General features: G+C 56.1%; 39 protein-coding genes, 1 tRNA gene and 2 rRNA genes (2 of these 42 running past the window's edge). 19 read left to right on the forward strand and 23 right to left on the reverse strand.

From position 1 onward, the window contains the following. The 3 genes in view from FJ695_RS02705 to FJ695_RS02715 are tightly spaced (each overlapping or abutting the next) and all read left to right on the forward strand, a layout consistent with a single transcriptional unit that may run on beyond the window. Nucleotides 1–239 carry the 3' end of an ROK family protein gene (locus FJ695_RS02705; RefSeq protein ID WP_141184008.1) on the forward strand. The gene continues 1003 nt to the left of window position 1, outside the view, so the window shows 239 of its 1242 coding nt (coding positions 1004–1242); the start codon falls outside the window, past its left edge; it ends in the stop codon at nucleotides 237–239. Further along, complete coding sequence (locus tag FJ695_RS02710; protein ID WP_209010893.1) at nucleotides 236–1933, forward strand: di-heme oxidoredictase family protein; 1698 nt, start codon at nucleotides 236–238, stop codon at nucleotides 1931–1933. Before FJ695_RS02705 ends, FJ695_RS02710 begins: the two co-directional genes overlap by 4 nt. After that, entirely contained in the window at nucleotides 1930–3585 is a 1656-nt protein-coding gene (locus FJ695_RS02715; protein WP_141184009.1) for a CRTAC1 family protein, read from the forward strand. Before FJ695_RS02710 ends, FJ695_RS02715 begins: the two co-directional genes overlap by 4 nt. 11 nt (nucleotides 3586–3596) lie before the next feature. Here FJ695_RS02715 and FJ695_RS02720 read toward each other — a convergent pair whose 3' ends face one another. Next, entirely contained in the window at nucleotides 3597–4112 is a 516-nt protein-coding gene (locus tag FJ695_RS02720; RefSeq protein WP_247653781.1) for a GNAT family N-acetyltransferase, read from the reverse strand. A 339-nt stretch (nucleotides 4113–4451) separates the two neighbouring features. On the opposite strand from FJ695_RS02720, the gene FJ695_RS02725 reads away from it, so the two are divergent. Continuing rightward, nucleotides 4452–5798 carry an NAD(P)-dependent oxidoreductase gene (locus FJ695_RS02725; RefSeq protein WP_141184010.1) on the forward strand — a complete coding sequence of 449 codons (1347 nt, stop codon included), beginning with the start codon at nucleotides 4452–4454 and terminating at the stop codon, nucleotides 5796–5798. A gap of 22 nt (nucleotides 5799–5820) precedes the next feature. Beyond that, entirely contained in the window at nucleotides 5821–7134 is a 1314-nt protein-coding gene (gene preA, locus FJ695_RS02730; protein WP_141184011.1) for an NAD-dependent dihydropyrimidine dehydrogenase subunit PreA, read from the forward strand. A 61-nt stretch (nucleotides 7135–7195) separates the two neighbouring features. Here the strand turns inward: preA and FJ695_RS02735 are convergent, their stop codons facing one another. The 3 genes from FJ695_RS02735 to FJ695_RS02745 are packed head-to-tail and all read right to left on the reverse strand — an operon-like array spanning nucleotide 7196 to nucleotide 11639. Further along, entirely contained in the window at nucleotides 7196–8071 is an 876-nt protein-coding gene (locus tag FJ695_RS02735; RefSeq protein WP_141184012.1) for a DmsC/YnfH family molybdoenzyme membrane anchor subunit, read from the reverse strand. Beyond that, nucleotides 8071–8817: a 4Fe-4S dicluster domain-containing protein gene (locus FJ695_RS02740; RefSeq protein WP_141184013.1), complete on the reverse strand. Its 747-nt coding sequence runs from the start codon at nucleotides 8815–8817 to the stop codon at nucleotides 8071–8073. The genes FJ695_RS02735 and FJ695_RS02740 overlap by 1 nt, the downstream gene beginning before the upstream one ends. Further along, a complete protein-coding gene (locus FJ695_RS02745; RefSeq protein ID WP_256370145.1) occupies nucleotides 8814–11639 on the reverse strand; it encodes a molybdopterin oxidoreductase family protein in 2826 nt (941 codons plus the stop codon). Before FJ695_RS02745 ends, FJ695_RS02740 begins: the two co-directional genes overlap by 4 nt. Before the next feature lie 264 nt (nucleotides 11640–11903). Between FJ695_RS02745 and FJ695_RS02750 the strand changes: the two genes are divergently transcribed. After that, complete coding sequence (locus FJ695_RS02750) at nucleotides 11904–13415, forward strand: BCCT family transporter (protein WP_141184015.1); 1512 nt, start codon at nucleotides 11904–11906, stop codon at nucleotides 13413–13415. A gap of 110 nt (nucleotides 13416–13525) precedes the next feature. Here the strand turns inward: FJ695_RS02750 and FJ695_RS02755 are convergent, their stop codons facing one another. Together FJ695_RS02755 and FJ695_RS02760 are read right to left on the reverse strand one after the other, a co-directional pair. Further along, nucleotides 13526–15688 carry a bifunctional diguanylate cyclase/phosphodiesterase gene (locus FJ695_RS02755; protein ID WP_141184016.1) on the reverse strand — a complete coding sequence of 721 codons (2163 nt, stop codon included), beginning with the start codon at nucleotides 15686–15688 and terminating at the stop codon, nucleotides 13526–13528. 238 nt (nucleotides 15689–15926) lie between these two features. Beyond that, nucleotides 15927–16916 (reverse strand): ABC transporter substrate-binding protein, encoded by a 990-nt coding sequence (locus FJ695_RS02760; protein ID WP_141184017.1) that lies wholly within the window; start codon nucleotides 16914–16916, stop codon nucleotides 15927–15929. A 437-nt stretch (nucleotides 16917–17353) separates the two neighbouring features. Between FJ695_RS02760 and FJ695_RS02765 the strand changes: the two genes are divergently transcribed. Beyond that, on the forward strand, nucleotides 17354–18055 hold the full coding sequence (locus FJ695_RS02765; protein WP_141184018.1) for a nitroreductase family protein: 702 nt from the start codon (nucleotides 17354–17356) through the stop codon (nucleotides 18053–18055). 32 nt (nucleotides 18056–18087) lie between these two features. Here the strand turns inward: FJ695_RS02765 and FJ695_RS02770 are convergent, their stop codons facing one another. Genes FJ695_RS02770 through FJ695_RS02800 form a run of 7 tightly spaced genes read right to left on the reverse strand, consistent with a single transcriptional unit; the run spans nucleotide 18088 to nucleotide 25618 of the window. Beyond that, the gene (locus tag FJ695_RS02770; RefSeq protein ID WP_141184019.1) at nucleotides 18088–19923 is read right to left on the reverse strand and encodes a V-type ATP synthase subunit A; all 1836 of its coding nucleotides are present in this window, start codon (nucleotides 19921–19923) and stop codon (nucleotides 18088–18090) included. Further along, on the reverse strand, nucleotides 19920–20666 hold the full coding sequence (locus tag FJ695_RS02775; RefSeq protein ID WP_141184020.1) for a DUF2764 family protein: 747 nt from the start codon (nucleotides 20664–20666) through the stop codon (nucleotides 19920–19922). Before FJ695_RS02775 ends, FJ695_RS02770 begins: the two co-directional genes overlap by 4 nt. A gap of 2 nt (nucleotides 20667–20668) precedes the next feature. Beyond that, nucleotides 20669–21370 carry a hypothetical protein gene (locus FJ695_RS02780; protein WP_141184021.1) on the reverse strand — a complete coding sequence of 234 codons (702 nt, stop codon included), beginning with the start codon at nucleotides 21368–21370 and terminating at the stop codon, nucleotides 20669–20671. 9 nt (nucleotides 21371–21379) lie between these two features. After that, a complete protein-coding gene (locus tag FJ695_RS02785; RefSeq protein ID WP_141184022.1) occupies nucleotides 21380–21829 on the reverse strand; it encodes an ATP synthase subunit C in 450 nt (149 codons plus the stop codon). Continuing rightward, entirely contained in the window at nucleotides 21826–23619 is a 1794-nt protein-coding gene (locus tag FJ695_RS02790) for a V-type ATP synthase subunit I (protein ID WP_141184023.1), read from the reverse strand. The genes FJ695_RS02785 and FJ695_RS02790 overlap by 4 nt, the downstream gene beginning before the upstream one ends. Further along, nucleotides 23616–24239 carry a V-type ATP synthase subunit D gene (locus tag FJ695_RS02795; RefSeq protein WP_141184024.1) on the reverse strand — a complete coding sequence of 208 codons (624 nt, stop codon included), beginning with the start codon at nucleotides 24237–24239 and terminating at the stop codon, nucleotides 23616–23618. The genes FJ695_RS02790 and FJ695_RS02795 overlap by 4 nt, the downstream gene beginning before the upstream one ends. Further along, entirely contained in the window at nucleotides 24239–25618 is a 1380-nt protein-coding gene (locus tag FJ695_RS02800) for a V-type ATP synthase subunit B (protein WP_141184025.1), read from the reverse strand. The genes FJ695_RS02795 and FJ695_RS02800 overlap by 1 nt, the downstream gene beginning before the upstream one ends. Nucleotides 25619–26009: 391 nt before the next feature. On the opposite strand from FJ695_RS02800, the gene FJ695_RS02805 reads away from it, so the two are divergent. Continuing rightward, nucleotides 26010–26837 (forward strand): ABC transporter ATP-binding protein, encoded by an 828-nt coding sequence (locus FJ695_RS02805; RefSeq protein ID WP_168206242.1) that lies wholly within the window; start codon nucleotides 26010–26012, stop codon nucleotides 26835–26837. 9 nt (nucleotides 26838–26846) lie between these two features. Here FJ695_RS02805 and FJ695_RS02810 read toward each other — a convergent pair whose 3' ends face one another. From FJ695_RS02810 to FJ695_RS02835, 6 genes are all read right to left on the reverse strand, one after another. Then, nucleotides 26847–27344: a MaoC family dehydratase gene (locus FJ695_RS02810; RefSeq protein ID WP_209010895.1), complete on the reverse strand. Its 498-nt coding sequence runs from the start codon at nucleotides 27342–27344 to the stop codon at nucleotides 26847–26849. Between the two features lie 32 nt (nucleotides 27345–27376). Next, on the reverse strand, nucleotides 27377–28636 hold the full coding sequence (locus tag FJ695_RS02815; protein WP_141184026.1) for an MFS transporter: 1260 nt from the start codon (nucleotides 28634–28636) through the stop codon (nucleotides 27377–27379). 20 nt (nucleotides 28637–28656) lie between these two features. Beyond that, entirely contained in the window at nucleotides 28657–30066 is a 1410-nt protein-coding gene (locus tag FJ695_RS02820) for a TRAP transporter large permease (RefSeq protein ID WP_141184027.1), read from the reverse strand. Then, a complete protein-coding gene (locus FJ695_RS02825; protein WP_209010896.1) occupies nucleotides 30063–30662 on the reverse strand; it encodes a TRAP transporter small permease in 600 nt (199 codons plus the stop codon). Before FJ695_RS02825 ends, FJ695_RS02820 begins: the two co-directional genes overlap by 4 nt. A gap of 133 nt (nucleotides 30663–30795) precedes the next feature. After that, nucleotides 30796–31833 (reverse strand): TRAP transporter substrate-binding protein DctP, encoded by a 1038-nt coding sequence (gene dctP / locus FJ695_RS02830; protein ID WP_141184028.1) that lies wholly within the window; start codon nucleotides 31831–31833, stop codon nucleotides 30796–30798. 446 nt (nucleotides 31834–32279) lie between these two features. Further along, on the reverse strand, nucleotides 32280–33050 hold the full coding sequence (locus tag FJ695_RS02835; RefSeq protein ID WP_141184029.1) for an IclR family transcriptional regulator: 771 nt from the start codon (nucleotides 33048–33050) through the stop codon (nucleotides 32280–32282). Nucleotides 33051–33251: 201 nt separating this feature from the next. Between FJ695_RS02835 and FJ695_RS02840 the strand changes: the two genes are divergently transcribed. From FJ695_RS02840 to FJ695_RS02870, 7 genes are all read left to right on the forward strand, one after another. Further along, on the forward strand, nucleotides 33252–34469 hold the full coding sequence (locus FJ695_RS02840; protein WP_141184030.1) for a CaiB/BaiF CoA-transferase family protein: 1218 nt from the start codon (nucleotides 33252–33254) through the stop codon (nucleotides 34467–34469). An 8-nt stretch (nucleotides 34470–34477) separates the two neighbouring features. Continuing rightward, nucleotides 34478–35644 carry an acyl-CoA dehydrogenase family protein gene (locus tag FJ695_RS02845; RefSeq protein ID WP_141184031.1) on the forward strand — a complete coding sequence of 389 codons (1167 nt, stop codon included), beginning with the start codon at nucleotides 34478–34480 and terminating at the stop codon, nucleotides 35642–35644. 40 nt (nucleotides 35645–35684) lie between these two features. Further along, a complete protein-coding gene (locus tag FJ695_RS02850) occupies nucleotides 35685–37475 on the forward strand; it encodes an acyl-CoA dehydrogenase family protein (protein WP_141184032.1) in 1791 nt (596 codons plus the stop codon). 62 nt (nucleotides 37476–37537) lie between these two features. Next, nucleotides 37538–39325 carry an acyl-CoA dehydrogenase family protein gene (locus FJ695_RS02855; protein WP_141184033.1) on the forward strand — a complete coding sequence of 596 codons (1788 nt, stop codon included), beginning with the start codon at nucleotides 37538–37540 and terminating at the stop codon, nucleotides 39323–39325. Between the two features lie 273 nt (nucleotides 39326–39598). Next, entirely contained in the window at nucleotides 39599–40792 is a 1194-nt protein-coding gene (locus FJ695_RS02860; RefSeq protein ID WP_141184034.1) for a CaiB/BaiF CoA-transferase family protein, read from the forward strand. Next, entirely contained in the window at nucleotides 40785–42332 is a 1548-nt protein-coding gene (locus FJ695_RS02865) for an acyl-CoA synthetase (RefSeq protein WP_141184035.1), read from the forward strand. Before FJ695_RS02860 ends, FJ695_RS02865 begins: the two co-directional genes overlap by 8 nt. 73 nt (nucleotides 42333–42405) lie before the next feature. After that, complete coding sequence (locus tag FJ695_RS02870) at nucleotides 42406–43569, forward strand: acyl-CoA dehydrogenase family protein (RefSeq protein ID WP_141184036.1); 1164 nt, start codon at nucleotides 42406–42408, stop codon at nucleotides 43567–43569. A gap of 172 nt (nucleotides 43570–43741) precedes the next feature. On the opposite strand, the gene FJ695_RS02875 is transcribed toward FJ695_RS02870, so the two are convergent. Beyond that, nucleotides 43742–44683, reverse strand: a complete 942-nt coding sequence (locus FJ695_RS02875; RefSeq protein WP_209010897.1) for a LysR family transcriptional regulator — start codon at nucleotides 44681–44683, stop codon at nucleotides 43742–43744. Between the two features lie 69 nt (nucleotides 44684–44752). On the opposite strand from FJ695_RS02875, the gene FJ695_RS02880 reads away from it, so the two are divergent. The 4 genes from FJ695_RS02880 to FJ695_RS02895 are packed head-to-tail and all read left to right on the forward strand — an operon-like array spanning nucleotide 44753 to nucleotide 49292. Then, entirely contained in the window at nucleotides 44753–45697 is a 945-nt protein-coding gene (locus FJ695_RS02880) for a tripartite tricarboxylate transporter substrate binding protein (RefSeq protein WP_141184037.1), read from the forward strand. Beyond that, nucleotides 45694–46212, forward strand: coding sequence for a tripartite tricarboxylate transporter TctB family protein (locus FJ695_RS02885; protein WP_141184038.1), 519 nt, complete (start codon nucleotides 45694–45696; stop codon nucleotides 46210–46212). The genes FJ695_RS02880 and FJ695_RS02885 overlap by 4 nt, the downstream gene beginning before the upstream one ends. Then, nucleotides 46205–47719 carry a tripartite tricarboxylate transporter permease gene (locus FJ695_RS02890; RefSeq protein WP_141184039.1) on the forward strand — a complete coding sequence of 505 codons (1515 nt, stop codon included), beginning with the start codon at nucleotides 46205–46207 and terminating at the stop codon, nucleotides 47717–47719. The genes FJ695_RS02885 and FJ695_RS02890 overlap by 8 nt, the downstream gene beginning before the upstream one ends. Next, complete coding sequence (locus tag FJ695_RS02895) at nucleotides 47691–49292, forward strand: gamma-glutamyltransferase family protein (RefSeq protein ID WP_209010898.1); 1602 nt, start codon at nucleotides 47691–47693, stop codon at nucleotides 49290–49292. Before FJ695_RS02890 ends, FJ695_RS02895 begins: the two co-directional genes overlap by 29 nt. Before the next feature lie 652 nt (nucleotides 49293–49944). Here FJ695_RS02895 and FJ695_RS02900 read toward each other — a convergent pair. The 3 genes from FJ695_RS02900 to FJ695_RS02910 form a co-directional block, all read right to left on the reverse strand. Then, nucleotides 49945–50021 (reverse strand) — tRNA-Met (locus FJ695_RS02900). Between the two features lie 244 nt (nucleotides 50022–50265). After that, nucleotides 50266–50380, reverse strand: a 5S ribosomal RNA gene (gene rrf, locus FJ695_RS02905). Nucleotides 50381–50538: 158 nt separating this feature from the next. Then, nucleotides 50539–51183, reverse strand: a 23S ribosomal RNA gene (locus FJ695_RS02910); it runs 2081 nt beyond the window's last position.

Consider the following 51183-nt stretch of genomic DNA (forward strand, 5'->3'; position numbering starts at 1 on the left):
ACCCCAAACGCATTGTTCTGACTGGCGCTGCTATGCGTGCCTACACCTTCATGGAAAAGGGGGTTTGGGAAGGACTTAAAGACGCGCTCGTGGAAGATCTGCGCAACAACTTCACGCTCGATGTCATGCCCTGGAATGAAGATTTTATCCGCACCGGCCTTGTTGCCCAGTCTATGGAACGGCTGGATAAGGACTTTTTGGGAGTACAGGTCAAAGCACCAAGGCAGGAAGCTTCATGATCCTGTTTTCTGCACTCAGACTAGGCCGTGTGGACGAATTGGTGACGCATTTCGTGTGGCTAAGGGCAAAGGGTGACGTGGAAAGACCTGCAGAGCGTATCGGTGATACGGTCAAAGGGCAGTCCGCGTCAGATTGCTACCCTTTGCCTCACCCGAAGGGCTGGGACTGCAGCGTTCAATCCTCTGCGCAAATCCGCCTTGATGATGCTCCAGCATCACCTGCGCCAGATTTTCTTGATCTTGAACGCAGTAATTCCCAGCGAAATACATCTCCAATTCGTCTACACGGCCTAGGTTTAAGTGTTGCTGTTTTGCTCGCAGCAACATCTGTATTTGCCAATGAAAATGTGCCGCCGTGGACCGAACGAACCATCATAGAAGACGTTGATCTTCAAGCCTTGGCGGCTTCGGGAAAAAACCCGATTGAAGTTCTTCAACCACTTGGAGAAACTCTCTTTGAAGCAAAATTCACCAGTTTGGATGGTGCGGGGCGCCCGGACGCGACCGGTGCAATCGTGCCAACCAAGGTCCGCCGGCGATCTCACCTCTCTTTCCAGCGTTTAGCGGGTCCCGACGCCAATGCGTGCGCGTCCTGCCACAATGAACCGGTCATGGGCGGCGCAGGGTCCTTTACGGCCAATGTGTTTGTCTCCGAAGGGTTTGAAAGCGCAGATTTCGATACGATCGACCCGCAGTTTTCCAATGAACGTAATACCAATGCCATCCAGGGCGCCGGTCTGATTGAACTGCTTGCCCGGGAAATGACCACGGATTTGCGCGGTCAGCGCAGCGCGGTCCTGAAAGACGCCCGGACCAGCGGCAAACCGGCAACAACCGGCCTTGAAACAAAGGGGATCTCCTTCGGAAGCTTGACCGCGCATCCGGATGGAACCCTGGATGTTTCTGAACTGGATGGCATTGATGACGATTTGACCCTGCGCCCGTTCGGGCAAAAGGGTGTTTTTGCATCGCTCAGACAGTTCACCGTGAATGCGATGAACGATCATCACGGCATTCAGGCCAATGAACGCTTCGGCACCCGTTGGACCGGCACTGACGATTTTGATGCCGATGGGTTTGCCCGTGAATTCAGTGATGGTCAGATTTCGGCCCTGGTTGCTTGGCAAGCCACCTTGCCGGCTCCGGGACGCAAGACTGGTTTACCGGAAATCTGGGAAAAGGCGGCAGCACGCGGCGAACTCATCTTTGACGAAATCGGCTGTGCCTCCTGCCATGTTCCGGCTCTTCCGCTCGACAGTCTTATCTTCCAAGACCCTGGCCCTTTTGATACCGCGGGCACCCTGCGCCAGAGCGATGTCGATCTTCCACTGACCCTCGATTTAGCAACGCTGGAGTGGGCCAAAACCCTGCCGCGCGATGATAAAGGGCGTGTGCTGGTGCCACTCTTTGGCGATTTGAAACGGCATAAAATCGCCGACGCAGCCAACGACACACTTGGAAATGAGCTCCTGGCCCAACGTTTCGTGGCACGGGATGTGTTCATCACTGCAGAGCTTTGGGGCATCGGCAGCACGGCGCCCTATGGGCACCGGGGCGACCTGACAACGTTACATGAAGTCATTCTGGCGCACGGCGGCGACGCAACTGACAGCCGCAAAGCCTATTCCGGCTTGGATGAATTGGGCCGCCAATCGATCATCGCTTTCCTGCGCAGCCTGGAGATCACCGAATGAGTTTTCGCAAGATTTCCTGCTATGTCGCGCTCTTCACTACGGTAGCTATCGCACCCGCTATCGCTAACGGGGAAAAATCTCTTGCTCCGGTTCCGAGTTTCAATGACGAAGCTTCTACAGCCGGAATCCAACACACTTATGATGGTGCCTGGGAGTATTTCGTTGGCGGTGGAATTGCCATCTTCGACTGCGATGGCGATCGGCGGCCGGACATGTTTTTGGCCGGTGGGAAAAATCCGGCACTGCTCTACCGGAACCAAAGCCTTACCGGCGGCAGTCTGAACTTTGAGGCCGTTTCTCAATATGGACTGAGCGAAAAACAAAGTGCCAAAGTACTTGGTGCCTATCCGATCGACTTCGACAACGATGATGTCTTGGATCTTGTTCTTTTAAGGCTGGGCGAAAACCTGCTTTTGAAAGGCAAGGGCGATTGCACCTTCGACGTTTCCAACCGCGCGCTAAGCTTTGACGGCGGGCGGGAGTGGTCGACGGCTTTTTCCGCGACCTATGAGGAAGGGTCTGACTTTCCGACGCTCGCCTTCGGCAACTACGTCGACAGATCTGCGCCCGGCTCGCCTTGGGGCACCTGCCACGACAATTTCCTTTTCCGGCCGGAAAAAACAGCGGAAGGATCGGTCAGCTATCCGGAAGCGGCCCGTTTGTCTCCGGGATATTGCAGTCTGTCGATCCTGTTTACTGATTGGAACCGCTCCGGCGAAGCCTCCTTACGCATCTCCAACGACCGGCATTATTATCGCGGCGGCCAGGAACAGCTCTGGGCCATTCCAAAGGGACGGCCACCCCGTCCCTACCGCAAAACGGATGGCTGGCAGCACCTTAAAATCTGGGGCATGGGCATCGCGTCGATCGATCTCAATGTTGACGGCTTTCCCGAATATGCGCTCACAAGCATGGGCGACACCAAGCTGCAGAAACTCGATGACGAGGCCGATGAAACAGTCCCGGTTTATCAGGATATCGCCTTTGATTTGGGTGTTACCGCACACCGGCCCTACACCGGAGATGATCTCAAACCCTCAACCGGCTGGCATTCAGAATTTCAAGACGTCAACAACGATGGGCTTTGGGATCTCTTTATTGCCAAGGGCAATGTGGAGGCCATGCCGGATTTTGCGGCCTATGACCCGGACAATCTGCTGCTTGGACAATGGAGCGGCAGGTTCACAGAAACGGGCAAGGACGCCGGGATTGCGCTGGACCGGCGCGGCCGGGGTGCTGGATTGGCCGATTTCAACTCAGACGGATTGCTTGATTTGGTCGTCGTCAACCGGGCAGCCCCTGTCAGCCTCTTCCGCAATCTCGGTGATGGCACTGCGGATAAACCGCGGCCGCTCGGCAACTGGCTGGCGGTTGATGTCCGCCAGCCCGGCAAACCCAACCGCCGCGCGGTTGGCGCAAAAATCAGCGTCAAAACCGGCAACCGGACCGTGGTCAAGGATATTCAGATAGGCGCCGGACACGCGTCCGGGCAGCTAGGCTTTGTGCACTTCGGCCTCGGTGTCGCCGAGCGGGCGAACGTGCGTATCAAATGGCCCGATGGCGACTGGAGCCACGGGTATCGGGTTTTTGCCAACTCTCACGTCATTATCGATCGGGGCGCTGAAAAAGCACGTTTCTGGTATCCGGAGTGAACCTAGAACAACTAAAACTGCTCCGGATTGTGCCGCCGGTAAAGAATGCGATCCATGTGGTCAACGTAGCGCACTGGCTGAAACCCGACTTTCTGAAGCAGCCTGTTGGACCCTTTATTGTCCGGATGAGCAAAGGCGGACACCATTGGTAAGTGGATGGCGGTGTCAGCGACCGCAAGCGCTGCTGACGACAGCTCGGCACCATACCCTTGGCCCCAAGCTTTGGGATGAAAGAAAAATGCCAACTCCGGTCCCCAACCCGGATCGAACGGATCATCATACAAACCGCCCCACCCAATGATCTGCGGATGTCCCTTGAGTCGGACTGTCCATGGAGCAAACCCGTCCCGCCGGCGCCGCCACTCATGGATGGCAATCCGGCGTCGGCACGCCGCCAGGTTCTTATCCTTTTGCGTATAGCGCATTGCCACTGGATCGCCCAAAAACGCAAAAAGTTCTTGCACCTCAGTCAGTCTAGGCCTTGCGAGCCGTAATCGTTCTGTTTCGATATCCATGCTCAACGACATCAACCTCCCATCAAAAAGGCGCTCTTCAACTTCCTGAAATCTTTTTTGTCAGAGTCAGAAAATTGCGGCCGTCTTGGAGGACGAGTTCAAATCTTTCCAATCCATTGCACTCTTATTCGCATCAAAATGCCTGGTGATGCAAATTTAATCACGCTCAAAATATAAACTAACCCACTGATGTTTAAGCAATATAATTGCTGAATTCTGCACTCCAGTTTTTAATCGTTCTAAAAATATTTGACTAATTGTTCAAATTTTTGCCCAATACCCCGACGAGCGACCTCAAAAAACGAAGGACGCCGTCCTTAAAAATCGATCGCCAACCTTCCGGAGATCCCAATGACCCAGACCAAAGCCGGCCCGGATATTGCCGCCGGGCGCTTGCCTCAGGAAGCATACGCTGACAACTTCAGCGATCTGCATCCGCTGCTGGAACCGCACGAGGCACAGGTCGAGGCAGACCGGTGCTACTTCTGTTACGATGCACCTTGCATGCAAGCGTGCCCGACCAGCATCGACATCCCGCAATTCATCCGCCAAATCTCTACCGGCAACCCGACCGGATCTGCGAAGACCATCTTCGATCAGAACATCCTCGGCGGCATGTGCGCCCGCGTCTGCCCCACCGAAACCTTGTGCGAGCAAGTATGTGTCCGCGAAACCGCCGAAGGCAAACCGGTCCAGATCGGACAGCTGCAGCGTTACGCCACTGACCACTACATGGCGGAAAACGACACGACACCGTTCACCCGCGGTGCTCCAACCGGCAAAAAGATTGCCGTTGTTGGTGCCGGCCCTGCGGGTCTTGCCTGTGCCCACCGCTTGTCGGTTCACGGCCATGACGTCACGCTGTTTGACGCCAAGGAAAAAGCCGGCGGCCTGAATGAATACGGCATCGCGTCCTATAAGTCGGTCGATAATTTCGCCGCACGCGAAGTTGAATTTGTTCTGTCCATCGGCGGCATTGAAATGAAGTCCGGCCAGCGGCTCGGAGACAATCTCGATCTTGCCGAACTTCGCGCCTCCTACGACGCAGTATTTCTTTCCATCGGCCTTGGCGGTGTCAATGCCCTTGGACTTGAGAATGAAGACAAGAGCGGTTCGATCGACGCAGTCGATTACATCGCAGACCTGCGCCAGGCTGACGACCTTTCCAAGCTCGCAGTGGGCCGGAATGTTGTTGTCATCGGCGGCGGCATGACCGCAGTTGATATTGCGGTTCAAACCAAGCTGCTCGGTGCAGAAGACGTCACCATAGCCTACCGGCGCGGCCAGGACCGCATGAATGCGTCTGACTTTGAGCAACAACTGGCTCAAACCAACGGCGTCAAGATCCTGACCTGGGCACAGCCCAAAGCGCTGGTTGCCGAAAACGGATCGATCTCGGCCATTGAACTGGAACGAACAGAGGACCAAAATGGATCTCTGACGGGAACAGGTGAAGTCATCACTTTGCCGGCCGACATGGTGTTCAAGGCTGTGGGCCAGACATTGGTTCAAACTGATCTCGGCGGTGCTTTGACACTTGAAAAAGGACGGATTGTGGTCGACGCGGACCGCAAGACGAGCCTCGATGATGTGTGGGCAGGCGGCGACTGTGTTGCCGGCGGCGAAGACCTGACGGTCGCAGCGGTTGAAGACGGCAAAGTGGCCGCTGAAGCCATCAACGCTGCGCTGAGCGCCTGAGAAGTCAGAGGGAGACAGAAAAATGGCTAATCTGACGACAAATTTCATCGGCATCAAATCGCCGAACCCGTTCTGGCTGGCATCCGCGCCGCCAACCGACAAGGAATACAACGTTGTCCGCGCTTTCAAGGCGGGTTGGGGCGGCGTTGTCTGGAAAACGCTTGGCGATGGTGACCCGGTCGTCAACGTCAATGGCCCGCGTTACGGCGCGATCCACGGCAAGGACCGCCAGCTGCTCGGGCTCAACAATATCGAGCTGATCACCGACCGCCCGCTGGAAGTGAATCTTCGCGAAATCAAGCAGGTCAAACGCGACTGGCCGGACCGGGCCCTGGTTGTCTCCTTGATGGTGCCGTGTGAAGAGCAAAACTGGATCGACATACTCAAGGCGGTGGAAGACACTGAAGCAGACGGTGTGGAACTCAACTTCGGTTGCCCGCACGGTATGAGCGAGCGCGGCATGGGCTCTGCGGTCGGCCAGGTGCCGGAATACATTGAGATGGTGACCCGCTGGGTGAAAAAACACTCGCGGATGCCCTGCATCGTCAAACTGACACCGAACATTACGGACGTCCGCAAACCGGCACAGGCCGCTAAAGCAGGCGGCGCCGATGCAGTCTCGCTGATCAACACAATCAACTCCATCGTCAGTGTGGATCTCGACGAGATGTCACCGGCTCCAATGGTCGACGGCAAAGGCGCCCATGGCGGTTATTGCGGTCCGGCGGTGAAGCCGATTGCCCTCAACATGGTGGCAGAAATCGCTCGCGATCCGGAAACCCATGGTCTGCCGATCTCCGGTATCGGCGGGGTGACCACCTGGCGCGATGCGGCCGAGTTCATGGCACTAGGTGCCGGCTCCGTTCAGGTCTGTACCGCAGCCATGACCTATGGCTTCAAGGTGGTTGAAGACATGATCGAAGGCCTCAGCGACTGGATGGATCAGAAGGGTTACACCTCGGTCGATCAGATCGTCGGTAAGGCCGTGCCGAATGCATCCGACTGGCAGCATCTGAACCTGAACTACATCGCCAAAGCGAAAATCAATCAGGATCTGTGCATCGAATGCGGCCGTTGCCACATTGCCTGTGAGGACACCTCGCACCAGGCGATCACCAACATGGTCGATGGCGTGCGCAAGTTCGAGGTGATCGACGAGGAATGCGTTGGCTGTAACCTTTGCGTCAACGTCTGCCCGGTCGAAAACTGCATCACCATGGAGCAGATGGCACCTGGAACAGTTGATCCGCGCACCAAAAAGGTTGTCGAAGACAAATACGCCAACTGGACGACCCATCCGAACAACCCGATGGCCGTCACGGAAGCAGCTGAATAAGTCTGACTGTATCAAACTTAAAACAAACGCAGGCAAGGCACTCCTTGCCTGCGTTTTTTGTTTAGCGCTTGCCGTAGTAAAGCCCCACAACATGCTCCGCCTCGGCAAAGAACAGCCAGCGGGAGGCAAAGGTTCCGACCAGAAAGACGAGGCTTGCGGCCACGATGACTGGAAGGTTGGCCGGCAAGAAGGCGATCAGCAGGATCGGCAGGACGCAGTTCAGGACAAAGGCAATGATCCGCAGTTTCTGCGCATGCTTGCGGCCGACGGTGAACACCATCTCCTTCAAGAGATAATTGGTTCCGGTATGTGGTGCTTCAAACAGCCGAACCGTGCCCCGATCCCCAAGCCCGGTGGCAGTCTCCATGGTATGGCCGCGTTCGGCAAAGCGCCGGTCACCAAAAATCCAGTAGAGGCTCTGAACCAGCCCAGCAACCCCGAGAAGCAAAACGGCGCCTCGGCCCTGCCCCGCAAGGATCGCGCCGCCAGCCAATGACAGCGACAAAAGGTGCAAGGGGGTCAGCCAGTGGTTCCAACGTGGCACGGTGGCGAGCTGTGCATAGATCATTGCGGTGGCATACACCGTCGCAAGGCAGAGCAGAGCTCCAATCACACCAAGTGGCGCAAGCGTCACGTCGAAGAACACCGCCGCAAAGGCGTGGATCCCCATAAAGACAAGCGCAAGCACGGAAAGCCAGGCCTCGCGAGACAGCCAGCTCGACCGCCACTGGGTAAAAGCCAGAAGACTGCGTTGCGGATTGCCGAGGTGGAAGGTTGCGGACAGCAAACCGCCGACGGCGGCCACAAAGCCAATGAGGTAAGCAAAAAATGCGTCCCAACCGGTCACTGCTGGAAGACCAAGGCCAAGCCAGAACAAAAACCCGAAGCCGAGCCCAGATAGAACGGTAAAGATGATCACTGAGGGAGCTGGATGCATCAGATCGCCTCCAGGGCTTTGTCGAGCCACCGTAAAAAACCTGTAGGTGTTTCGGCCACGGGCTGCATGTCTTCAGATCTTCCCGAATGTTCCATAAGCGTGTCTTTTGGGCGGGGTGGCAGATATTTGTTCACTGGCTTTGTGCCCTGCTCCGGCATTAGATCCATGCCGCCGCGTTTGGCGACCAATCGGGATACGTCGCTGTCCGGATCCCCGAGATCGCCAAAATGCCGGGCACCCGCTGGGCAAGTTCTGACGCAGGCCGGGACCCGATCGACTTCCGGCAGATTTTCGTTGTAGATCCGGTCGACACAAAGCGTGCACTTTTTCATCACGCCTTCGGCCTGATCGAGCTCCCGGGCCCCATAAGGACACGACCAGGCACACAAGCCGCAACCGATGCAAGCGTCCTCATTGACGAGCACAATGCCGTCTTCCCGGCGCTTGTAGCTCGCGCCCGTCGGGCACACGGTGACGCAAGGTGCGTCATCACAATGCAAGCAGGATTTCGGGAAATGTATTGTCTGGGCTGGGCCTTTGTCCGGCTGGACTTCGAAGGAATGCACCCGGTTCAAAAAGGACCCGGCCGGGTCCTTCCCGTAAGCATCCATGTCGCTCAGCGGAGCGCCATAATTCTCCGTGTTCCAGCCTTTACAAGCCGTCACACAGGCATGACAGCCGACACATGTATCGAGGTCGATGACAAGGCCGAGCTTTTTGTCTGTTGTTTCCGGCAACTGGGTCATGTGCGCACCTTCTGCCGAACGGTTTGAGGGCCACGCCCAACCGGAGACCTAATAGGATCAAAGGCAGGCTGGCTTTCCATCGGTGCTTCGGATCGTTCGATCCGAACCCGCAGATCGAACCAGGCAGCCTGACCGGTAATGGGGTCGGAGTTTGACCACCTCAGTCCATCCCCCTTGGCGGGAAGCAGTTCATGGATGAGATGATTGAGCAGAAACCCCTTGTTGGCTTCCGGAGCCGAAGGATCCAAAGCCCAGGCCCCTTTGCGCTTGCCGATCGCATTCCACGTCCAAACGGTATTTTCATTCAGCGCCGCCATATGCGCCACCGGCACGACAATCTCACCATGCGGAGAGGTCACCTTGGCCCAATCGCCGTCTGAAAAGCCATTTTCTTCCCAGATCCGGGTTGGGACATAGAGCGGATTGCGGCCATGGATCTGCCGCAACCAGGCATTCTGACTGCCCCAGGAGTGATACATAGCCATCGGCCGCTGAGTGAGGGCGTGGACCGGATAGGCGCTGGCGTCTGTCGATTTGTCACCAAGCGGGGGATACCAGACTGGCAGTGGATCAAAAGAGTCCCGGACCTGTTCGCGGAGATGATCCGGCGGCTGGCGGTCACCATGGCCTTCTGCGGCAAGCTGGAAACGGCGCATCGGCTCTGAATAGATCTCAAAAAGATAGGGCTGGGGCTTATCGAACAAGCCAAGCTTTACGGCCCAATCCTGATAGGCTGTGTTCCAAGGTTTGTAAAAGGCCCCTTCTTCAGGGACATGCTCGACAAAGAAGCTGCCGTTTTCGATGTAGCGGTCCAACTGATTTGGATTGACGTCGCCACGGCCAACTTGATCGCCATTGCCTCGGAAACCTGCCAGAGGGCCAATGCCCGGGCGGCGCTCGTGATTGACGATGTAGTCGGCATAGTCGGCGTATTTGGCGCTGCCGTCTTCATTGACAAACCCGGGCAAGCCAAGCCGGACACCAAGGTCCACCAAGACCGATTGAAAGCCTCGCACATCCCGGTCTGGCTCGATCACCGGCCAGCGGATCGCATCGGCGGCAGCATCGGCTTCACAGATAGGCCGGTCGAGCAGGCTGATGCAATCGTGCCGCTCCAGATAGGTGGTATCGGGCAGGATTAAGTCCGCATAAGCGACCATCTCCGATGAATAGGCATCGGAATAGATGATCCGCGGGATAACATAGTCGCCGGTGTCATCCTTGTCCGTCAGCATCTCCATGACGCCGCGCGTGTTCATGGACGAGTTCCACGACATGTTCGCCATATAAAGGAACAGCGTGTCGATCTTATAAGGATCGCCCGCGTGGGCGTTGGAGATCACCATGTGCATCAGGCCATGGGCCGACATGGGGTTGTCCCAGGAAAACGCCTTGTCGATCCGGGCCGGCGTGCCGTCATCCTTCAACGCCAGATCTTCGGGTCCGCGAACAAACCCCAAATGAGGACCATCGAGCGGACAATCGGGTTTCGCCTTGCAATGGGGCGTTGGATGGGCGGTCACCGGTTTGGGGTAAGGCGGTTTAAAGCGGAAACCGCCGGGAACTTCGACAGTGCCAAGCAGGATCTGAAGGACATGCAGGGCCCGGCAGGTTTGGAACCCGTTGGAATGGGCGGAAACCCCGCGCATGGCGTGAAAACTGACCGGCCGACCCGGCATGGTCTGATGGGTTTCGCCCCGGAAATCCGTCCAGGGTTGATCGATCTCGAACGCTTCTTCAAAGGCCACTCTCGCCAGTTCTGCGGCGACCGCGCGGATCTTTTTGGCAGGCACCCCGCAGGTTTCGGCAACCGTTTCCGGAGCATAAGCATCATCCAGATACCGCTCTGCCAATACTTGGAACACGGTCCTATGGGTGTTCCCATCCATCTCGTATTTGGCGGAGAGATCCGGCCGCACACCTTTCTGATCAAATGGCGCCGGTTCTTCAGTCTTACGATCGATGACAAGCGCTTTGCCATCTTCGCCTTTGAGCAGCATTCCGTGGTCGTCAGAACCGGGATTGTTGATCACCAAACAGGGGGCATTTGTGAACTGGGCCAGATAGGAAAGATCGATATGTCCAGTTCTTAAAAGCACATGGCAGAGGGACAAAATGAACAAGCCATCGGTGCCCGGAGTGATTCCGACCCACTCGTCCGCAATGGCATTGTAACCGGACCGGACAGGGTTCACTCCGATGACTTTACCGCCTCGAGCCTTCAGTTTTCCGAGGCCCATTTTGATTGGATTGGAGTCGTGATCCTCGGCCACGCCGAACAGCATGAAGAGTTTTGTCCGGTCCCAGTCGGGCTGGCCAAATTCCCAAAACGCTCCCCCGATTGTGTAGATGCCGCCCGCGGCCATATTCACCGAGCAAAAGCCACCATGTGCTGCATAATTAGGAGTACCGAAGTTCTGTGCCCAGAAGCTGGTAAAGCTCTGAGACTGGTCCCGGCCAGTGAAAAACGCCAACTTGTCCGGCGAGTCTTTACGGATCGGCTCGAGCCAGGAAACGGCTGTTTTCAGCGCTTCGTCCCAGCTGATTTCCTCAAATTCACCTGAGCCGCGCGGCCCCTTCCGTTTGAGTGGTTTACGCAAGCGGGACGGCGCCGTCACCTGCATGATCCCGGATGCGCCCTTGGCGCACAAAACGCCTTTGTTGACCGGATGATCCCGATTGCCTTCGATGTAGGCGACCTTACCGTCTTTCAAATGGACATTAATCCCGCACCGGCAGGCGCACATGTAACAGGTGGTTTTTCGGATTTCGTCCGAGACAGCCGGAGACGTATCCACTATCGGTTGACTTTGACTGCGCACGTCCCCTCCCAAGTCGCACGTATAGAAAATCATCCTGCCAAGCATCTCTGCCGAGAAATCTGAGTTCTATTTCAGCAAAGTTGCGAGCAAGGTGTTTTATCTGAAAGTCGGAAACTGGATTTCGTCAAGAGGGACGGACCGTGAAATTGCGGGACCAGCCTCCGGTCCCGATTTTCAGATCGCGGCAGTTGGGTATGGCAAAGATGCCTAGGCAAGTTGGAGACGATGCGCTAGCGTTCAAGCGCTCATGCATTGGAGACACTCTTGGACTCGAACCGCCTGCTTCTAGCCTCCTCCATCGGCCTGTGTGCCATCATTGGTTTGTGGGGTGTCATCGACCCGGAAGGTCTTCAAGTCATCGCAAAGAGCATTGTGGATCAGTATTTCGTCAGCCGCGGCTGGTTCGTCATGCTTTCAGTTACGCTCATGCTGCTGTTCTGCCTCGGCATCACGTTCACACACTATGGGGACATCCGGCTGGGAGCAGATGATGATAGGCCGGAGTATTCCACCCCGACGTGGATCGCGATGCTGTTTGCGGCTGGTATGGGTGTCGGGCTGCTGTTTTGGGCTGTCGCCGAACCACTCACCCATTTTGCCTTCCTGAAGGAGAAAACTTCGGTTCCCGAAGCCGCTGACTTTGCGCTGCTTGCGACAAACGTCAACTGGGGTATCCATGCATGGGCGATTTATGGAACAACCGCTCTGGCAATTGCCTATTTCAGTTTCCGGCGTGGTACTCCTATGCTGGTAAGCGCCCCTATCAAGAACCTGTTTCCTGGTGAGGCTTGGGCATCGGTTGTCGGCTGGTTTTCCGACTTCATGGCGATCGCCGCAATTGCGATTGGCGTCGGAGGGTCGGTGGCCATGGGGGTCTTTCAGGTCGCCGATGGCGTGTCGGTTCTGGCTGGCACGCAGACGGCCGCACCTTGGCTCGTCGGCGTCGTATTTGTCGTTATGGTGGCGTCCTATATCCCACCGCTGATGGTGGATCTCAGCACCGGCATGGCAAAGCTCTCCAACATCGCCATGAGCCTGGCGATCGGCCTTGTCGCTTATACGATCATACTGGGACCAACCGAGTTCTTGATGAATTCCGTAATCGGCGGCATCGGCATGTATATTGCCGACGTCATCCCCGCGGGCTTCCGAACTTTCACATTTTATGGTGATGAAATTGGCCGCTGGTTTCAGGACTGGACGCTCACCTATATGGTCTGGTGGATCGCCTGGGGTCCTTTTGTTGGGGTCTTTGTCGCCCGCATTTCAAAAGGGCGGACAATCCGCGAGTTTGTCCTTGGTGTTCTGATTGGGCCCACCCTGTTTTCAACCATCTGGTTCGGTGCCTTTGGAGGGGTCGGCATTTTTGAAACCCTGAATGGAAAAGGTCACCTGCTGGCCATGACGCAAACGAACGTTGAGCGCATGACATTTGCGCTTTTGGATCAGCTCCCGCTTTCAACATTCACAACACTTGGAACCATTCTCGCCGCGTTTTTGTTCATCGTCACCAGCGTCGTCAGCGCGGCCTTTGTCCTCGGGATGTTCTCAACTGGCGGTGATCAGAACCCCAGCGTGAAGATCAAGGTTATTTGGGGCGGATTGCTCGGAATCCTCGGCGCGGCGATGATCCTCTCTGGCTCGATGTCTGCAGTTCGAACCCTGATCGCGCTTGGCGCTTTGCCGTTTGTCTTCATAACGGCACTTTTACTCGTCTGCCTAATACGGGCGCTCATCCTGGACAGTCGTATGGAGGCACAAAATGCTGATCGGTGATCCGACAGATACCCTGATGAATCTCGGCACCTTTGCCTTTATCGGCTTTCTCGCCTGGATCGCCCTACGAAAGGCGCCGGGTTCCGAAGACTAATCCATTTCAAAGTCAGCTAGCTGGCCCGTTTCAAGTCGATCATGGAAAGGGGTGCTGGCCGGTCGAACAGGAAACCCTGAAGGTACTCACATCCGGCAGATACCAGAAAATCACGCTGCTCGCCGGTCTCTACCCCTTCGCCGATGGTCTGCATGCCCATCACCTTGGCAATGCTCAAAAGCGTATGCACCAGCATGTCGTCTTCGCTGCTGATACCGATCCGCGCAACGAAGCTCCGGTCGATCTTCATCGTGTTGAAGCGGTACTTGTGCAGATAACTGAGGCTGGAATAACCGGTACCGAAGTCATCAATTGCCAAACCGACATTTAGCTCCTGCAGATCTGAAAAAATCTTCTGCGTGCGCCGGTCTTCCTCCAACATGAGGTCTTCCGTGATTTCCAAAAGCAAACGGTCTGCGGGCAAACCGTATTGCATCAACAAATCCGCAACCTGTTCCGCAAATCCTTCTTTCTGCAGCTGATTGGAGCTGACATTCACCGATACACCTGCGTTTTCCCAGGAGCTGGCGTCCAGGATCGCGCGCTCCAACACCCAAGACCCAATTTCGGGCATCAAGCCAGCTTCCTGAGCAACTGGCAGAAATTCTGCCGGCGAAACCAGGCCGCGCTCCGGATGCCTCCAGCGCAAAAGGGCTTCGGCGTGGGTCGCCCTGCCGGTTTGAGACGCCACGATCGACTGATAGAACAATTCGAACTGGTTTTCCTCAAGCGCCGCAACCAATTCGCAACGCATCTGCCGGCGCTCGCGGCGCGCCTGGTCCATCTTGTCGTCGAAAAACCGGTAGGATCGTTTTCCTTCAGATTTACATCTTTGAAGAGCAACATCCGCCGACCGGATAACATCAAGGATCTCTCGTCCGTGGTCCGGAAAACGGGCAACACCTGCGCTGCATGAGGCATCTATCAACCGCCCCTCGAATTCGACCGGCTCGATTAATGTCTCAAACAACTGGCGCAAGTGTTCCGGAAAATGCTGGCTGGAAACCCGGCCTTCGACCAGGATGACAAATTCATCTCCGCCAATACGGCCGACAAGAGCGTCCGGGCCGAGGGCTTTGCGAATTCGAAGCGCCTGCGACATGATCAACCAATCGCCGGCCATATGGCCATGGATATCATTGACTTCTTTGAGATTATCGAGATCGAGATAAATCAGGCTGGCGCCGTTTTTACGGGCCGAGTCAGACGTAATATGCTGGCCTGCCTTTTTGTAGAAATGCGCGCGCGAAGAAAAACCGGTCATGGAATCGTGGGACGCGGCCTTACGCGCTTCTTGTTCCTGCACCGCCAAATCCTCCTTGGCCTTTGTAATTCGGCGCAGCGCCGCCAGAACCAAAACCAAAATCGCCCCAAGCGACAACAACAGGACCGGGATGGAGGAAACAATGATCGCGGTGGCCTGACTAATCGGGTGCCAAGCGAGATGTCCCAATGTAGTCCCGGCTGAATTCTTCAGCGGAATACCGATCATGTTGTCGGGCACATCCCGAACCAACTCTAGCTGTTCCACCGGTAAAACAGACAGGAGTTCTCCCAAATGCTGTTTATTCAGCTTAAAGACCGAAATCAGGATATGTGGTGCCTGCCTCACCATAGGAATCCCACCGGGATCTGGAACAATCGCGAAGGCTGCAACCAAGCTGAGCGCCTCGTCTACCGAGAGGACGTCCATTGCGGTCAGATCCGCGAACTGCCCGGTATAAGTGACCTGACCGGCCTCATCCGTAACCAGTCCGTTGAGGTAAGCTTTGCGAATTGTTTGGATGGAACCTTCAAAGCCCCCCTTCAAGACAGTTTCAGCCACCGGTTCACCTGATTTCTCGGCGTGATCGCTTGCAAAAATCAGTTTTTCATTTTGATCAATGACTGCCGAATAGTCCGGTGAAAAGTCTCCGACCATGTCCACACCGAAGCGGTTTTCAATCCAGGAAGTATCCGGAGTAGAGACAGTGTTAATGTAGGCAGCGTTCGACGCAGCATAGCGCTCCATTTCGTCAATCAGAGATTGGCGGTGGCTGTCAAAAATCCGCGCGACAGCCGTCACTTCCCGCTGCGCCGTCTCCCCTTCCGCAATCCACACTTTTGCAAAGACAGCGCCAAAAACAATTAAAACAATAGAAAACAACACCGGAACAACTACGGCAGGTGCGGCAAACATAGTATTTATGACAATGCGTCTTTTTCCAGTGTATATCTGGTTATTACCGCAATCTATTTCATCAGAAACATCGGATTTATTGTGAATATTACTCATGACTAATCCAATTTCGCAGCTTGCGTAGCAATTTATAGAAACAAATCTCTAATTTTCTCTCAATACGTGTAGTGGCACACAAAAAAACCGGAGTGGATGTCCACTCCGGCATAGTAAATTTATTGGGGACGCAGCCCTGGTATTAAAGCTTGTCAGTAATCGCTGTAGAGGTTGCGCCTTCGGGCAACTTGGTAATCACCGGTGTAGACCCGCCCTTCAGCAAAGACTGAACAGTCCGGTCATAGGCTTTCATGTCCAACTTGCCGTCAGAGCCGTCAACCAGCTTGACGATCTCACCGACCATCCGGATCTGGTGTTTTTCTGTCTGTGCACCGGTCGCATCGTTTTCCAGAACGATATCCGCGGCTTCTTCCGGGTTCTCGGCAGCATATGCCCAGCCCTTCATGGAAGCGCGGACAAACCGTGCCAGCTTGTCAACCATGGCGTCGTCCTTCAGGCTGTCTTCCAGCACATAAAGGCCGTCTTCCAGTGTTGCTACGCCCTGGTCTTCGTATTTGAAGACGACAAGTTCATCTTCCGGAATGCCTGCATCAATGACCTGCCAATACTCATTGTAGGTCATCGTGGAAATGCAATCTGCCTGTTTCTGCAGCAGCGGATCCACGTTGAAGCCCTGCTTGAGAACTGTGACCCCGTTGTCACCGCCATCAGTCGAAAGACCGAGCTGGCTCATCCAGGACAGGAACGGATATTCATTGCCGAAGAACCAGACACCAAGGGTCTTGCCCTTCAGATCCGGCGGGATTGCAATGCCGGTTTCTTTGCGGCAAGTCAGCATCATACCGGACTTCTTGAACGGCTGAGCGATGTTGACGAGCGGAACACCTTTTTCGCGCGATGCCAAAGCGGACGGCATCCAGTCGATGATCACATCAGCACCGCCACCGGCGATCACCTGCGGCGGAGCGATGTCCGGGCCGCCCGGTTTGATGGTGACATCAAGGTTTTCTTCGTCATAAAAACCTTTGTCTTTGGCCACATAGTAGCCCGCAAACTGTCCTTGTGTGACCCACTTCAGCTGAAGCGTCAGTTCGTCGGCTGCCTGTGCCGCGCTTGCGCACAGACCGGCGCCAAGGACGGTGGCCAGTGCCAGACTTTTGAGTGCCTTCATTGCCATTCCCCTATTGGTTACGGGCAAACCGTGATCGGTCTCGCCCTTCTCTGGAATTCAAACCTTGCCGGGAACATAGGAATGAGCATCTCCCTCACACTCTTGCACATTCCCCGCAATATGATCTGGACGGGCTGCATGGGCTTTTTGCCTTCTTCGCGACCAGTCTGACCATTTGGTCAAGAAAATCTAGAAAGCTGCTGGCTCTCTGGTCAAGGCTATTTTTTAATCAAGAGGTATTTTCACCCTCCAAACTGAAGAAACGGCCCAATTTGGGTCAACTCCCGCCCCGCTGTTCAATCATGGATTGCCATCATGGCCAAAAATCCTGCACTATTTGCCATATGAGTCTTACCGCTTAAAAAATCGGCTGCGGCTTTCTGACTGCTGACCTTCCCATCCTGACGGACTTTCATATTCACGAGCAAGCAATTTCCATGATCGACAAATCGTCACTTGCCTATCAAGCGCTCCCAATGCCGGACCGACGCGACTATTCGGACGAGGACATGCATTCCCGCGCAGAGGCTTTTTACGAAGACGTCCGCGCCCGCCACACCATCCGCCAGTTTTCTGACCGGCCCGTCGATCGCACTGTCATCGAAACCTGCGTCCGGGCAGCTGGGACTGCCCCGAGCGGCGCCAATCAACAGCCATGGCATTTTGTGGCGATCCGCAATCCCGTTCTAAAGCGAAAAATCAGAGAAGCGGCCGAAGAAGAAGAGCGCAAGTTTTATGACGGCGGCGCGGGTGATGCCTGGATCAAGGCTCTGGAACCCATAGGAACCAATGCCGACAAACCGCATCTGGAAATTGCGCCGTGGTTGATTGTGATTTTTGCCCAACGATGGGGCACATACGACGATGGCAGCCGCTACAAACACTACTATGTACCGGAAAGCGTTGGTATTGCGACCGGTGTCCTGATCACGGCTTTGCACCATGCAGGGCTCAGCACACTTACCCACACGCCCAACCCGATGAAGTTTTTAAATGACATTCTCGACCGGCCGGAAGCTGAAAAACCGGTCATGATCCTGGCCGTCGGTCATCCGGCGGAAGACGCCACAGTTCCAGCCGCAGCGAAAATCAAAAAACCGCTCGGCGAGATTTTAAGCGTGTTTGATGTAGAGGATTAGACTGGACAAACGTCCAGCCCAATTCGCCAATATCAAGCTTTCAGGCTCTGTGGAGCGGCTTGAACTCCAGCCTCGATCTTCTTGATCAGGTGCTGCCGCTCCTGGCTGCCATCTGCTGCATAATTGAGGTTTTTGAAGAGCGACGTCTGCTCGGTGAAGAATTGCCGGGCCGCATCTTTGTCCGTAAAATCAAAATCCGTACGAGCAATCCGGTAGACCAGGTCAAACGTCTCCTGCTGGCGGGCAAGCGGCGCAGAGACGTCAACGTCGTCAAACGCATCCTGCTGTAGATAGACCATATCCAGGAACAAGGCCTTTTGCTGAAGGACGAAGTCTTCGGTCGAGACACCTTCTTCACCCGTTACCTGCATCATTCGGGTGATTTCGTCGCCTCTCGACAACAGCTCAATCATCTCCTCAACACGCGGCACCCAATCCGGACCGATGTTTTTATCGTACCAGTCGCCAAGCTGGGTGTGATAGCGGGACCAGGACAGAAGCGGGTCAACGGCAGGGTAAAAGCGTTTGTAGGCGCGTTCAGATGAGAGGCCGAGGAATGTTTTGACCGTACCGAGAGTCGACTGGGTGACCGGTTCTTCGAAGTTTCCGCCCGCGGGAGACACGGTTCCGATCATTGTCAGACTGCCGGTGTCCCCGGTCACGGTCTTAAGCACACCGGCGCGCTCATAGATCCCCTTGATCGCGGAATCGAGATAAGCAGGGAACGCTTCTTCACCCGGGATTTCCTCCAGACGGCCGGAGGTTTCGCGCATCGCCTGTGCCCAGCGCGAGGTACTGTCGGCAATCAAAAGCACGTCATAGCCCATCTGCCGGTAGTATTCGCCAAGGGTGATCCCGGTGTAGATCGACGCTTCGCGGGCCGCGACCGGCATGGAGGAGGTGTTGCAGATGATCACCGTCCGGTCCATCAGCGTCCCGTCGCCGGACGGGTCCGGCTGATCCGGGAATTCGGTGATGGTTTCCACCACCTCCCCGGCCCGTTCCCCGCAGGCGACCACGATCACGATATTGACCGCCGAGAACCTGGAAATCAGAGATTGCAGCACGGTTTTGCCTGCGCCGAAGGGGCCAGGGATACAGCCCATGCCGCCGCGGGCAATCGGGAAGAAGGTATCAATGAGGCGCAAGGTGGTGATCAGCGGTTCGCTCGGATAAAGCCGCTCGCTCCGACCGGCCTTCACCAGGCCTTCCGGGATCGCCCGGCGCACCGGCCAATGCTGCACCATGGTGAGATCCCGGGTTTGGCCCCGGTCGTCTTTCAAAGTGACAACCACCTCATCAATGGTGAAGGTGCCCTCGCGGATCCGCTCTACAGACCAGTCACCTTTGAGGCCAAACGGCACCATAATTTTGTGCTCAAAGCGGCCTTCCGGCACCAGACCCAACGTGTCGCCCGCCTTGACTGCGTCGCCGGATTTCACTTTCGGTTCAAACGCCCATTTCCGGGTCTGGTCGAGCGCGGTGGTCAAAACCCCACGCGGCAGGAAAAACCCATGTTCCGCTGCGATATCGGCGAGCGGGTTCTGAAGCCCATCGAAAACGGTGCTCAATAGACCAGGCCCCAAAGCGACGGACAACATGTCACCACTTTGGATGACCTTGTCGCCGATCCGGACACCGGCGGTATTTTCAAACACCTGCGCTTCGGCAGATTTGCCGCGCACGCGCAGAACTTCAGCCTTCAGATATTCCCGCGCTTTGCCTTCCCGCTCCGGCCCATGCGGGATGATGTAGACCACCTCATTCTTGATGAGCGGTGCATCCCCGATCGGTGCCAGCGTCACAAGGTCGTCCTGAACGGCGATGATTTCCGCGGTTGGCTCGGGAAGCTGTACATGGCTGGTCATGAAGGAACTCCCTCAAGGGATGAAGAGATCTCTGTGAAAATACCGTCTGCAACGGCATCTGATGTTTCGCCGGTTTCTGGAGATAGCGCAGCAGCTACAAGTTTCTCGAGCCGGTCCCGGGCGTCACTTGCATTGTATTCAGACCAGCGCTGCACGATCACCCAGCGCAGGACGTAGATACAGACCGCTTCAAAATCGAACTCATGCACGGTCTCATAATGGGCGAGTTGCCGGAAAACTTCGGTTAGAACCAGACGTTCCATGGCGATGTGATCTTCCGCCTGCATCAACCGGTGCGCTTCGCCAATCCAGGGCATGAAATGCCCAAGACCAAAGGCTGGATCGGTCCAATTGGACTTGATCGCACCGCACCAGCGGCCGTATCCCCATGCCTCGATATTGCCGGCAGTGTCCTGACCCTCCCGGCGGCGGCGCAGGGCGGCAATCAACGTGCGCGTTTCCATGCGGCTTTGGACGAGATGCTGCAGGTCCGGATACTCCTTCAGCTCGCCTACCACCTCTTTTGCGCGTTTGATCACATCCGCATCGTCGTCATATTTGGCTACACCAGCCCAGGCTGTCACCTCGACAACATCTTTGATCAGCTCACCGTGATCGGGCGTCAGCATGGCAAGGCGTTGGCGCAACCGGTATTGGGATATCGGCACGTCTTTGCGCGAAAAGAGCTTGCCCAGATGCGGCAAGCTGGCCACCAGGGCAATATACTGGTGTGGATTGGACATGCTTAGCGCAACACCCCTTCCATAATGGCTCTCAGGCGCGGCTGCAGATGCCGTTTCAAAAGGATTGCCACCGCTTCTTCTGTCAGATCGATCGAGACATCCCGGCCGGTCAGTTTGATTTTTATGCCATCAAATCCGGGTGCGGACGAAAACGTCACGCCGTCCCTCAAGACGTCTCCGGCGAGCGCTATGACAAAATGCGTCAAGGTTCCAGGTTCCACCGCTTCAGGAGACTGTTTGAGTTCCTCAAAGGTCACCACTTTTTCCGGAAGCACAATTTCCATCGGCTCGGTGTCTTCAACAGACGCACTTTCTTTGGCGTTCGCCGCCATGGCCAGGATGAGCTTTTGCAAAAAAGCTTCATCGGCAAGCGTCGTTGCGACCAGCCGTTTAGCTTCCTGCTGGATCCGTTCGCCAAGTTCATTGCGCATGTTCAAAACGAGATCGCGCGCAGCCACTTTCAAACCGTCTTCGGTCGCTGCTTTTTCCTGCGCGGCCTCAGCACGGGCAGTTGTCAACAGCGCATTGGCTTTTTTCTCTGCGTCGACAATCAGCGCTTCGGCTTTTGCCTTAGCCTTTTCAAGAATGGTGTCCGCTTCGGACTGGCCGGCAGCAACGCCTTCGGTTTTTAACCTGTCGATGAGCGCCTGGACGCCAGCACCAGCAGCGGTTTCCAGATCCCCGGCGGGTTTTGTGTCTGCCATATCCGCCTCCTAACTCGGCATTGAGCCGGCGAGCACCAGGGCAAAAACCAGCGCAAACACGGAAAAGCCTTCCAGAACGGCCGCAGGCGCCAAGGAAATACCGAAGATTTCCGGCTTGGCCTTGGACGCGTGGATCGCCGACGCCAGCACTTCTCCTTGACGGATGCCGGTGAACAGCATGGTGAAGCCCGATAGGACACCAATGCCGAACATGGCGGCGCCATTGGCCGCATCAACAGTTGCCGCCTGAAGCGAGAACATGATCACGATGCCGTAGATCACCTGGGATGACGGCATCAAGGAGACACCGATGAACCGGCCATAGCCGCCATCGCTGTCGAGCATCGCTCCGATCGCCGCGCTGCCGCCAAGGGCGCAGCCCCAGGCACTGCCGATCGCACCCAGAGCCACCGGCGCATAAAGCCCAAACCAACCGAGCGCCACAACGAATTCGTTCACAGGCGTGTCTCCTCTTTTTTGAATGGACGGAAGGGTGTGCCCTCGTCTTTCAAACCCCAATTGAAAAATTCAATGACATTCAGGCGCAGGCCATGGACACAGCCTGCGATTAAACCAAGTCCGATGTTGATGGCGTGGCCGATCACCAGCACAAAAATGGCAATCAGCAGGCCAATGCCCGGAACCGAGTCATTCAGTTGGCTGGACAGATTGTTGATGGTTTCAGCCAAAGAAGCGGCAGCCAGCCCGAGGGCGAACAGACGCATGTAGCTGAGGACATCGGAGAAGATGTTGACGACCCGGAAGAGGGACGCCAATCCGTCAAACACGCGCAACCCGCCGGAAGACAGCGAATCCACTTTGCGATCGCTGCCGAAGAATCCGACGGTCAAAAGTCCTAAAATGACGGCTCCCGGGCCAAGAGTGGCAAAAACTGTTCCCTGACCTAGGAATGTCGCTAGCCCGCCCAGCGCCACAAGGCACCAGCCGAGCGGCTGCATACGTCCCGCCATACCCGCTTCATTGAAACTGCGCATCACATTGGCCAGCACGATGTGAACCACGCCAATGGTCAACGTCAGTTTCATCATCGTGTCGACGTCTTTGAGGTTCATGAATTTCAGCTTGGCGAGAAAGGTGCCTTCCGGAGGAACCAGCCCGAAATAACTGCCTGTTGCCACACCAAAAGCTGTGACAGATGCCATCAGCCACATGGACATGCGCAGCAAACGCCGGCTTTGGGCAGATCCTTCAAACCGTTTTCGGTAAAGGTACAAGACAGCGAGCAACAACAGACCGTAACCGGCATCGGTCATGATCATTCCGAAGAAGATCACAAAGGAGATATAGACGATGACCGACGGATCCCAATCCCGGTACCCGGGCGTCTGGTAGAACTCGACCAGATCCTCACCGGCTGCAAGACCGGGTCTATTTTCCAAAAGGGTTGGCGGTTTATCGTCTTCGGAAACTTCGTCAAAAACAGCAGCCACACCCAATTCAACAGCCAGATTTTCGATCTCAGGGACCTGATTCTCACGGGCCCAGGCCTGAAGGACAAACACACGGCCAATATCACCAGTTTCCAGACCGGCGCGCCGGCGGGCAGCCTGATCGCGGGCAGATGCCAGATTGCGTGCCAAAAGGTACCGCCACTTGGTCAAAACCTGACGGCGCAGCTGCAGGCCTTCCAGCTCGATTGCTGCTTCCTCGAGCTTGCGCTTGAGGGTGGACAACGAAACAGCGCCGACGTGTATGCGCGGCACAGGCATCGCGCTGGCATCCGGCTCTTCTCGTGCCAGCAGCACCACATAAGCGCGATAAGCGTCTCGGTGCACGATCTGCAGGGTTTTATCGCTAAGGTCTATGTCACGCAGTTTTCCCGTCGGAACCACATAGAACCAGAGCCGGTTGCCTTTCAGCTCCTCAAGGTCGCTGAAACTGAATTCCCCCCACGGCTCGACGTCATGAACTCTCTTTTTGAGTTTCGCGAGCCGGTCTTCGCACGCCTTGATCGCCTGCCGGTTTTGAACCGATTGCGTCACAATCTCATTGAGATCGAAGCCTTCCGGATCCGTGACTTGTAATCGCTGCACGGGAGCATCCACCAGCCAGCGCAAAGCTTCAACCGCTTCCCGGCCTGTTCCGGGTGGAACGGCCTCCAGTTCCTTTTGTGCATCGCTCAACGGGATGAGATGAAGCGCACCGAAAGCTTGTGTGGCTTCCAGAACTTCATCCTTGTCTTCCAGAACACCAACAAGGCTGACTTTGGTGAGGGGGACAATACTCATAGGTCGGCCATCCCCTCCACCGCGCTGCGGGCTGCGGTTTTGCGTTTGGAGATTTTAGCCCGGACCACAGCATCGCGTTCCGCATCGGCGAGTGCCATCCGGATTTTTTTGATGTTTTGTTCTGCCTGCGGGATCAGCACCTTTTCAAACAGATTAACCCGGCGCGATATCACCGCCTCGGCTTCAATCAGCTTGGCGATCCGTTCCCGCGCGACTTCGCGTTCCAAATTGAGCCGCAACAACTCTTTGAGGCCGTTAACGGCTGGATCGACCCAATGCGGCCGTGCCAGACGCGAATAGGGTTTCACCTCAACATCAATGGATTCGAGCGTTGGAAGCCGGGTTCCAGAGAGGTTCTGTTCGCCGCGTTCCACAGACTTCAGGGTCACCAAGCCTTCGACCGGAACCTGTGTATTGGCGAGCATCGGCAGGGACTTGGCGATTTCATCGAAGCGGCGGTCGTATTCCCGATCGAGCCGAACAGCCGCTTCTTTGGCTTTCGCCCGCTCGGCCATGATCTGCAAACGCTTCAGCTCAAGAGACGGCAAAAAACGTTTGTATTCAGAAAGATGTGCGCTCTCCCTGGCCAGGGACGATTTGTTGAGCGCCAGCTTTGCCATCAGGCTGCCTCCCCATCCGCATCATTTTTTGACGTGGCCGGAACGGTTTTTTCTCCAGGGTAATACTTGTCGATCAGGGCTTGCTTCATCAAAAGCTGTTCGGGCAGGAAACATTCAGCCAGCGTCTGCCAACACAAATCCAGGGCTTCTTCGAGTGGCTTGGACACCTCGATATCCATAAACCGTTCGCGGAAAAGCGCACCGAACTTCAGAAGCTGATGGTCGTAATCTGAGAGTTCAAACGCCATCGACTGCTTTTGTTCGGCGTCCCTGGCGCCAGAATAAAACCGGATCATGGTGTTCATGATCTGGTTGTGATCTTCACGCGTCACCTTGCCGATGACATGTTGTTTCAGGCGAGACAGAGAACCAAACGGGTCAAGCACACCGCTGTGCAGATAAAACTGACCCTCGGTGATGTAACCGGTGTTATCAGGTACTGGATGGGTGACATCGTTACCGGGCATTGTGGTGACGGTGAGGATAGTCACCGAGCCGGATCCCTTGAAATCGCAGGCTTTTTCATACCGGCGCGCCAGCTGGGAATAGAGATCTCCTGGATACCCGCGGTTTGCGGGAACCCGTTCCATGGCGATGGAAACTTCCTTCATGGCGTCCGCAAAGGCGGTCATGTCAGTCAATAGGACCAGGACCCGCTTACCTTCTTCAACCGCAAACTTTTCAGCCACGGCCAGCGCCATGTCGGGAACTTGCAAACGTTCGACTACCGGATCGGACGCCTGGTTGATGAACATCACTGTGCGCGGAAAGACGCCGGCATCCTCGAACTGTTTGCGGAAGAACGCATAGTCATCAAAGATCAGGCCCAAGCCACCAAAGACCACGATGTCTGCATCTGCCTGAATGCCAATGCGGGCCAGGAACGCGTTGTAGGGTTCTCCCGAGACCGAAAAGATCGGGATCTTCTGGCTTTCCACCAAACAGTTGAAGATGTCAATCATCGGAACATCGGTGCGGATCATGCGTGACGCGAGCACCCGCTTCATCGGATTGGCCGATGGCCCGCCAATCGGCACCGTCGGGTCGGTCGACAGGTCCGGTCCCTGATCGATCGGATGCCCGGCACCGTCAAAAACCCGGCCGAGAATATTGTCGGAGTAGGTAACCTTCGCTGCTTCCCCTAAAAACCGGACGGACGCGTTGTTGGCCAATCCCTTCGTTCCGGAATTCACCTGCAACGACACCATGTCTTGGTCGATATTGATGACCTGGGCGAGGGACGTCGTGCCATCACCGGCTTCCACAATAGCCAAGTCACCAAGGCAGGGGCGGCCTTCGGCCTCACTTTTTGTGGAGGACACCCTGATGCGGATGATATCTCCAACGATGTCAACGATCCGGGTATGTGAGACAAGCATGCGTACCCTCGCGTTTTATGGCCAACTGGACATCCCAGCTGTTAAACATAATCTGAACCACGCACGGCACTTTTCGCAAGGTTAATTATCTATAGCGAGTTTCAACCCGCGAAAGTTGGGGTGGGGATCGATCAAATGATGTTTCAACTTCATCTCAGTTAAGAGCAGCGTCCGTTACGCTGGTATGACACTGATCAAACCGCGTTCTGTTTTTTGAAAAACGGGATGTTGGCCAGACTGCTGGCCGCTTTAGCGCCTGGCCACAAGCTGGCGAAACCGTCCCAGCTAAGCAAAGCGATGAACGCGATTTTTCTAACAGCGGCAGCAGAGATGATTTAAAGAGGACCTATAGATCCATTCAGGCTGACACCAACCGGGCAATAACCTTCCTATGGACACGGGCACTCCACACAGCGCAGCGGCAAATAGTTTTCAGGTGATGGCGGACCGGCCGGCTCCCATCGTGTCTTTAAAAGAGATTTCCAAGTCTTTTGAGAATGGCACCACGGCCTTGAACGATTTCTCACTCGATATCTGCAAGGGAGAATTTGTATCTCTGCTCGGTCCATCCGGATGCGGGAAATCTACCGCTTTGAGGATCATCACCGGGCTTACAGCCCCCTCGTCGGGAAAAGTGACCTGGCCGCTTGAAGCACCACAAGAAACCGATCACGAGCTGAGTTTTGTGTTTCAAGAACCCACCCTGATGCCCTGGTCGACGGTCTTCGGTAATGTCTATTTGCCGCTGCGCCTCAAGGGACTTTCAAAAAAGGCAGCGCGCGGTGATGTTATGGACGCTTTGAAGATGGTGGGCCTTGCGGAAGCGGCCGACAGCTATCCAAGGGAACTCTCCGGCGGCATGAAGATGCGCGTTTCCATCGCCCGGGCGCTGGTGACCAAACCCAAAATTCTCTTGATGGACGAACCCTTTGCCGCGCTGGATGAAATCACCCGTTTCAAGCTCAACAATGATCTTTTAGAGCTTTGGCAGTCCTTTGGCCTGACCGTTGTGTTCGTGACGCATTCAGTGTTTGAATCCGTCTATCTCTCCAACCGGATCGTCGTCATGGCAGCCCGGCCCGGCCGGATTTTTAGTGACCTCAACATCCACGCGCCCTACCCACGCGATGAAGCGTTTCGGACTTCAACGGCCTATGCCGGGTTTTGCCGGGAGATCTCCGAAACACTGCACAGCGCAATGACTGCGTCCGAAACCTAACGTTGCCGTTTAGGCAACCGGTCGTTTGCGCAGCAAATAGCGGTGTTCGCCGGAAAGCACTGTTACCCCCTCCTGATTGCGCACGGTCGCGGCCATGACGACAACACCGGTGGTGTTTTGTTCAATCAGGTCGGAAATCACCAGATCCGAATAAAGCGTGTCATCCACATAGACAGGTTTTAAGAACTTGCACTCCAGCCCAATAAATCCAATGAGGGCATCGGCGACTTCTTCTGGAAAGGTCCCGGCACCCGCAGCCGACTGGATCAAAACCTGCATGCCATGCGCGAGCATGTCTTTGTGGCCAATCGATTGGCAATATGGCCGGTCATAGTGGATCGGGTCATTATCGCCTGACGCGAGTTGAAAAGCTGCAAACAGGGCATCAGTCTGGGTCCTTGAGGGCAGCGCATAACGCCGGCCAACCTCAAGATCTTCAAAATAGAGCGACGGTCCTGGCCGATGGTCCGCCGGTGTCCAGTCCGAGCCCGTCATTTGAGCTGCCATGGCATGTTCCTTCCAATCTTTTTGCTTTGAATTCATTGTGTTTCACCAATCTGGTCCCGCTCTGTCCAGCGCCCTACTGACAAGGGTTTGATGCACCAGAACAGCGTGATGCCGATAAGAGAGGTAGCGATGGAGAGTGCAAACCCTGCTCCGTAATCACCTGTATGATCGTAAAGCACACCAGAGAGCCAGCCGCCGAAGGCGCCTCCGAGACCAAGACCAATGGTGGTGGCGCCATAAATGGCAGCGACATTTTCTGGATAAAGCCTTGCAACCAGAGCAGATACTGCCGGACCACGAGAGCCCATCGCCGCACCGAAGACCACAACGAACCCAACTAGGGTAACGAGGCTGCGTTCTTCCTGAAGATGCCACAACATGGCAACGCCCAGCGCAGACAAGATGTAGCCGACGGTCACCGAATTTCGCTGGCCGAACCGGTCGCTGGCCCAGCCAAAACTGACCAGCCCGACCACCGACATCGCCCCCACAGCCCCATAGGCTGAGGCAGCCACAATCGGGCTAAAGCCCACGGCAACAAAATAGGCAACGGCCTGAAGCATCACAGACCAAACCGTGACTGAAGCCAAAAACAAGGTGGCAAACAAGCCCCAGAATGCGGGATGGCGAAGAATAGCTGGACTCAAACCGAAACTACGGGGTGTCTTGCGGCTTTGGATATGATCGGCACCTGTTCCCATGGCCCGCCAGGGCAGCAGCCAGATCACCGGAACCATGGCAAGACTTGCATATCCCAAGACGCCATAGGCCGTGCGCCAATCCGTTGCTTCGATGAGGATTTGAGTAAGCGGGACAATGACCACCATGCCGGCTGGAATGCCGGTGTAGGCGAGCGCGTTGGCGAGAGTGATCCGGCGCTCAAACCAGCGGCTGACAAGGCCGGAGGCCACCGTCATGCCGGTGGCCGAAATACCGATCCCGGTCATAATGCCGAGCCCTAGGATTGCCTGCCAAAGCGCCTCCATGAAACTTGCCAGCAGAAACCCTGCCCCGAACAGACAGACGCCAGCGGTATAGACCGGTCGTGGACCGAACCGGTCGAAGATCATGCCTATTAGAGGGGCGGAAAGGCCGATGGTTGCCATGTAGGCGAAATAGATCGTGCCATAGGTGCTGCGGCTCCAGCCGAGGTCACTCGTCACGGGCAGAAGAAACACTGCAAACGTCTCGCTGACGCCCCGGGAAAAGAAATTCATCGCTGCGCAAAAAACCAGAACCGCGATGGCGGCTCTGGTCATTTCACGTGTGTGCGGCACTGACCGCTGTAACATATAGATCCAGTCTCCTCAGATCAGTTCATCATGCTGGGCAGCCACGTGATGATCTGCGGGAAGGCAATCAGGCCCGCGATGGTCAGAACATCAGCAATGAAAAACAGAAAAATACCGCGGAAAACGTCGGACAAGGCAATGTCCGGCCGTACCCCGTTGACGACAAAACAATTGATCCCAATGGGTGGCGTGATCAGACAAACCTCGGCCATCTTCACGACGATGATGCCGAACCAGATGCTGGCCTGGGTTCCGGTCATGCCAAAGGCGCTGTCAGCAGCACTCACATCCGGACCGCCATTCAGCGCGATCACCGCAGGATAGACAACCGGCAAGGTCAGGAGCAAAAGCCCGATTGCGTCCATAAACATGCCGAGCACCACATAGCCCATGAGAATAGCGGCAAGAATCAAATAGGGATCGGCATTCCAGGACAAAATCCAGTTGGCGAAGGTTTCCGGAAGACCGGAAAAGCCAAGAAAACGGCCGAAGATCAACACGCCCCAGATCAACGAGAAGATCATCACCACCAATTTGGAGGTTTCCATCAGCGCGGCTTTGAGGCTTGGCCAGCGCATGCCGTTGATCCAGGCCATGACAAGCACGATGAACGCGCCCAGCGCACCGGCCTCCGTTGGCGCAGCCCAGCCGGTGTAGATCGCGCTGATAATGATCACCACAACGGCGGCAATTGGCAGGACACCAGGCAAAGACCGGAATCGTTCCGACCAGCTTATCCCGCGGACGGGTGGACCGGCTTCGGGCCGGAATTTGGCCCATAAAACAATGATCGCCGCATAGATCGCCGCCGAGAAGAGACCGGGTAGGAACCCTGCGAGCAACAGAGCCCCAACTGACTCTTCTACGATGATAGCGTAGATAACCAGGATCGCTGATGGCGGGATCAGCGAGGCCAGGGTGCCACCCGCAGCCACCACACCAGCGGCCAGCTTCCGGTCGTAACCCTCTTTCAGCATTTCCGGGATGGCGACCCGGGAAAAGACTGCGGTGGTGGCCACTGAAGCGCCGGAAACCGCCGCAAACCCAGCAGTTGCAAAGACGGTGGCAACGGCCAGGCCGCCCGGCAACCAACCGATCCAGGCCCTAGCCGCCGCAAAGAGCTGGGAGGTCATCCCGGCGTGAAACGCCAGATAGCCAATCAAGATAAAAACCGGAATGAGCCCCAGCACAAAGCTGACCGACTTGGAATGGGGAATGGAGCCGATGCTGCCGGCTGCCGCGGTCCAGCCAATGAGTTCAACAAGGCCAATCAACCCAACGAGTCCGGCGGCGAACACCACCCGGACGCCCATTACAACAAAGACCAGCAAAAGCCCCATGCAAATCACCCCGACGAGCGCCGGATTGCTGTAGCCAATGCCAAAGAAAACAGCAGGAGCCCCGCTGGTCAGGGTTTCAAAGAAGCTCATTTCCCGCCTCCCGCGCTGGAGGCTTCGTCTTCGGCATGTTCGGCCGCCGATTTGATGATCGGTACGGCCACAGGATCCGCTTTTGGCCAAAGGAACAGCCTGAGAAATCCAATGAGCTGCAACGTCAGGCGCACAAACCAAATGGAAAAAGCGAAGGGGACCAGGAATTTAGAGGGCCAAGTCGGAATACCGTAATCATAGGTCGTGTCGCCGACCTCCCAAGCGTCATAAAAGAAGTTCCAGCTGTAGCGGATCAGAACGGCAATCAGCAGCATGGCCAACAGTGTTCCGATGGCCTCAAGAAGCCAGCGCAACCGGCCATGAGTTGCCCCAATGATCATGTCCATCCGGATGTGGGCGCCATACCGCTGGGCGTAGGCCACGCCCAGAAACGCAAAAACTGCGATTGCTTGTTCGGAAGCTTCCAGAAATCCAGGAATCGGATAACCGGCAAGGCGGCAAAAGATTTGGCATGTGGTCACCAGCATCACAACGAAGATCGTCAAGGCGGCGAAGATGTTGAGCGCATCTTCCACGGCGCCCAAACCGCGATTTAGATTGAAGAGAATGGCGCCGTCGCCGTGTGGTCCGGTCATATCGGGTGTCAGTTCCGTATTTTTCTTAAATAGAGGCGCAGCTAGAAGCGGACCTGAAAGTGTCGGCTGTGTTTATCAGAAACGAACTGCAGTTTGAAAAAGGCACCAGCTTTGCTGGTGCCTTACGAGCTAATCAGCTGCCGCTGCCAGCCGACATAACGGTGTCAAGCACACCTTGGGCGTCAAATTTTTCCTGATTGTCAGCCACCCACTGGCGCCAGATCGGCTCACCGGCAACCTTCTGGAATTCCTCCCGGGTTGCCGCGTCGTAGGTGACTTCAGTCAGCGCCTCGCGGAAGATCGGCAGATATTTTTCATCCGCTTTGCCATAGGCCGTGCGGTAAACGTTATCGACTTCCGGCAGGAGGGTCTGCAGAAGGTCCTTATATTGCTGCGGCAATTTTTCGTGGGCGGTTTTGTTCAAGACGATCGGGCAATCCGCCGTTCCCGGTTGGAGATTGCCGGTAAACCATTTTGCCACTTCCTGAAGCTTGTAAGCGCCGTGGGCGTAGGTGAAGGGGAAGGAAACCGCATCCGCGATACCCCGCTGCAGGGCCGTATAAACTTCGGTTGCGGGCATGGACTGGCGCACTGCGCCTAGTTTTTCCATTGCCAAGCCAACACCGCCACCGGCACGGACACGCAGACCGTTCCAGTCATCCAGCTTCTGCGGCGGTTCACCGGTCCCCATGAACTCATATTGAGGCAGATGGGTTGAAGTGTAGGTGATCGCGTTCCAGCGCTCCAGATCCGCGACAACGGCGGGATGATCGTAGAGCGCCCCGCGAACGGCAATCGAGGTATCAAAATTCTTAATCGGCAGGAACGGCAGGCTCATCACCATCAGCGCTGGTGTCTTGGCCGGATGATAGAAGTTGCAGACGATCGCCGCTTCAAAGGCATTGACCTTCATGCCATCTAGATTTTCTTTCGCCTTGGAGAGCTGGTTTCCATAAAAGATCTTCAGCTGGAACTTGCCGTCAGTTTCCTCCGCGAGCCGGGCGGCCAGATGTTCAGGGCCCGCCGTCAGAGCGCGGGATTTCCCCCAGACGGAGAATTTCCAGAAAACCGAGGGTCCCTCAACGTTTGCCGCCAAACCAGGTTGCGCCAACAATCCAGACAATAAACCTGCGGCGACAGCGCTGCACACGGCGTGTTTGATACGCTTCATTTTACTTCCTCCCAAGTGATGACCGCCGGTCTACCGGCACGCGGGCTCTAAGCCCTTTCCGTCTCCGTCCGCTTCATCATCCCGCTGGCTCGATCTCCAGAACCGGTGACTTCACATTCGACTTTGTTCTTATTTATGGACTAAATGATCATATATCGAGACATATGTCCAGCGGTCACAACATTTCCTTGACGCTGTGACACATGACACTCCAACGGAAGCGCGGTTAAGCAGGCTAATTTCCAATTAGATAGCTGCGCTGAAACCTCTCCCTACTGGAGGGCAAGTAGAGATTGTTTCTGAGTGGTGATGTATTGATGAAAGCGGTCATCCGGAGGCGCAATCGCCACAGTGAGCTAATGACCGAAGCAATTGGCAAGATCTTGACCGGACAACCGTGGCCGCCGTCTCGAAAAATCAGATAAAAGGGGTCGCCTGAATTCAGATCACGACGTTGCTGCAAGCTGCTCCATGGTGGCAGAAGCGCCAATAATCCCGGCTTCTTCGGTCAGCCTTTGCATTGTTTCAGCTACATCGGCGCACTTGTCTTCCAGACGGAACTGGGGTCCGGCAACGACGATCGCAAAACGGCGTTCATCCGCCACCACCGGAATGGCAATCGCGGCAAGATCCGCGCTGTATTCACGAATACTCTGATACCAGCCGCGTTTCTGGGAAGCGGCAAGAACGGCTTCAACATCTTCCGCATTCATCAAAGCATTTGTACCATAGGGCTCAAAGGTGATCTTGCTCAGCAGATTAGCCCGCTCGGTCGGTGTATAGAGCGACAGCAAGGCCCGCCCGGAAGCGCCCGCATGGATCGGGATCCGCATACCCACATGAGCTGCATAGCGAATAGGCGATGTGGACTCGATCACATCGAGATAGACTGAAAATCGGCCCGCAGGTGCGGCGACAATGGCTGTTTCACCGGTTTCAGCCGCCAGTTTTTCCAAAAGCGCCGACAAGCGTTCATTCAAAGGATCCGCGGACACAATCGATTCCGACACGCTGGCCAGCCGCGGTGTTGGATAATATCCCCCGCGCCGCGCTGGCTCATACATGTAACCGCGTTCCACCAGCGTGTTCAAAATATTGTAGGCACTCGAACGCGGCCAGCCAAAGTGATGCTGGATTTCCGCCAGGCTTGCCGGTTTTTTGAGGCGGGCAAAATATTCGATCAGGTCGAGAGCGTTCTGTATCTGCTTAACGGCCATGGGGCACAGTCTTTTGTTGTGAGGCCTTGATTCCGGTGCGGTAAGGCGCAGCCGGATCGCCGGTTGGAATCGTCATCACATTTTCCGTTCTTCTATCCCGCTTTGACAGGAAACGCGAGCAATCTTGCATGAGCGGCTTGACATTGTTTCAATATATGGACTTATTATTCATATTTGTGGACATAAGCCAAGGTTTTTCACATGGGCCCTTTGAAAGGCATACGTGTCGTCGACATGTCGGCAGTGCTCGCCGGACCGGTTGCCACCCAGATGCTGGGTGACTTCGGTGCGGACGTCATCAAGATAGAACCGCCTCAGGGAGATCTGTTGCGTCAGGTCGGGCCAATGCGGTCAACGGCGATGGGCCCGCTTTACATGAACGCCAACTACAACAAGCGGTCAGTGTGCCTGGATCTGAAATCGGTCGACGGGCGTGAGGTTCTGATCGACTTGATCCGCTCCGCCGATATTTTTGTAACCAACAGCCGTCCCAAAGCCATGATGCGCCTTGGCCTCTCCTATGACACCGTTCAGGCCATCAAACCGAACATCATTTACACCGCCCTGCTCGGGTTCGGCGAAACCGGACGGTATGCCGGAAAACCAGCTTATGACGACCTCATTCAAGGCGCAGTCGGGCTGCCCTATTTACAATCCAAAGCAAGCGGTGGTGTGCCGCGCTATTTTCCCAATGCAATTGCAGACCGTGCTTTCGGATTGACCGCCGCAAACGCGATCCTCGCCGCCCTTGTTCACCGCGAACGCACAGGGGAAGGCCAGCAAATCGACATTCCAATGTTCGAGACGGTCGCGCAATTTGTCCTCGGCGATCATCTCGGTGGCCTGTCTTTCGATCCTCCCCTTGATGAAGGCGGCTATCACCGCCTGACCTCCAAGGCCCGCCGTCCCTTCCGCACAAAAGACGGTTACATCTGCCTGCTGCTCTATTCGGATGCCCAATGGAGCAAATTCCTGGAAGTCACAAACCGCCCGACGCGCCTTGCCGGAGACAACCGGTTTTCCAGTTTCGCTGGACGGCAGGAGCACTTTGAAGATTTGTGCCGCGCCATTGGCGACGTCATCAAGATGCGAACCAGCGCCGAGTGGCTGGCCCTCCTCGATAAGGCCGACATTCCAGTAATGCCAATGCATTCACTCGAAACACTTCTGGAGGATCCTCATCTTCAAGATGTTGGTTTTTTTGAAACCTATGACCATCCGAGCGAAGGCCGCATGCGGCGGACCAAGGTGCCGGTCTCCTGGTCACAAACCCCGTCAGAAAACCACCAGCCACCACCCGTTATTGGAGAACACACCGTTGAAGTTCTGAAAGAAACAGGGCTCAGCGACGACACCATCTACGAACTGCTGCAGTCGGGGGCCGCATCGGCGCCTGCGCTTGAACCAATCCCTGCTTGAGGTCAATCATGGACATCCAACTCTCGCCCGACCGCACAGCAATCCAAAGTGCCATTGCCAGCCTGTGCAGCCAGTTCAACGATGCTTATTGGTTGGAGAAGGACAAGACGGGAGGGTTCCCGGACGAATTTTTCCAGGCACTGGCCCAAGCCGGCTGGCTCGGCATCTGCATTCCTGAAGCCTACGGCGGAACCGGTCTCGGTATCACCGAAGCCGCCATCATGATGCGCACGATTGCCGAATCCGGGGCCGGGCTTTCCGGCGCGTCCGCCGTCCATATGAACATCTTCGGCCTGTCGCCTGTGGTCGTCTTTGGCACCGATGAACAAAAAAAGCGCATGCTGCCGCCGGTGGTTCAGGGGCGCGAACGCACTTGTTTTGCCGTGACTGAACCGAATACCGGACTGAACACCACGCACCTAAAAACAGCGGCCAAACGTCAGGGGGACCGCTACCTGGTCAACGGCCAGAAGGTCTGGATTTCAACGGCTCAAGTGGCGGAAAAAATTCTGTTGCTCGCCCGGACCACACCACTGGAAGAGGTGACCAAGCCGACCCAGGGTCTCAGCCTGTTTTACACAGACTTCAACCGTGACCAGATCACGGTGCGCGAGATCGACAAGATGGGCCGAAAAACGGTCGATTGTAACGAACTCTTCTTCGAAGACTTCGAAATCCCGGCAGACAATCTGATTGGGGAAGAAGGCGAAGGGTTCAAGGCCATCCTGCACGGGATGAACCCGGAACGGATCCTGATCGGCTCCGAGGCCATCGGCCTTGGCCATGCAGCACTGCGCAAGGCCTGCGGTTATGCCAAGGAACGTGTCGTATTCGACCGGCCCATCGGCCAGAACCAGGGCATCCAGCATCCTTTGGCACGCAATTGGATGATGCTGGAATCGGCCTGGCTGATGGCCCTGGAAGCAGCCCGTCAATATGACACAGGTCTCCCCTGTGGCCCGGCAGCCAACGCCACCAAATATCTTGGCTCTGAGGCGGGATTTGAAGCCTGCCAGCAAGCGGTCATGACCCATGGCGGTTTTGGCTATGCCCGCGAATATCATGTCGAGCGTTACATGCGTGAAGCCATGATCCCGCGCCTCGCCCCGGTCAGCCAGCAACTCATCCTTTGCCACATCGCTGAACGGGTTCTTGGGCTGCCCAAGTCCTATTGAGCACCCGTGAATTTTGTCTCTTTTGATTGGAACTCTTCCCATGAACATTCATACCGGCCAGCCCACCCAATTGCCGCTGTCAGACCTCGCAGAACTGGTCGCGCCGGATTGCCATGGGGCAAATTTCTTTGACACCGACACCAGCCTCAAGGGACTTCTAGCCCTCTACCTTCCTGATGACTTACGGGTGCATCTCTGGCCTCATTTGCAGGAGTTTGGTGCGCTGGTTGGCGATGAAATCGACACGCTCTCTAGGATTGCCGACCGGCATGTGCCGGTCCTTCACCACCGGGATCCGCGCGGGCGCTTTGAAGACTGGATCGAGTTTCACCCGGCCTACAAGCGCATGGAACAGATCACGTTCGGCGATTTCGCCATGGCCGGAATGACCGGAAAACCCGGCGTCTTCGGTTGGCCAGAACCGATGCCGCACACTGTCAAGTTCCTGTTCCAATATTTGTTGGGGCAATCGGAGTTTGGTCAGCTGTGTCCGATTTCCATGACCGAAACCACCGCCGCCATGATCCGGAAATTCGGTGACGAGGCTCTCATAAAGCGGTTTTTTGACCGGTTGATCAGCCAAGACCCAAAGACCCGTATGGCTGGCGGGCAATTCATGACCGAGCGCCACGGCGGATCGGACGTATCCCAGCTCGCCGTCGATGCCCGCCATGAAGACGGCACCTGGCGGCTCTACGGCGAAAAATGGTTCTGTTCGGCAGCCGATGCGGATGTGGTTCTGGTCTTGGCCCGGCCCGAAGGGGCTCCTGCCGGAAACAAGGGCCTTGCCGTTTTCGCCCTGCCTAAAAGAATGGACGACGGCAGCCGAAACTCTTACCGGATCGTGCGTCTGAAAGATAAACTCGGCACGCTCTCCATGGCGTCTGGCGAAGTCGTTTTCGAAGGGGCCATCGCCTACCCGCTCGGCGATGTCGGGGCCAAGGAAAATCCCGGCCTGAAAATGATGATGAACCAGGTGTCGCTGTCACGCCTGTCTCATGGTGCCCGGGCGGCCTCCATGATGCGCCGCTGCCTCAATGAGGCGTTGACCGTCGCCAAGAGCCGGACAGCATTTCGCGAAAAAATCATCGACAAACCGCTGTTGCGCCGCCAGCTGATGAAGCTCATGATCCCAACAGAACAAGCGCTGTCGATGACGCTTTATCTCGGTACGGTTCTGACAGCGGCTGGCAAGGGAGACAAACAGGCAGAACGGGTCGCCCGGATCCTGACCCCAGCGCACAAATACCGGACGGCCCGTGACAATATCCGGGTCGCGACCGGCGCCATGGAAGTGCGGGGCGGCAACGGCTACATCGAAGATTTCGTGAACGCCCGCCTGGTGCGCGACGCACACGTTGGCCTCCTCTGGGAGGGTACATCCAATATCAACGCCCTCGACATCACCACCCGTGCGATCGCAAAAGCCGAAGTCCATTTAGACCTGAAATCCGTCCTGCAGAAAATGATGGATGAGTGCGATGCACTGCCGGAAACCTTCGGCAAGACACTTCGCGACACACTCACCCGTTCTCTTGATATGGCAGAGACAATCGCCCGGAGCGGTGATGAAACATTAGCTCGCAAAGCCGCGAGTGCTGTCTATCACTCTGCAACCGCCGTTTTGCTTGCCTGCGAGGGCGCCAAACTCGGCGCTACTGGCGGGGATGCCCGCCGCCTGTTGATGGCCCGCATGGTGATCGACCATCGCCTGGCGCCGCAAGACCCACTGTCCATCGGTGACAGCGCCTTTGAAACAGCCGCAACCGATTGCCTTTTAAACGACGACGCCGTGCCGCTCGAACGCGCTTCCGACGTTCTCAATCTCTGACGACTTGCTCCGTTTTCCGGTTTCATTCGAACCGGCCAAGATCCGATAGGAAGGATTCAAACATGAATATTCAACCACAACATCACACCTTGCCGACTGCCGAACTTGCCAATCTTGTTGCTCCAGACTGCCATGGCCTCAACTTCTATGATCTCGACAAGGGCCTCCAGGACCTGTTGACGCTCTATTTGCCGGATGATCTGCGGCAGCACCTGCAGCCGCACCTGGAAAAGTTCGGCGCATTGGTCGGTGATGAGGTCGACGATTGGTCGCGTATGGCCGACAAACACCAGCCGGTCCTGCATCATCGGGACCCGCGCGGCCGCTTTGAAGACTGGATTGAATTCCATCCGGCTTACCGCAACATGGAAGATGTTGCCCTTGGCGATTATGGCCTCGCAGCGATGATCCATAAACCGGGTGTGTTCGGCTGGGACAAACCGATGTCGCACACCGTGAAGTTCATCTTCCAATACATTTTCGGCCAGTCGGAATTTGGTCAGCTCTGCCCAATTTCGGCAACGGAAACCACCGCGACGCTGATTAAGGACTATGGAGACGAGGCTACCAAGGCCCGATTCTATGACCGCTTGATCAGTCAAGACACGAAAACGATGCTCAAGGGTGCTCAGTTTATGACCGAGCGCACCGGCGGATCGGACGTCTCTAATATCCAGCTGGAAGCCCGCTTCGAAGACGGAAACTGGAAGCTCTATGGCGAAAAATGGTTCTGCTCTTGCACTGACGGCGATGTCGCGCTGCTGCTCGCCCGCCCGCAAGGCGCACCGGCAGGCAATAAGGGCCTCGGGCTATTTGCCCTGCCGCGCCGCCTAGATGATGGCAGCCGCAACGATTACCGGATCGTGCGCCTCAAAAACAAACTCGGCAGCCGGTCTATGGCCTCCGGCGAAATTGTCTTCAATGGCGCCGTGGCTTATCCGCTGGGTGAAGTCGGCCCGCACGAAAACCGCGGCCTGAAAATGATGATGGACCAGGTGTCCCTGTCACGCCTGTCTCACGGCTGCCGCGCTGCGGCGATGATGCGCCGATGCCTGAACGAGGCAATGGTGACGGCTCAAAACCGTCACGCTTTTCAGGAAAAAATCATCGATAAACCGCTTCTGCGGCGCCAGCTGATGAAACTGATGCTGCCGACCGAACAGGCTCTTTCGATCACGCTCTATCTCGGCAATCAGATCACGCTGGCGGAAGCGGGTGACGAACGCGCGAAAATGATTACCCGGATCCTAACCCCGGCCCACAAATACCGGACCGCCCGCGACAATGTTCGTGTCGCAACCGGTGCCATGGAGGTGCGTGGCGGCAATGGTTACATCGAGGATTTTGTCAATGCCCGCCTGGTTCGCGATTCCCATCTTGGCGTCCTTTGGGAAGGCACGTCCAACATCAACTCGCTCGACATCACAACGCGTGCGATTGCCAAGGTCGGCGCTCACAAGGATCTGAAAGACGAGCTGATGGATCAGATCGACAACAGTTCCGAAATGCCGGGCCAGTTCAAGGGCGAGCTACGCAGCACCGTTCAGCAGGCGATCGACTTTGCCGAAGACGTGGCCATGAGCGGTAACCAGACCCTGGCCCGAAAGGCCTCGAGCGCGGTCTACAATTCAGCGACAGCCACGCTTTTGGCTACAGAAGGCAGCGCACTTGGCGCGGCGGGCCGCGATGCCCGGCGGTTGTTGCTGGCCCGGATGGTGATCGACTATCGTCTGCGTGCACAAGATCCGCTGAAAGTTGGTGAAACCGGCTTTGAAAAAGCAGCGACGGACCTGCTGTTGTCGGACGCTCCAGTGTCGCTCGACACCGCCACCGACGTGCTGACGCAGTAAGAGTAAACTTGGGCGCAAAGGCAAAGAAGGCACAGCGGTCATCCCCGGCATAGCGAAGCGAAGACCGGGGATCCACTCGTTTGCAGAGCCTTACCGAAACCTACCCAATGGTGCGGCAAACGGAACTGCGCGTAGATCCCCGCTCATGGGCGGGGATGACCTGATGGAAAAGCCTTGCAGGCATCAGACCAACCATCCCAGCTTCTTGGGTTGGCGGCAATTTGTCCGCCGGGCCTTCGAACAGAATAATAAACAACTGGAACAGCACCGCAGATGACATCAACCACACCAAAACCGCTCGACGGCGTCCGGGTCCTTGATCTGACCAGGATCATCTCTGGGCCTTATTGCACGCGGCTGCTTGCAGACTGCGGTGCGGAGGTTTTGAAGATCGAACCGGCCGGCGGTGAACACATGCGGGTCAAAGAACCGCTGCGCGCAGGTAAAAGCACCTATTTCGGTCATTTCAACGCCGGCAAAAAAAGCATTGAGATCGACTTCCGCTCTGAAGAGGATTTGGGTGCCATCCGCAAACTTGCCGCCTCCTGCGATGTCGTGGTGGAAAACTTCCGCCCAGGTGTCGTGCAGGACTTGGGACTGGATTTCCTAACCTTGTCCGCAGGCCGCAAGGATCTCGTCTATTGCTCCATTTCCGGTTTCGGTCAGACCGGGCCGCGTTCGCGCCATCCTGCTTATGCGCCAATCCTGCATGCCCTATCCGGCCACGACCTGGCCGCCATGACCTACGCCGAAGACGTCGGCAAACCGTTCCGCACCGGTATTTGGTATGCCGATCTCATCGGTGGGCTCTTTGCCTTCAGTGCGATCCAGACAGCCCTCATCGGCCAGCTGCGTCATGGAACCGGGCAGTACATCGACGTTGCGTTGATGGACAGCATGATCAACTTGCTGGTTCTGGAAATGCAGGAAGTGCAAACACCAAGTTCCTTCGACCGCTGGCTGGCTACACCGGTCAAGGCGTCAGACGGACATGTCATCGCTGTTCCAATCACCGGCCGCATTTTTGAGCGGCTCGCCGATCTTCTGGATCACCCGGAGTGGAAAGACGATGCCCGCTTCAACACCCAATTGGAACGGGAAAGGAACTGGCCGGTGCTGATGGCGCTGGTGGAAGACTGGACCAAGGTCCGCACCGCCGCCGAGTGCGAAATCGCACTCATGGGGGCAGGTATTCCTTGCGCCCGCTATCAAACCGTGGCCGAGGCGATCAAAGACGAACAAGTCACGGCCCGCGAATTGATGACAGACGTTGGAACCGGCCCAGAAGCCTTCAAGGTTGCCAACCTGCCGTTCCTGTTTGCCGGTGCCCCTCTGCCGGTGGGCTCCCATGTGCCGGCGGTCGGCGAACACACCGGCGCGGTCCTGGACCCGGTCCGCGGCACCGCCGTTCCGGGTGTTACGACCGCAAACGGAGCCAAGGGATCACAAGAGGCCAGCCATGTCTGACACACTTTTGTTCAGTGGTGCGCGAACAAGCAAACGCTCAGAGTGCGAGGCCCGTGCGCTGAAAGCTGCGTCCGGATTGCGCGATTATGGCATTGAGCGCGGCGACCGGATCGCGCTCTTGCTGCGCAACGATGTTGCTTTCTTCGAGGCGACGCGAGCTGCGACTTTACTGGGTGCCAGCCCGGTCGCCGTCAATTGGCACCTGGCGCCGCCGGAAGTGGCGTATGTTTTGGAGGATTCAGGCGCAAAAGTGCTGATTGCTCATACGGATCTGCTGCAGCTTCTGGGCAACGCCATTCCCTCCGGCATCCTCGTCCTGAAAGTTGAAACACCGCCGGAGTTGCTGGCGGCTTATCGGCACCCCCCGGCTGTGCAGGATGCGGCAATTGATGCAGTGGCTTTCGATGACTTCATCGGATCACACCCGCCGCTGACCGAGCCGTGCCGGGATTTCACCGACACGATGACCTACACCTCCGGCACCACGGGCAAACCGAAAGGCGTTTTGAAACTACCGCAAGCTCCGGATCTGGCAAAAGAATTCCTTGCCGTGCGGGATCGGCTCTATGGCATCAAACCGGGCATCCGGGCCCTAATTTGCGGTCCGCTGTATCATGGGGCCCCCAACTCCTTCGGTACGCGCACCTATGCCGTTGCCGACAAGGTTTTCCTGATGCCGCGCTTTGACGCAGAAGACTTTCTGGCGATGGTGGAACAGGAGCAGATCACAACAGTTTTCATGGTGCCGACCATGTTCGCCCGGCTCCTGAAACTGCCGGAGGACATCAGGGACCGCTATGACGTATCCTCCCTGGAGTATATCGTCACAGCGGCTGCGCACTGTCCGCCAGAGGTTAAGGCCGCCATGCAGGCCTGGTTCGGACCGGTCATCTATGAGTTTTATGCCGGCACCGAACAGAACTACGTCACCTACTGCACACCGAAAGACAGCTTGCGGAAACCGGGCACGGTTGGCCGGGCACTCGCCGGTGTAACCATGCGGATCGTCGATGAGAATCGTCAGGACCTGCCCGTTGGGACGCCCGGTGAAATCGTGTCACGGCTCGAGACCGCACCGGAGTTCACCTATGCCAACAATCCGGCGGCTCGCCAGGACCTCGATGTCGACGGCCTGATCGCCACCGGTGATATCGGTTATCTAGATGAAGACGGGTATCTGTTTTTGTGCGACCGGGCCAAGGACATGGTGATCTCTGGCGGCGTCAATATCTATCCGGCCGAGATCGAAGCGGAGCTGCATGCCATGCCGGGCGTTGCCGATTGCGCGATCTTCGGTGTACCCGATCCCGACTATGGCGAAGCGTTAATGGCGGTTGTCCACCCGGCAGGAGAAGGCACGCTCACCGCAGAGCAGGTCATGACTTACCTGAAAGAACGGCTGGCTGGGTTCAAAGTGCCACGGCGCATTGAGTTCAGAAGCGATCTGCCCCGCGATGATTCCGGCAAGATCTACAAACGCAAACTCCGCGATCCCTACTGGGCCGCGGAACAGGCCGCCCCGGCAAAAGCAGCCAGCTGACCTTTTCTATTTAACAAACGCGAAGCAGGGTCCGCCATGCTTCGGTTCATATTGACCATCGAAAGCAACACACATGGACTTTACCCTCACCGAAGAACAAACCGCCCTGCAGGAAACGGTGCGCCGCTTTGCGCAAAGCGAGTTGCCGGACATTGCCCGGCATGTCGAAGAGACCGACGAATCCCCAAGCCAGGAGGTTATGCACCGGTTCGCAGAGCTTGGCCTTCTCGGCGTCAATCTGCCGGAAGCCTATGGCGGCGGCGGAATGAGCCACTTCGAGGCCGTTCTGGTTCTCGAAGAAGTTGCCAAAATCTCTATCGGTGTGGCCTTCCCGATCTTTGAATCCTGCTTCGGACCGGCTTTGGCGATCGCCAATTTCGCCCCGGAAGCCATGCGCCAGAAGATTCTACCGAAAGTCTGTTCCGGTGACGTGATTGTGGCGGTATCCATGTCAGAGCCGGGGGCCGGCTCCGCGCTCACCGATCTGACCACAAAGGGCCGCATCGACGGAGACCGGGTAATTGTGAACGGTCAGAAACGCTGGTGTTCAGGTGCGGGGCATTCCGATGCTTATGTGGTGTATTGCCGGTTGTCCGACGAACCGGGCGCCAAGGGCATCGGCGCTGTTCTGGTCGAAAAGGGCACGGACGGATTCACATTCGGCAAGCGCGAGCACCATATGGGGTTCCGGGGTGTCCATAGCGCAGACATGTATTTTGATGACGTCAGTGTCCCAGCGGAAAATATCATCGTACCGGCAGGTGGTTTCCGCAAACTGATGGAAGCCTTCGACCTGGAGCGCTGCGGCAACACAACCATGAGTCTTGCTTGTGCCCAGTCGGCTTTCGACTACGTTCTGGACTATGTTCAGGATCGCGAACAATTCGGCAAGCAGATCATCGATTTCCAGGCCGTCCAGTTGCAGATTGCTGAAATGAAAATGAAGCTGGATGCGGCGCGCCTCTTGCTTTACCGGGCCGTCGTCAATGCCGAAAGCGGTTTGCCGTCGGTCGGCGAAAGCTCGATTGCCAAGTGTTTTGCCAATGAAATGACCCGCGAAGTGACCGGCAAGGCCATGCAGTTGATGGGTGGCTACGGCTATTCGCGCGAATACCCGATAGAACAGAAAATGCGCGACAGCTGGGGCTGGGGCATCGCCGGTGGGTCCATCGACATCCAGAAAACCAACATTGCCAGCGCGCTTGTCGGCCGCCGGTTCAACCAACGAGCAAAATAGGGTTTTGGGCGGAGTTTTTTGTCAAAAAAACTCCGTTCTTTTTGGCCCGGTCTGTTTCAAGCTATTTTATTGGCATCGTATTCTCACGCGTACAATCCACCAAAGCGCTTCTAGCTGTATCCGGCAGGCGACAATTTTTCCGATTATCCTACTTGCCAATCCAGAGGCCGCGTCAACCTTCACCGGGTTCAACATTCCCCGTGGAACTCAAATACTCCGAGAGTTTCTCCAATACTTTCGCACGGCGGGAGTTCGGGGACTGCACGATGCCCAACCCACGACGGATTGGGGTCGGCCCGAAAGGAAACCAATCAAGTGCCTCGGTTTGAAGCCCGCGCAAAGCTGCGTAGGGTACGATCGCGAACCCCAGACCAGCCTGCACGCAACCCACCACGGCAGACATAGTATTCACTGACACGATCTGACGAACTGTCAGTCCAAGACGCGCAATTTCGGTGTCGATCTGGCGCGCCAGAGGCACCCTAATTCCATATCGTATAAAGGGCAGATCGCGCACCAAAATTTCAAAACTTTTGTCCGGCACACTTGAAGGTTTGAGCACCACCAAGGGTTCCGTAATAACCAACGTCCATTGAAGGCCCGGCGGCACGGCTACATGGTCCGCGACCAGCGCGGCATCCAATTGCCCAGAAATCACGTCCGCCATCAGATCCTCTGACAGGCCTATTGTCAGTCTAAATTTTAGTTCGGGATAGTTTTCACTGAGCTGCGCAAGGGCATTGGGCAGGATGTGTGTCCCGCACGTTCTCAGTGCCCCGAGAGCCAGCGTTCCGCCGACATCCTCTCCTTCGATCGCCGCTTTGGTGTCGGCGACGATACGCAATATTGACCGCGCCGCGGCCTGCACTTCACGCCCCTTTACCGTCAAAGCCGGAGGGCGGCGGGACCGGTCAAACAAGGCGGTGCCAAGATCGGTTTCCAATGCTGAAATCTGCTGGCTTACCGCCGATGCACTGAGGTTGACTTCCTTCGCGGCGGCCGCAAACCCACCACGTTGAATAATCGCGAGAAAAGTCTCGAGTTGCCGTGTGTCCATATTCATAAAATAAGAAAAACTGAATTTAAAAGCAATAATTATGCTCTTTGCATGCAAAAATCTTATGATACGGTTTTGGGCATATAAAAAACTTCAGAATTGCCGACCAACTCAGGGAACCAAATCATGAAAATCATTAAGGGGCTCGCTGCCCTCTTTACCGCCGCCATGTTGGCGGCCCCCGCCCTTGCTGAAGACTATCCCACGCGCGCCGTGGAGTTTATCGTACCCTGGTCGCCGGGTGGTGGATCTGACACATTGATGCGTCTGGTTTCTGCCAACATCGAACCGCACCTTGGCGTGGAATTGCCAATCATCAATATGCCAGGTGTCGGGGGGACCGTGGGACTGCGTGAAGCGTCACGGCGCGATGCGGACGGCTATACAGTTTCGCAAGTTCACGAAGGTCTTCTGATGGCGACCTTGACCGGCCTGACGGAATTGACTTGGGAAGACTTCGAACCGATCGCCCTGATGACGGCATCGCCGCAGTTTCTGATCACAAAATCGACGGACAGCTACTCGAATTTTGACGAATTCGTTGCCTATGCCAAGGAGCGCCCGAACGAACTCACAATGGGCGTCACACTGGGCGGATTACCACATCTCTTCGCTGCGATGATCGAACAAGCCTACGGCTTGAAATTCAAATATGTGGGATATGAGGGCACGGGCGAGCGAGTACGTGCCGCCGTCGGTGGCAACCTGGATCTGATTATTGGCGATGTCGCTTCTTCCCTTGAGTTTGCCAAAAACGGCGACCTGAAATTCCTCGCAGCCGGATCGGCCGAACGTCATCCGGCAGTACCTGAAGTGCCGACGTTCCGTGAAAAGGGCGAAGATATGCTTCTGACTGTGACCCGCGGGATCGTGATGCCCAAAGGCACTCCGGCGGAAGTTCGCAATGTCATGGAAGCTGCTTTGCAAAAGCTGGCCCAGGATGAGACCTACATCAAACAAACCAACAATGTAGGATCTCAGGTCACGTTTATGGGTCAGGACGACTACCGTGCCTACTTGGCAAACCTTGATGCAACGGTGAAATCTCTAGCTTCGGTTATCGTTCAGTGAGTGAAGCTGACAAACAAAACAGCTTGGAAGCGGGCGAAATCGCCCGCTTCTTGAGTTATATCGTTTTGCTCATCGCATCGGTTGCCCTATTCATTTCCGCCGGGCAAATTCCAAGTTCGATGTTCGAAACCTTGGGAGCGGGAGCGTTTCCCAGATTTGTGTTCGCGGCGATCTTCCTGGTAGCGCTGTTTGCGGTCATTGATAGCCTTCGCAAAATTCCACGCACTGCCTGGGCGCGATTGGGTGGCGAGTTTCGGCGTTGCATCAAATCCCGTTATCTGGTCGTCACCTGCTTCGCTTTATTTGTTGCGTATCTCCTGCTTTTGCCGGTTCTTGGCTTCTCTATTGCCAGTTTCGCATTTGTGTTTGTAATGCAATTCATCCTCATGCCGCGCACTCCGGTCACACTGGTGATTGCTCTACTGATTGCGCTGGTATTTTCATTTGGATTGAACCTGCTTTTTGCAGACGTCTTCAACGTCTTCCTGCCACGCGGTGAATTCTTCCATGGATGATATCCTGACTGCGCTTGAGCAGATATTCGCGCTCAGTACGCTGATTTTCATGTTGGTTGGGACGGTCGCCGGAATTATCGCAGCGGCAATTCCCGGCTTCACAGTGACGATGGCAATCGTGTTGACGCTGCCATTGACCTTCAACATGGATCCCTTGCAGGGCGTTGCCGTCATGCTGTCGGTTTATGTCGGAGGCCTGACAGGCGGTTTGATCTCAGCCGCTTTGCTAGGCATTCCGGGAACGCCCTCATCCGTTGCGACAACATTCGACGCGTTTCCCATGGCCCGAAAAGGAGATCCGGGGCGCGCGTTGTCGCTAGGTGTCTGGGCTTCCTTTTTCGGCACATTGATCTCAACCATGATTTTGGTGATTGCAGCACCACCGCTGGCAGTGTTTGCCGTGAAGCTGGGGCCTTGGGAGTATTTCTCGCTGATCGTGTTTGCCTTGACAATCGTGGCCAGCCTGGTGGGAGATTCAGTGCTTCGCGGATTGCTGGCGGGTTTGATCGGACTGGCCATTTCCACGATCGGGGCAGATCCTATTCTTGGCCGCCCAAGGTTCGACTTCGGTATCGAAATGCTAGAAACCGGCTTGCCCTTCTTGGTGGTATTGATCGGCATTTTCGCAATTTCTCAGCTACTCAGCGAAGTTGAGGACGCCCGGACTGTACGATCCGGCGCATCGCTGGTCACCGGGACGATCGATTTCAAGACTTTGAAGGTCATGAAAGAAGTCCTCATGAGCCCCATCAACCTGTTTCGGTCATCTGTGATTGGAGTGCTGATTGGGGCGTTGCCGGGCGCCGGTGGGTCCATTTCAAATCTGGTGGCCTATGATCAGGCCAAACGGGCTTCAAAGAACCCTGAACAATTCGGGACAGGCACTCCAGACGGAGTCATTGCTTCAGAATCGGGCAACTCCGCCACTGCAGGCGGCGGGCTTATCCCGCTGATCGGACTGGGTATCCCCGGTTCCGCGGTCGATGCAATTTTAATGGCATCACTGATGGTGCACGGAATTTCAGTTGGGCCAAGGCTGGTTCTGGATCATAGCGATCTCGTCTATGGCATGTTCATTGCCATGACAGTGGCCTCCTTTATGATGCTGATCGTATCTGTGCTTTCGATGCGGCTGTTCATCCGGGTCGCTGCCGTGCCGAAATGGCTGATCGTGCCCACAGTGCTGGTATGCTGCGTGGTCGGGTCTTTTGCGCTGAACAACAGGGTAACGGACTTGTATCTTCTGGGCATAATAGGACTGGTCGGATATGTGCTCCGCTCCTTGGGGTACGCTCTGGCGCCTTTAGTGCTCGGGGTCATCCTGGGGCCGATTGCGGAGACCAATCTGCGCCGCGCATTGATGACCGATGGCGACCCCACCCTGTTTCTGACCCGGCCAATCAGCCTGATTTTCCTGATCGCCGCGGTCTTGGCCGTTGTCTGGGCTGTTAGAAGTCATCTCAAAACAATGAAAATGAATGGAGCCAGCGCTGAAGATGCGTCATGATCCAGTATACCCATCCCGGCGTTCGCCTATCCTTGCGGACAATGTCGTAGCGACATCCCAGCCTTTGGCAGCTCAGGCCGGACTAAGTATTCTCCAGCAAGGGGGCAACGCGGTTGACGCCGCAATTGCTACAGCCGCTGCTCTGACGGTGGTTGAGCCGTCGGGCAACGGGCTTGGCTCGGATGCCTTTTGCATTCTTTGGGATGGCAAGGCGTTGCACGGCTTAAATGCGTCGGGCCGCTCACCGGCTGCCTGGGACCTCAATCGTTTCCAAGACGGAATGCCAAATCTCGGAGTGGACAGTATCACAGTTCCTGGAGCGGTAAGTGCCTGGGTCAGCTTATCGGAGCGCTTCGGCAAGCTGGATTTGTCAACAACGTTGGCTCCAGCTGTGCACTACGCTGAAGAGGGGTTTATAGTCTCGCCAGTGATCGCGAAACTTTGGGCAATTGCAGCTGAATTGCTCGCCGATCAGCCTGGTTTTGCACAAACATTTCTGCCTGGAGGGCGCACCCCGAAGGCTGGTCAACGGTTCCATAATCCGGGCGCAGCCGAGACGCTCCGCGAAATCGGGAGAACCAAAGGCGCATCGTTCTATAAAGGCGCACTGGCAGAAAAAATCGTCAAGTTTCTGAAAGACCATGGCGGGGCAATGACGCTTGAGGATATGGCCTCTCACCAACCCGATTGGTGCGGGACGCTTAAGACCAGCTTTGATGATGTCGACTTGCACGAAATCCCGCCAAACGGCCAAGGCATCGCTGCCTTGATGGCGCTGGGTATATTGGATCACACCGGAATACGTGAACACGGACCAGATGACGTGATGGCTGTGCACTTGCAGATAGAAGCCATCAAATTGGCCTATCGCGATCTGCACGCCTATGTGGCTGATCGTGATGACATGACAGAAATCGATGAGCGCGCCTTGCTCGACCCCGATTACCTTAGGGCCCGGGCCGCGCTGATCGACACGGCGCGCGCAATCGATCATGGCGTTGGAGCGCCGAAAAGAGGTGGTACTGTCCTGCTAAATACCGGTGATGCATCGGGCATGATGGTGAGTTTCATACAATCGAACTACGCTGGTTTCGGCTCTGGTGTTGTGGTGCCGGGAACCGGGATTTCCTTGCAGAACCGAGGTGCAGGATTTGATACGGTTCCGGGGCATCCGAATTGCGTGGCAGGTGGAAAACGGCCTATGCACACGATCATTCCCGGTTTTGCCATGAAGAACAACCAGCCGCTGATGGCTTTCGGCATGATGGGAGGGCCGATCCAGGCCCAGGGGCATGTGCAGCTCTTGCTTCGTACGGAAGTATGGGGACAGGATGTTCAGACAGCTGCCTGCGCGCCGCGTTGGCGAATGATTGATGGAGTTAAGGTCGCCTGTGAACCAACCATGTCACAACAATTGCGGGACGGCTTAAGCGCATTGGGTCATCAGATCTCTGTCGAAAGTCCCGATAACGCCTTTGGTTTCGGTGGCGCCCAGCTTGTTCAGCGCTTGCCCGAAGGTGGGTATGTCGCAGGATCCGACCCGCGGAAGGACGGACAAGCGGTTGGTTTTTGATGAACGAAGGCTTTGTTTTGGTCCTTTGCAGGCCTGGTAGCGACCTACTCTCCTACACCATAAGATGCAGTACCATTAGCTCTGGGGAGTTTCACGGCCGAGTTCGGGATGGGATCGTTTTCCCCCGGTTCAGTTTAATTTTGTTTTAGAACTGGTCTTTGTTGATTATCCTTCACGGTCGGCGCGCGCGTGACTGGTCTCCCCGCGAGAGCCACCAGGCCGGCGAAGGGCAATTTGGTTGTGAAGTTATATGTCTCTCAGGTCAGAGCGGCTGCTTTGCAGCCTAGCTTCGCGGTCGCGCTGCATCCACGGCGGCGGCCGGAATGCACTTGGCGGCGTTTCCAAACCTCCGGTTTGGCGCTTTTTTCGCTTGAGGGACATAGCTGGTGTTAATTTAGATTTTGAGGATTCGTTTTTCCAAGCTTTGCAGGGAGCAAGAGTTCGGATCGCAGCGGTGTGGAAACGCAGATAGCCCCGCTTTTATGGGAGGTTTTGTTTATTTTGGGGGGATTTGGTTGCGGGCGTCTGATTTGTCTTTTTTGCCCTTCTGCGTCGGGCGCAGCCCTGCTTGATTGGGCCCGCTGAGGGCCTCACCAATATCCCCCGCCCGAATACACAAAAGGCCGCCCTTTTGGGCGGCCATTTTTGTATTTGGTTGCGGGAGTAGGATTTGAACCTACGACCTTCAGGTTATGAGCCTGACGAGCTACCGGACTGCTCCATCCCGCGTTATTTGTTTGCGCTATCGCCCTTCGGGGTGCTTGAGCGCGTGCTGTTTCCCTCAAGGAATCGGCACAATAATTCAGGAGACCGGTGTGTTGCGCTGATTTGGAACAAGAGATCCGGAGCGCAGCGGAGGCAAGGCCGAGTGGCCGCCGGCCGGTCAGGCCGCCCTCGCGGAGCGCAGCCCTGAGGGCGATGCGCGCGTGAGCGCCAGTTTGTTGAAGAGTAATTTCCAAATTGTCCTTTGCAGGCCTGGCAGCGACCTACTCTCCCACACCTTAAGATGCAGTACCATTAGCGCTGGGGAGTTTCACGGCCGAGTTCGGGATGGGATCGGGTGGGGGCTCCCCGCTAGAGCCACCAGGCCGGCGAAGGGCAATTTGGTTGTAAAACTGGTCTTATCTTTCGCCCGCAAGGGACGAGAACAGCGTGCTCAAGTAGGCCAAAGGCCGGTAGCACACTAAAACTTACCTTTTACAAGGCGCGTAAAGCGCCTTTTAAAAGATGAACATTGACTAATGAGAGGATCAAGCCGAACGAGCTATTAGTAAAGCTAAGCTTCATGCGTTGCCGCACTTCCACACGCTTCCTATCGACGTGGTGGTCTTCCACGGCTCTTCAGGGAGAACTGGTTTTGAGGTGGGTTTCCCGCTTAGATGCTTTCAGCGGTTATCCCTTCCGTACATAGCTACCCTGCAATGCGGCTGGCGCCACAACAGGTCCACCAGAGGTACGTCCATCCCGGTCCTCTCGTACTAGGGACAGATCCTCTCAATTCTCCTACACCCACGGCAGATAGGGACCGAACTGTCTCGCGACGTTCTGAACCCAACTCACGTACCACTTTAATTGGCGAACAGCCAAACCCTTGGGACCTGCTCCAGCCCCAGGATGTGATGAGTCGACATCGAGGTGCCAAACAATGCCGTCGATATGGACTCTTGGGCATCATCAGCCTGTTATCCCCGGCGTACCTTTTATCCGTTGAGCGATGGCCCTTCCACGAGGGACCACCGGATCACTATGGCCGACTTTCGTCTCTGCTCGACTTGTCAGTCTCGCAGTCAGGCAGGCTTATGCCATTGCACTCAACGAGCGATTTCCGACCGCTCTGAGCCCACCTTCGCGCGCCTCCGTTACCATTTGGGAGGCGACCGCCCCAGTCAAA

Source organism: Labrenzia sp. PHM005 (assembly GCF_006517275.1).
Classification (GTDB): domain Bacteria; phylum Pseudomonadota; class Alphaproteobacteria; order Rhizobiales; family Stappiaceae; genus Roseibium.

What these genes read in the sequence shown, in the direction of transcription:
- FJ695_RS02710 (WP_209010893.1), top strand. Translation starts at nt 236, where the DNA reads ATGATCCTGTTTTCTGCACTCAGACTAGGCCGTGTGGACGAATTGGTG.
- FJ695_RS02715 (WP_141184009.1), top strand. Translation starts at nt 1,930, where the DNA reads ATGAGTTTTCGCAAGATTTCCTGCTATGTCGCGCTCTTCACTACGGTA.
- FJ695_RS02720 (WP_247653781.1), bottom strand. Translation starts at nt 4,112, where the DNA reads ATGTCGTTGAGCATGGATATCGAAACAGAACGATTACGGCTCGCAAGG.
- FJ695_RS02725 (WP_141184010.1), top strand. Translation starts at nt 4,452, where the DNA reads ATGACCCAGACCAAAGCCGGCCCGGATATTGCCGCCGGGCGCTTGCCT.
- preA (WP_141184011.1), top strand. Translation starts at nt 5,821, where the DNA reads ATGGCTAATCTGACGACAAATTTCATCGGCATCAAATCGCCGAACCCG.
- FJ695_RS02735 (WP_141184012.1), bottom strand. Translation starts at nt 8,071, where the DNA reads ATGCATCCAGCTCCCTCAGTGATCATCTTTACCGTTCTATCTGGGCTC.
- FJ695_RS02740 (WP_141184013.1), bottom strand. Translation starts at nt 8,817, where the DNA reads ATGACCCAGTTGCCGGAAACAACAGACAAAAAGCTCGGCCTTGTCATC.
- FJ695_RS02755 (WP_141184016.1), bottom strand. Translation starts at nt 15,688, where the DNA reads ATGTTTGCCGCACCTGCCGTAGTTGTTCCGGTGTTGTTTTCTATTGTT.
- FJ695_RS02760 (WP_141184017.1), bottom strand. Translation starts at nt 16,916, where the DNA reads ATGAAGGCACTCAAAAGTCTGGCACTGGCCACCGTCCTTGGCGCCGGT.
- FJ695_RS02765 (WP_141184018.1), top strand. Translation starts at nt 17,354, where the DNA reads ATGATCGACAAATCGTCACTTGCCTATCAAGCGCTCCCAATGCCGGAC.
- FJ695_RS02770 (WP_141184019.1), bottom strand. Translation starts at nt 19,923, where the DNA reads ATGACCAGCCATGTACAGCTTCCCGAGCCAACCGCGGAAATCATCGCC.
- FJ695_RS02775 (WP_141184020.1), bottom strand. Translation starts at nt 20,666, where the DNA reads ATGTCCAATCCACACCAGTATATTGCCCTGGTGGCCAGCTTGCCGCAT.
- FJ695_RS02780 (WP_141184021.1), bottom strand. Translation starts at nt 21,370, where the DNA reads ATGGCAGACACAAAACCCGCCGGGGATCTGGAAACCGCTGCTGGTGCT.
- FJ695_RS02790 (WP_141184023.1), bottom strand. Translation starts at nt 23,619, where the DNA reads ATGAGTATTGTCCCCCTCACCAAAGTCAGCCTTGTTGGTGTTCTGGAA.
- FJ695_RS02795 (WP_141184024.1), bottom strand. Translation starts at nt 24,239, where the DNA reads ATGGCAAAGCTGGCGCTCAACAAATCGTCCCTGGCCAGGGAGAGCGCA.
- FJ695_RS02800 (WP_141184025.1), bottom strand. Translation starts at nt 25,618, where the DNA reads ATGCTTGTCTCACATACCCGGATCGTTGACATCGTTGGAGATATCATC.
- FJ695_RS02805 (WP_168206242.1), top strand. Translation starts at nt 26,010, where the DNA reads ATGGACACGGGCACTCCACACAGCGCAGCGGCAAATAGTTTTCAGGTG.
- FJ695_RS02810 (WP_209010895.1), bottom strand. Translation starts at nt 27,344, where the DNA reads ATGGCAGCTCAAATGACGGGCTCGGACTGGACACCGGCGGACCATCGG.
- FJ695_RS02815 (WP_141184026.1), bottom strand. Translation starts at nt 28,636, where the DNA reads ATGTTACAGCGGTCAGTGCCGCACACACGTGAAATGACCAGAGCCGCC.
- FJ695_RS02820 (WP_141184027.1), bottom strand. Translation starts at nt 30,066, where the DNA reads ATGAGCTTCTTTGAAACCCTGACCAGCGGGGCTCCTGCTGTTTTCTTT.
- FJ695_RS02825 (WP_209010896.1), bottom strand. Translation starts at nt 30,662, where the DNA reads ATGACCGGACCACACGGCGACGGCGCCATTCTCTTCAATCTAAATCGC.
- dctP (WP_141184028.1), bottom strand. Translation starts at nt 31,833, where the DNA reads ATGAAGCGTATCAAACACGCCGTGTGCAGCGCTGTCGCCGCAGGTTTA.
- FJ695_RS02835 (WP_141184029.1), bottom strand. Translation starts at nt 33,050, where the DNA reads ATGGCCGTTAAGCAGATACAGAACGCTCTCGACCTGATCGAATATTTT.
- FJ695_RS02840 (WP_141184030.1), top strand. Translation starts at nt 33,252, where the DNA reads ATGGGCCCTTTGAAAGGCATACGTGTCGTCGACATGTCGGCAGTGCTC.
- FJ695_RS02845 (WP_141184031.1), top strand. Translation starts at nt 34,478, where the DNA reads ATGGACATCCAACTCTCGCCCGACCGCACAGCAATCCAAAGTGCCATT.
- FJ695_RS02850 (WP_141184032.1), top strand. Translation starts at nt 35,685, where the DNA reads ATGAACATTCATACCGGCCAGCCCACCCAATTGCCGCTGTCAGACCTC.
- FJ695_RS02855 (WP_141184033.1), top strand. Translation starts at nt 37,538, where the DNA reads ATGAATATTCAACCACAACATCACACCTTGCCGACTGCCGAACTTGCC.
- FJ695_RS02860 (WP_141184034.1), top strand. Translation starts at nt 39,599, where the DNA reads ATGACATCAACCACACCAAAACCGCTCGACGGCGTCCGGGTCCTTGAT.
- FJ695_RS02865 (WP_141184035.1), top strand. Translation starts at nt 40,785, where the DNA reads ATGTCTGACACACTTTTGTTCAGTGGTGCGCGAACAAGCAAACGCTCA.
- FJ695_RS02870 (WP_141184036.1), top strand. Translation starts at nt 42,406, where the DNA reads ATGGACTTTACCCTCACCGAAGAACAAACCGCCCTGCAGGAAACGGTG.
- FJ695_RS02880 (WP_141184037.1), top strand. Translation starts at nt 44,753, where the DNA reads ATGAAAATCATTAAGGGGCTCGCTGCCCTCTTTACCGCCGCCATGTTG.
- FJ695_RS02890 (WP_141184039.1), top strand. Translation starts at nt 46,205, where the DNA reads ATGGATGATATCCTGACTGCGCTTGAGCAGATATTCGCGCTCAGTACG.
- FJ695_RS02895 (WP_209010898.1), top strand. Translation starts at nt 47,691, where the DNA reads ATGGAGCCAGCGCTGAAGATGCGTCATGATCCAGTATACCCATCCCGG.